This is a genomic window from Streptomyces sp. NPDC096310 (genome assembly GCF_044763125.1).
In the GTDB taxonomy this organism is placed as follows: Bacteria; Actinomycetota; Actinomycetes; order Streptomycetales; family Streptomycetaceae; genus Streptomyces.
Genome location: NZ_JBIWFO010000010.1, coordinates 1 through 56,464, shown reverse-complemented (window position 1 = coordinate 56,464; position 56,464 = coordinate 1). Strand labels below are relative to the sequence as shown.

Annotated in this window: 49 protein-coding genes and 2 pseudogenes (1 of these 51 cut by a window edge); 31 read left to right on the top strand and 20 right to left on the bottom strand. The window is 72.5% G+C overall.

Going from position 1 to position 56,464, the window contains the following annotated elements:
- Together ACIQ7D_RS20320 and ACIQ7D_RS20315 are read left to right on the top strand one after the other, a co-directional pair.
- On the top strand, positions 1-1,297 hold the 3' portion of the coding sequence (locus ACIQ7D_RS20320; RefSeq protein ID WP_403939394.1) for an ABC transporter permease/substrate binding protein. Its footprint begins 1,340 nt before the window's first position; the window shows 1,297 of its 2,637 coding nt (coding positions 1,341-2,637); the start codon falls outside the window, past its left edge; its stop codon occupies positions 1,295-1,297.
- A 165-nt stretch (positions 1,298-1,462) separates the two neighbouring features.
- Positions 1,463-2,008, top strand: coding sequence for a helix-turn-helix domain-containing protein (locus ACIQ7D_RS20315; RefSeq protein WP_403939392.1), 546 nt, complete (start codon positions 1,463-1,465; stop codon positions 2,006-2,008).
- A 10-nt stretch (positions 2,009-2,018) separates the two neighbouring features.
- Here the strand turns inward: ACIQ7D_RS20315 and ACIQ7D_RS20310 are convergent, their stop codons facing one another.
- Entirely contained in the window at positions 2,019-3,170 is a 1,152-nt protein-coding gene (locus ACIQ7D_RS20310; RefSeq protein ID WP_403939390.1) for a TDT family transporter, read from the bottom strand.
- Positions 3,171-3,240: 70 nt separating this feature from the next.
- Between ACIQ7D_RS20310 and ACIQ7D_RS20305 the strand changes: the two genes are divergently transcribed.
- Positions 3,241-4,188, top strand: coding sequence for a LysR family transcriptional regulator (locus ACIQ7D_RS20305; protein WP_403939388.1), 948 nt, complete (start codon positions 3,241-3,243; stop codon positions 4,186-4,188).
- Here ACIQ7D_RS20305 and ACIQ7D_RS20300 read toward each other — a convergent pair.
- The 3 genes from ACIQ7D_RS20300 to ACIQ7D_RS20290 form a co-directional block, all read right to left on the bottom strand.
- Entirely contained in the window at positions 4,144-4,938 is a 795-nt protein-coding gene (locus tag ACIQ7D_RS20300; RefSeq protein WP_403939386.1) for a gamma-glutamyl-gamma-aminobutyrate hydrolase family protein, read from the bottom strand. The genes ACIQ7D_RS20305 and ACIQ7D_RS20300 overlap by 45 nt on opposite strands.
- A gap of 85 nt (positions 4,939-5,023) precedes the next feature.
- A complete protein-coding gene (gene eat, locus ACIQ7D_RS20295) occupies positions 5,024-6,493 on the bottom strand; it encodes an ethanolamine permease (protein ID WP_403939384.1) in 1,470 nt (489 codons plus the stop codon).
- 265 nt (positions 6,494-6,758) lie between these two features.
- Positions 6,759-7,535 (bottom strand): FadR/GntR family transcriptional regulator, encoded by a 777-nt coding sequence (locus tag ACIQ7D_RS20290; RefSeq protein ID WP_403939687.1) that lies wholly within the window; start codon positions 7,533-7,535, stop codon positions 6,759-6,761.
- A gap of 99 nt (positions 7,536-7,634) precedes the next feature.
- On the opposite strand from ACIQ7D_RS20290, the gene ACIQ7D_RS20285 reads away from it, so the two are divergent.
- Genes ACIQ7D_RS20285 through ACIQ7D_RS20275 form a run of 3 tightly spaced genes read left to right on the top strand, consistent with a single transcriptional unit; the run spans position 7,635 to position 11,216 of the window.
- On the top strand, positions 7,635-8,999 hold the full coding sequence (locus ACIQ7D_RS20285) for a glutamine synthetase family protein (protein ID WP_403939382.1): 1,365 nt from the start codon (positions 7,635-7,637) through the stop codon (positions 8,997-8,999).
- A gap of 13 nt (positions 9,000-9,012) precedes the next feature.
- Positions 9,013-10,401, top strand: coding sequence for an aldehyde dehydrogenase family protein (locus ACIQ7D_RS20280; RefSeq protein ID WP_403939381.1), 1,389 nt, complete (start codon positions 9,013-9,015; stop codon positions 10,399-10,401).
- Between the two features lie 5 nt (positions 10,402-10,406).
- The gene (locus tag ACIQ7D_RS20275; protein ID WP_403939379.1) at positions 10,407-11,216 is read left to right on the top strand and encodes a 3-oxoacyl-ACP reductase; all 810 of its coding nucleotides are present in this window, start codon (positions 10,407-10,409) and stop codon (positions 11,214-11,216) included.
- 82 nt (positions 11,217-11,298) lie between these two features.
- Here ACIQ7D_RS20275 and ACIQ7D_RS20270 read toward each other — a convergent pair whose 3' ends face one another.
- Positions 11,299-12,513 (bottom strand): amino acid deaminase/aldolase, encoded by a 1,215-nt coding sequence (locus ACIQ7D_RS20270; protein WP_403939378.1) that lies wholly within the window; start codon positions 12,511-12,513, stop codon positions 11,299-11,301.
- A 196-nt stretch (positions 12,514-12,709) separates the two neighbouring features.
- Between ACIQ7D_RS20270 and ACIQ7D_RS20265 the strand changes: the two genes are divergently transcribed.
- Together ACIQ7D_RS20265 and mycP are read left to right on the top strand one after the other, a co-directional pair.
- A complete protein-coding gene (locus ACIQ7D_RS20265) occupies positions 12,710-14,608 on the top strand; it encodes a hypothetical protein (protein ID WP_403939376.1) in 1,899 nt (632 codons plus the stop codon).
- A gap of 55 nt (positions 14,609-14,663) precedes the next feature.
- Entirely contained in the window at positions 14,664-15,872 is a 1,209-nt protein-coding gene (gene mycP, locus ACIQ7D_RS20260) for a type VII secretion-associated serine protease mycosin (RefSeq protein ID WP_403939374.1), read from the top strand.
- Positions 15,873-15,919: 47 nt separating this feature from the next.
- On the opposite strand, the gene ACIQ7D_RS20255 is transcribed toward mycP, so the two are convergent.
- Positions 15,920-16,648, bottom strand: coding sequence for a serine hydrolase (locus ACIQ7D_RS20255; RefSeq protein ID WP_403939372.1), 729 nt, complete (start codon positions 16,646-16,648; stop codon positions 15,920-15,922).
- A 41-nt stretch (positions 16,649-16,689) separates the two neighbouring features.
- Between ACIQ7D_RS20255 and ACIQ7D_RS20250 the strand changes: the two genes are divergently transcribed.
- Positions 16,690-17,469: an SseB family protein gene (locus tag ACIQ7D_RS20250; protein ID WP_403939371.1), complete on the top strand. Its 780-nt coding sequence runs from the start codon at positions 16,690-16,692 to the stop codon at positions 17,467-17,469.
- Between the two features lie 21 nt (positions 17,470-17,490).
- Here ACIQ7D_RS20250 and ACIQ7D_RS20245 read toward each other — a convergent pair whose 3' ends face one another.
- Complete coding sequence (locus ACIQ7D_RS20245) at positions 17,491-17,871, bottom strand: DUF1844 domain-containing protein (protein ID WP_403939369.1); 381 nt, start codon at positions 17,869-17,871, stop codon at positions 17,491-17,493.
- A 365-nt stretch (positions 17,872-18,236) separates the two neighbouring features.
- Here ACIQ7D_RS20245 and infC point away from each other — a divergent pair, with 365 nt between their 5' ends.
- From infC to ACIQ7D_RS20195, 10 genes and pseudogenes are all read left to right on the top strand, one after another.
- Entirely contained in the window at positions 18,237-18,911 is a 675-nt protein-coding gene (infC, locus tag ACIQ7D_RS20240; RefSeq protein WP_403939367.1) for a translation initiation factor IF-3, read from the top strand.
- A 129-nt stretch (positions 18,912-19,040) separates the two neighbouring features.
- Positions 19,041-19,235: a 50S ribosomal protein L35 gene (gene rpmI / locus ACIQ7D_RS20235; protein ID WP_003947156.1), complete on the top strand. Its 195-nt coding sequence runs from the start codon at positions 19,041-19,043 to the stop codon at positions 19,233-19,235.
- Positions 19,236-19,337: 102 nt separating this feature from the next.
- Positions 19,338-19,724, top strand: a complete 387-nt coding sequence (rplT, locus tag ACIQ7D_RS20230; protein WP_114626556.1) for a 50S ribosomal protein L20 — start codon at positions 19,338-19,340, stop codon at positions 19,722-19,724.
- A 189-nt stretch (positions 19,725-19,913) separates the two neighbouring features.
- Positions 19,914-20,753 carry a TrmH family RNA methyltransferase gene (locus ACIQ7D_RS20225; protein WP_403939365.1) on the top strand — a complete coding sequence of 280 codons (840 nt, stop codon included), beginning with the start codon at positions 19,914-19,916 and terminating at the stop codon, positions 20,751-20,753.
- 83 nt (positions 20,754-20,836) lie between these two features.
- Entirely contained in the window at positions 20,837-22,090 is a 1,254-nt protein-coding gene (locus ACIQ7D_RS20220; RefSeq protein ID WP_403939363.1) for an ATP-binding protein, read from the top strand.
- 149 nt (positions 22,091-22,239) lie between these two features.
- A complete protein-coding gene (gene pheS, locus ACIQ7D_RS20215; RefSeq protein WP_403939361.1) occupies positions 22,240-23,367 on the top strand; it encodes a phenylalanine--tRNA ligase subunit alpha in 1,128 nt (375 codons plus the stop codon).
- Positions 23,367-25,895, top strand: coding sequence for a phenylalanine--tRNA ligase subunit beta (pheT, locus tag ACIQ7D_RS20210; protein WP_403939359.1), 2,529 nt, complete (start codon positions 23,367-23,369; stop codon positions 25,893-25,895). The genes pheS and pheT overlap by 1 nt, the downstream gene beginning before the upstream one ends.
- Before the next feature lie 402 nt (positions 25,896-26,297).
- Positions 26,298-27,227, top strand: a pseudogene (locus ACIQ7D_RS20205) (PP2C family protein-serine/threonine phosphatase); the annotation flags it as partial.
- Positions 27,228-28,088: 861 nt separating this feature from the next.
- Complete coding sequence (locus ACIQ7D_RS20200) at positions 28,089-29,429, top strand: transcriptional regulator (RefSeq protein ID WP_403939357.1); 1,341 nt, start codon at positions 28,089-28,091, stop codon at positions 29,427-29,429.
- 86 nt (positions 29,430-29,515) lie between these two features.
- Positions 29,516-30,049, top strand: a complete 534-nt coding sequence (locus ACIQ7D_RS20195) for an NUDIX hydrolase (protein WP_384990766.1) — start codon at positions 29,516-29,518, stop codon at positions 30,047-30,049.
- A 55-nt stretch (positions 30,050-30,104) separates the two neighbouring features.
- Here ACIQ7D_RS20195 and ACIQ7D_RS20190 read toward each other — a convergent pair whose 3' ends face one another.
- Both ACIQ7D_RS20190 and ACIQ7D_RS20185 read right to left on the bottom strand, forming a co-directional pair.
- Positions 30,105-30,362 carry a hypothetical protein gene (locus ACIQ7D_RS20190; protein ID WP_329824435.1) on the bottom strand — a complete coding sequence of 86 codons (258 nt, stop codon included), beginning with the start codon at positions 30,360-30,362 and terminating at the stop codon, positions 30,105-30,107.
- 154 nt (positions 30,363-30,516) lie between these two features.
- Entirely contained in the window at positions 30,517-31,377 is an 861-nt protein-coding gene (locus tag ACIQ7D_RS20185) for a 3-hydroxybutyryl-CoA dehydrogenase (RefSeq protein WP_403939685.1), read from the bottom strand.
- Between the two features lie 466 nt (positions 31,378-31,843).
- Here ACIQ7D_RS20185 and ACIQ7D_RS20180 point away from each other — a divergent pair, with 466 nt between their 5' ends.
- Both ACIQ7D_RS20180 and ACIQ7D_RS20175 read left to right on the top strand, forming a co-directional pair.
- Complete coding sequence (locus ACIQ7D_RS20180) at positions 31,844-32,953, top strand: glycoside hydrolase family 10 protein (protein WP_403939683.1); 1,110 nt, start codon at positions 31,844-31,846, stop codon at positions 32,951-32,953.
- Positions 32,954-33,036: 83 nt separating this feature from the next.
- Positions 33,037-33,351, top strand: a pseudogene (locus ACIQ7D_RS20175) (hypothetical protein); the annotation flags it as partial.
- On the opposite strand, the gene ACIQ7D_RS20170 reads toward ACIQ7D_RS20175, so the two are convergent.
- Entirely contained in the window at positions 33,334-34,305 is a 972-nt protein-coding gene (locus ACIQ7D_RS20170) for a DMT family transporter (protein WP_403939355.1), read from the bottom strand. The pseudogene ACIQ7D_RS20175 and the gene ACIQ7D_RS20170 sit on opposite strands and share 18 nt — an antisense overlap.
- Here ACIQ7D_RS20170 and ACIQ7D_RS20165 point away from each other — a divergent pair.
- Positions 34,304-35,746: a PLP-dependent aminotransferase family protein gene (locus ACIQ7D_RS20165; RefSeq protein ID WP_403939353.1), complete on the top strand. Its 1,443-nt coding sequence runs from the start codon at positions 34,304-34,306 to the stop codon at positions 35,744-35,746. The two genes, ACIQ7D_RS20170 and ACIQ7D_RS20165, sit on opposite strands and share 2 nt — an antisense overlap.
- 138 nt (positions 35,747-35,884) lie before the next feature.
- Positions 35,885-36,460, top strand: coding sequence for a histidine phosphatase family protein (locus ACIQ7D_RS20160; RefSeq protein WP_403939351.1), 576 nt, complete (start codon positions 35,885-35,887; stop codon positions 36,458-36,460).
- 82 nt (positions 36,461-36,542) lie between these two features.
- On the opposite strand, the gene recQ is transcribed toward ACIQ7D_RS20160, so the two are convergent.
- Entirely contained in the window at positions 36,543-38,465 is a 1,923-nt protein-coding gene (gene recQ, locus ACIQ7D_RS20155; RefSeq protein ID WP_403939349.1) for a DNA helicase RecQ, read from the bottom strand.
- 166 nt (positions 38,466-38,631) lie between these two features.
- Between recQ and ACIQ7D_RS20150 the strand changes: the two genes are divergently transcribed.
- Positions 38,632-39,408 carry a VOC family protein gene (locus ACIQ7D_RS20150; RefSeq protein ID WP_403939347.1) on the top strand — a complete coding sequence of 259 codons (777 nt, stop codon included), beginning with the start codon at positions 38,632-38,634 and terminating at the stop codon, positions 39,406-39,408.
- A 52-nt stretch (positions 39,409-39,460) separates the two neighbouring features.
- Here the strand turns inward: ACIQ7D_RS20150 and ACIQ7D_RS20145 are convergent, their stop codons facing one another.
- Positions 39,461-39,652, bottom strand: a complete 192-nt coding sequence (locus ACIQ7D_RS20145; RefSeq protein WP_403939345.1) for a DUF1059 domain-containing protein — start codon at positions 39,650-39,652, stop codon at positions 39,461-39,463.
- Between the two features lie 254 nt (positions 39,653-39,906).
- Here ACIQ7D_RS20145 and ACIQ7D_RS20140 point away from each other — a divergent pair, with 254 nt between their 5' ends.
- Both ACIQ7D_RS20140 and ACIQ7D_RS20135 read left to right on the top strand, forming a co-directional pair.
- Positions 39,907-41,172, top strand: a complete 1,266-nt coding sequence (locus ACIQ7D_RS20140; RefSeq protein ID WP_403939343.1) for a glycosyltransferase family 4 protein — start codon at positions 39,907-39,909, stop codon at positions 41,170-41,172.
- Complete coding sequence (locus tag ACIQ7D_RS20135; RefSeq protein WP_403939341.1) at positions 41,169-42,044, top strand: transferase; 876 nt, start codon at positions 41,169-41,171, stop codon at positions 42,042-42,044. The genes ACIQ7D_RS20140 and ACIQ7D_RS20135 overlap by 4 nt, the downstream gene beginning before the upstream one ends.
- A gap of 114 nt (positions 42,045-42,158) precedes the next feature.
- On the opposite strand, the gene ACIQ7D_RS20130 is transcribed toward ACIQ7D_RS20135, so the two are convergent.
- The 3 genes from ACIQ7D_RS20130 to ACIQ7D_RS20120 form a co-directional block, all read right to left on the bottom strand.
- A complete protein-coding gene (locus tag ACIQ7D_RS20130; RefSeq protein WP_403939339.1) occupies positions 42,159-44,378 on the bottom strand; it encodes an NADP-dependent isocitrate dehydrogenase in 2,220 nt (739 codons plus the stop codon).
- A gap of 144 nt (positions 44,379-44,522) precedes the next feature.
- Positions 44,523-46,145 carry a VWA domain-containing protein gene (locus tag ACIQ7D_RS20125; RefSeq protein WP_403939337.1) on the bottom strand — a complete coding sequence of 541 codons (1,623 nt, stop codon included), beginning with the start codon at positions 46,143-46,145 and terminating at the stop codon, positions 44,523-44,525.
- Between the two features lie 19 nt (positions 46,146-46,164).
- On the bottom strand, positions 46,165-47,382 hold the full coding sequence (locus ACIQ7D_RS20120; protein ID WP_403939335.1) for an AAA family ATPase: 1,218 nt from the start codon (positions 47,380-47,382) through the stop codon (positions 46,165-46,167).
- A 140-nt stretch (positions 47,383-47,522) separates the two neighbouring features.
- Between ACIQ7D_RS20120 and ACIQ7D_RS20115 the strand changes: the two genes are divergently transcribed.
- Entirely contained in the window at positions 47,523-48,326 is an 804-nt protein-coding gene (locus ACIQ7D_RS20115; RefSeq protein WP_403939333.1) for a class I SAM-dependent methyltransferase, read from the top strand.
- 372 nt (positions 48,327-48,698) lie between these two features.
- Positions 48,699-49,901: an IS256 family transposase gene (locus tag ACIQ7D_RS20110; RefSeq protein ID WP_403939681.1), complete on the top strand. Its 1,203-nt coding sequence runs from the start codon at positions 48,699-48,701 to the stop codon at positions 49,899-49,901.
- Between the two features lie 50 nt (positions 49,902-49,951).
- Here ACIQ7D_RS20110 and ACIQ7D_RS20105 read toward each other — a convergent pair whose 3' ends face one another.
- The 5 genes from ACIQ7D_RS20105 to ACIQ7D_RS20085 are packed head-to-tail and all read right to left on the bottom strand — an operon-like array spanning position 49,952 to position 52,970.
- Positions 49,952-50,494 (bottom strand): NUDIX hydrolase, encoded by a 543-nt coding sequence (locus ACIQ7D_RS20105; protein WP_403939331.1) that lies wholly within the window; start codon positions 50,492-50,494, stop codon positions 49,952-49,954.
- Between the two features lie 5 nt (positions 50,495-50,499).
- Entirely contained in the window at positions 50,500-51,621 is a 1,122-nt protein-coding gene (locus ACIQ7D_RS20100; RefSeq protein ID WP_403939330.1) for an adenosylhomocysteinase, read from the bottom strand.
- Between the two features lie 52 nt (positions 51,622-51,673).
- Entirely contained in the window at positions 51,674-52,135 is a 462-nt protein-coding gene (locus ACIQ7D_RS20095; RefSeq protein ID WP_403939328.1) for a hypothetical protein, read from the bottom strand.
- Positions 52,132-52,533 (bottom strand): ATP-binding protein, encoded by a 402-nt coding sequence (locus ACIQ7D_RS20090; RefSeq protein ID WP_403939326.1) that lies wholly within the window; start codon positions 52,531-52,533, stop codon positions 52,132-52,134. The genes ACIQ7D_RS20095 and ACIQ7D_RS20090 overlap by 4 nt, the downstream gene beginning before the upstream one ends.
- 8 nt (positions 52,534-52,541) lie before the next feature.
- Complete coding sequence (locus ACIQ7D_RS20085) at positions 52,542-52,970, bottom strand: hypothetical protein (protein ID WP_403939324.1); 429 nt, start codon at positions 52,968-52,970, stop codon at positions 52,542-52,544.
- 155 nt (positions 52,971-53,125) lie between these two features.
- On the opposite strand from ACIQ7D_RS20085, the gene ACIQ7D_RS20080 reads away from it, so the two are divergent.
- The 3 genes from ACIQ7D_RS20080 to ACIQ7D_RS20070 are packed head-to-tail and all read left to right on the top strand — an operon-like array spanning position 53,126 to position 55,646.
- On the top strand, positions 53,126-54,226 hold the full coding sequence (locus ACIQ7D_RS20080) for a hypothetical protein (RefSeq protein ID WP_364807325.1): 1,101 nt from the start codon (positions 53,126-53,128) through the stop codon (positions 54,224-54,226).
- 15 nt (positions 54,227-54,241) lie between these two features.
- Positions 54,242-54,910: a YdcF family protein gene (locus ACIQ7D_RS20075; RefSeq protein ID WP_403939322.1), complete on the top strand. Its 669-nt coding sequence runs from the start codon at positions 54,242-54,244 to the stop codon at positions 54,908-54,910.
- Between the two features lie 43 nt (positions 54,911-54,953).
- Positions 54,954-55,646, top strand: coding sequence for a WbqC family protein (locus tag ACIQ7D_RS20070; protein WP_403939320.1), 693 nt, complete (start codon positions 54,954-54,956; stop codon positions 55,644-55,646).
- The last annotated feature ends 818 nt before the right edge of the window (positions 55,647-56,464 follow it).

The following is a 56,464-nucleotide window of genomic DNA, read 5'->3' as shown; positions in this document are numbered from 1 at the left end:
GGGCCGCATCATCGGCATCGAGCCCAGCGCGGGCGAGATGGGCCTCCTGAAGGACAAGGTCCTCAAGGCGTACGGGCTCGACAAGGAGTACAAGCTGGTCGACGGCTCCACCTCGGGCATGCTCGCGGAGCTGAAGCGCGCGTACGCCAAGAAGGAGCCCGTCGTCGTGGTGCTCTGGTCGCCGCACTGGGCGTACGACACGTACGACCTCACCAAGCTGGCCGACCCGAAGAAGGCGTTCGGCGCGGAGAGCGACGGCGTCCACACCCTGGCGCGCAAGGGCTTCTCCGAGGACAACCCGCAGGTGGGCTCCTGGCTGAAGAACTTCAAGATGGACGAGAAGCAGCTCACCAGCCTGGAGGCCGAGATCCAGAAGGCCGGCCAGGGCAAGGAGCAGGAAGCCGTACGAACCTGGCTCAAGGCCAACCCGGGCCTCGCCGAGAAGTGGACCCCGGTCGAGAAGGCGGGCGGCTCCGGCACGGCGGCCAAGGTGACTTCGGGCGAGACCGAGCGTCCTGTGAACGTCGCGTGGTTCCCGTGGGAGGAGTCCATCGCCTCCACCTACCTGTGGAAGACCGTCCTGGAGGAGCGCGGCTACACGGTCAACCTGAAGCAGTTCGAACTCGGTCCGATGTACGAGGCGATGTCCCGCGGCCAGATCGACGTCCAGTTCGACGGCTGGCTGCCCAACGCGCAGAAACGCTACTGGGACAAGTACCAGAACGACCTCACCCAGCTCGGCTCCTGGTACGGCCCCACCAGCCGTGAGATCGCCGTCCCCTCGTACGTCAAGGACGTCAAGTCGCTGGACGATCTGAAGGGGCGCGGTGACGAGTTCAAGGGCCGGATCGTCGGGATCGAGCCCGGTGCCGAGATGATGAACGCCCTCAAGGACGATGTCCTGCCGGGGTACGGTCTCAAGGGCGAGTACCAGGTCGTCGACAGCTCCACGCCCAGCATGCTCTCCGAGCTGAAGCGGGCGTACGCCAAGAAGGAGCCCATCGCGGTCACGCTGTGGAGCCCTCACTGGTCCTACAGCGAGTACGAGCTGACCAAGCTCAAGGACCCGAAGAAGGCGTTCGGTGACGGCGACCGGCTCACCACCGTCGCGCACAAGAGCTTCACCGGGAACTATCCGCAGCTCACGAAGTGGTTCAAGAACTTCAAGCTGAGCGAGGAGCAGCTCTCCGGCCTGGAGAACGAGATCCAGAAGGCCGGTACGGGCCACGAGGAGGAAGCCGTCAAGGCCTGGATGGGTGACAATCCGGGTATCGCGGACAAGATGGCCCCGGTGTAGCCGGAAGGCATCACGGAGGTTGACCCGGAAGGGTGGGTGTCGCAGCGTGCGGCACCCACCCTTCCGGCGTTTCCGTTCCGTCTCTGCCGCGCGCATCATGGAGGACAGCTCTTGTAGGGCCGTCAACTCTGAGAGGATGACGATCCGGTCGGGAGGGAGCCAGTCATGGACGACAAGGAAGCGCTCAGGGTGGGCGCCGCCGTCCGCAGGCGGCGCAGGTCCCTCGGCCTGACCCTGGCGGCGGTGGCGGCCCGCAGCGGGCTGTCCGTGCCCTTCCTCAGCCAGATCGAGAACGAACGGGCCAGGCCGAGCACCCGCTCACTCGACCGGGTCGCCGAGGCCCTGGAGACCACGCCCGCGCAGCTCCACGCCGCCGCCGACTCCGCCCGTACGGTCGATGTCGTCCGGGCCGCGGAGCCGGGACCCGGCGTACGGCGCGTGGTGCGCGGCGGGCACCAGCTCAACGCCAAGGAGTTCACCGGCGAGCAGGACACCGGCCGGGAGTACATGCACCGTAACGACGAGGTCATGTACATCGCCGACGGCGCCGCCGAGGTGGAGGCGGAGGGCCGCGCCTACCGGCTGGAACGCGGCGACACGCTGTATCTCTCCGGTGGCGTACGGCACCGGTGGCGCGCCACAGAACCAGGCACCCGGATCCTGGTCGTCGCCGTCGCCGAGGACGTCGACGCCACCTTCGACCGGCGCTGACGCCGCGGCGTCACACGGCATGCGCCGGCTCCGGCGCGGGCGTCCGGGGCGCACCCGGCAGGGCGCCGCCGAGCAGCCCGCGCACCGTGCACCAGGCGGCGACCGCCCACGCCGTCACCAGCAGCGCGAAGAGCGCCACGGCCAGCCAGGAGAACGCCGAGAGACCGGTGTGCCGCGCCAGCCCCGCCGCGCCCGTCACGCACGTACCGACCGGGAAGGTGAAGGCCCACCACGTCATCGTGAACCGCATCCCGCGCCGGACGGCCCGCACCACCAGCGCTGCCGCCAGTGCCAGCCACAGCAGCGCGAACCCCGTCACCGGCACCCCGTACACCACGGCGAACGCGGACAGGGCGCCCGCGTACGGGGCGCCCACCGCCGAGGGCGCCACATCCGCGAGCCGGCCCACGGCCGTGGTCGACTGGCCCAGCGGCCCCAGCACCAGGAACAGCGCCGGGGTCAGCGCGAGCGGCAGTGGGCCGTACGTCACCAGCCGGGCGAGGACCAGCGGCAGCATCGCCAGTGTGGCCAGCAGACTCAGCCCGAACAGCGCGTAGCAGCCGTACAGCAGCGCCGCACGCCCCTGGCCCGCCGGGAGGTACGGCACCAGCGAGGGGCCCACCGCCGCCGAGACCATCGGGGCGACCAGCGGCAGCAGCCACACCGGCGAGGCGTCCGAGGGCGCGGGGCGGTGCCGTACGACCATCAGGTACGGGATCCCCACCGCGACCACCAGACCGAGCAGCGTCCCCGCGCCGAACAGCACCGCGGCCACGGCGAGCGCCGCCCCCTCGCCCAGCACGTCGCGGCCCACCGCGAGCGTCGCGGCGCCGACGGCCAGCAGCGCCATCGGGGGACAGCCGTGGAACGGCGCCACGGCCGGGTCGAGGAGATGGGCGCGCGCCTGGTCACGGTGGTGCAGCCAGTGCCCGGCACGGACGCTCAGGACGGCGGCGAGCGCCACCGCCGACAGCGCCCACACCGCCACCCACAGCGGCCGCAGCCCTGGCGGGGCTGGAGGGAGGGCGGCACCCGCGGTCGCGACGATCGCGGTGCCCATCACCGTCGCGTACCAGTTCGGCCCGATATGGCGCAGCGCGGGGCGCCGGGCGCCGGGCGGGACGACGGGGGCGGGGCGGACGGGGTGTGTGAGGACGGCCATGCGCCCAGCGTTCCGCCCGGCCACGGCCCCCACCAGCCCCGCTCCCCCTATGAGGCCATAAGCTGGACTTATGTCCGCAGAGCCGCTCGCCGCCCCGCTCTCGCACCGGGTGCCCGACCTCGGCGCGCTGGAGCTGCTGCTCGCCGTCGCCCGGCTGGGCAGCCTCGGCCGGGCCGCCCGGGAGACCGGGATCAGCCAGCCCGCCGCGAGCAGCCGGATCCGGGCGATGGAGCGGCAGCTCGGGGTGGCGCTGGTGGACCGCTCGCCGCGCGGCTCCCGGCTGACCGACGCGGGCACCCTGGTCACCGACTGGGCGCGGCGGGTCGTGGAGGCCGCCGAGGCGTTCGACGCGGGAGCGCAGGCGCTGCGCGGCCGCCGGGACTCCCGGCTGCGCGTCGCCGCCAGCATGACGATCGCCGAGTATCTGCTGCCGCGCTGGCTGATCGCGCTGCGCCGGGCGCGCCCCGACACCGCCGTCTCGCTGCACGCGGGCAACTCCGTCGCCGTCGCCGAGCGGCTGCTGAGCCATGAGGCGGACCTCGGATTCGTGGAGGGGCTGGCCACACCCGAGGGGCTGGACTCCGCGGTCATCGGCCATGACCGGCTGCTGGTGGTCACGGCGCCCGGCCATCCGTGGGCCCGCCGCCGCGCCCCGCTCGACCCGGCCGAGCTGGCCGGGACGCCGCTGATCCTGCGGGAGCCGGGCTCCGGCACCCGCCAGGTGCTGGACGCCGGGCTGAGCGCGTACGGCGGCCCGGCCAGACCCCTGCTCGAACTGGCCTCCACCACCGCGCTGAAGGCCGCCGCCGTCAGCGGGGAGGGCCCCTGTGTGCTGAGTGAGCTTGCGGTCGGCGAGGAGCTGGCCGCGCGCCGGCTGGTCCGGGTGCCGGTGGCGGGCGTACGGCTCCGCCGCGACCTGCGGGCGGTCTGGCCGGCCGGGGCCCGCCCGGCCGGCCCGGCGCGCGACCTGCTGTCACTGACGCGCGGCGCCGCCCCGGACCCGTCCGGCGGGCTCTGAGGCGGCGCGTCCCGAGGCGGCCTCGTCAGAGGAGGCCCGTTCCGAGGCGGCGTGTCCTGAAGCGGCGTGGACCGAGGCGGCCCGGACCAGCCAGGACATCACGCGGGTGTCCTCGCCCATCTCGGGGTGCCACTGAACGCCCAGCACCGGCCGCGGATCCGGCAGTTCGACCGCCTCGACCGTGCCGTCGGCGGCGAACGCCGAGACGGTCAGCCCCGCGCCGAGCCGGTCCACCGTCTGGTGGTGGTGCGTCGGTACGGCGAACTCCTCCGGCACCAGCGCGCCGTAGCGGGTGCGCGGAACGGGCTTCACCGGATGGCTGGCGAAGGAGCCGGCGACCGGGGAGCTGTGCCCGTCCACGTGCTGGACGAGGGTTCCGCCCAGCGACACGTTGAGGAGTTGCATGCCCCGGCAGATCCCCAGCAGCGGGGTGCCTGAGGCGAGCGCAGCCTCGATCAGGGCCAGCTCCCACACGTCCCGCTCCCGGGCGGGCGGCCCGGTGCGGGGATCGGCCGCGGCCCCGTACCGTACGGGCTCCACATCGGGGCCGCCCGCGATCACCACCCCGTCGAGCCGGGCCACCACCGACGCCGCCGCGTCCGGGTCGTCCGGCGGGAGCATCACCGCCGTACCGCCGGAACGCTGGACGAGCCGCGGGTATCCGGCGGGCAGCAGCGCCGCGGGCAGCTCCCAGACGCCCCACGCGGTGGACTCCTCCAGATAGGTGCTGATACCGATGAGCGGCTTCACGGTGCCTCCACGCGGGTGGTCGTGTGCGAGTGGTACGGGTACGGGGGCCGTCGGTACGGGCGGTTCGGGCGCGGGCCGGGTGTCGTCAGTCGCGTTCGAGTTCGGCCTCGGCGGCGGCGAGCGCCGCGAACTCCTCCTCGGGGGCCGCCGCGACCAGCCGGTGCCGACTGTAGAAGGTGAAGTAGGCGAGTGCGACGGCATAGACGCCCAGTGCGATGAACGCGGCGTCCTTGTCGACCAGGAAGGTCGCCATCAGCGCGGACAGCGCGAGCACGAAGGCGACTCCCGAGGTCAGCATCCCGCCGGGGGTCCGGTAAGGGCGCGGCAGACCGGGCTCCCGGCGGCGCAGCACGAGGTGGGAGAGGGCCATCAGCGCGTACGAGATGGTGGCGCCGAACACCGCCACGTTGAGCATCCGCCCACCGTCGCCGGTGCCCGCCGCGAGCGCGAAGCCGATCGCGCCGGGGATGACGAGACCCGTATAGGGGGCTTTGCGGCCGCTGGTGAGGGAGAGGAATCGCGGCAGGTACCCGGCGCGGGAGAGGGCGAAGAGCTGCCGGGACCCGGCGTAGATCAGTGAGAAGAAGGAGGCGACGAGACCGGCGAGTCCCGCGTAGTTCACGAACCGGCTGAGGGGGGTCGGGTCGCCGTCCCCCTGGAGCGCGACCACCAGTGGGTTGCCCGCCTCCTGGATGGCCGCCGAGCCCCGGGCGCCCGTCGCGGCGAAGAAGGTCAGCAGGGCGAGGAGCACCAGCACACCCATGGAGATCGACAGCGCCTTGGGCATCGAACGCACCGGATCCTTGGCCTCCTCGGCGGCCAGCGGCACCCCCTCGACGCCCAGGAAGAACCACATGCCGAACGGGAAGGCCGCCCAGATTCCCAGCACGCCGTACGGCAGCCAGGAGGTGGAGCCGAACGCGTCCGGATCGGCGGGGATGTCGTTGAGGCCACCGGCGTCGAACTCGGTGAAGGCGCCGACCGCGAAGATCAGCAGCGCCGCCACGGCGACGGCGGTCACGACCAGGCTGAAGCGCAGCGCCTCACCGACGCCCCAGAGATGGATCCCGATGAAGATCACGAAGCAGGCCAGATAGACCGGCCAGCCGGCCGTCAGACCGAAGAGATGGAGGGACTCGACATACTCACCGATGAAGATCGAGATCGCGGCCGGCGCCAGGATGTACTCGATGAGGATGGCCGTGCCGGTGAGAAAGCCGCCCCAGGTGCCCAGCGCGCGCCGCGCGAAGCCGTAACCGCCGCCCGCCGTGGGCAGGATGGCGGAGAGTTCGGCGAGCGAGAAGACCAGACAGGCGTACATCACCCCCATGAGGAGAGTGGCGATGGCCAGACCGCCGAAGCCGCCCTCGGAGAGGCCGATGTTCCAGCCCGAGAAGTCCCCGGAGACGACATAGGCGACGCCCAGACCGGTGAGCAGCAGCCAGCCCGCGCTGCCGCGGCGCAGGGCGCGCCGCTGGAGATAGTCGGCCGCCGGGGGAGCGGCGCCGTCCGCCACGGCGGCTGGTGGGGTGCGCGAGTCCGTGCCTTCGGACATGATCCGCTCCTGCCTCGGGGTAATGGTGTGGGGCCATACCATTGCTGGCGCGAGGACCGCGCGCAAGACCCGTGCGTTAAACGGCTGTTACGGATCGGCGTCACGGCGGACCGGTGCCGGGGCGGGCCGGTGTCAGGGCGGGCCGCGCCGTCCGGGCCGATCGGGTCGACCGGGCCGTCCTGGCCGTCCGGGGCGCCGTCCGGGCCGTCCAGGGGGCGCGGCGTTCGGCGGGCGCCCCGGACGCCCCCGATCGGCCCCCGGGCCCTCAGGCCAGAAAGCCGCGCAGCAGCGCCGCCGTGCCGCCGCAGTGCTCACGCGCGATCTCGCGCGCCCTGTCCGCGTCGCCGTCCAGCACCGCCCCGACCAGCGCCGTGTGCTGCCGCTGCGAGTGCTCCAGATTCCGTACCAGCAGCGGGATGCAGTCCAGCAGATCGTTCACCCCCGCCCGTACGGCCGCGTACTGCGCGGTCAGCGTCGCGGACCCGGACAGCTCGGCGAGCGTGAGGTGCAGCAGCGTGTCCAGCCTGCGGTACTCGGCGAGCGGCGCCTCGTGCGTCGCCGCCAGCGCCGCACGCAGCCGCTCCGCCTGCTCGCCGGTCAGCCCGTGCGCCGCGCACAGTTCCGCCGCGCCGGCCTCCAGCACCTCGCGGAAGCGCAGTACGTCCTCGATGTCCACCCCCGCCACCCGCCGCCGCAGCTCCTCCTCGGCGCCCCGCGCGGGCGCGTCGGGACGGGGCCGTACGAACGTACCGCCGTACCGCCCGCGCCGGCTCTCCAGCAGCCCCTGGTCCTGGAGGACCTTGAGCACCTCGCGCAGCGTCACCCGGCTGATCCCCAGCCGGCCCGCCAGCTCACGCTCGGCGGGCAGCCGCTCCCCGGCCGCCACCAGCCCCAGCCTGACGACCTGGAGGATCTGCTCCAGCGCCTCCTCGAAGCCGTTCCCGGCCCGCACGGGCCGCAGGACCGGAGCGAGCGGGTCCGCGTCGGACGTCCCCGCGTCGGACGTCCCCGAGTCGGACGGGTTCGCGTCGGACGGGTCCATCGGCTCGTTCATCCTCGCCACGTCGCCGTTACCCCTTCCCAACCAAAGGTCGTCAGGCATACCTTATGCCTTCCGGCTGACCGAAGGAGGAGTAATCCCGTGGCAGACCGCACACCCCCGCTCTCCGTCGAGGAACTGCGCGTCCTCGTCGAGACCGGTGAGATCGACACCGTCGTCCTGGCCTTCCCCGACATGCAGGGCCGGCTCCAGGGCAAGCGGTTCGCCGCGCCCTTCTTCCTCGACGACGTCCTGGAACACGGCACGGAGGGCTGCAACTACCTCCTCGCCGTCGACACCGACATGAACACCGTCGACGGATACGCGATGTCCTCCTGGGAGCGCGGCTACGGCGACTTCGCCATGCGCCCCGACCTCTCCACCCTGCGCCGCGTCCCCTGGAACGAGGGCACGGCGCTGCTCGTCGCCGACCTCGCCTGGCACGACGGCTCACCCGTCGTCGCCGCGCCCCGCCAGATCCTCCGCCGCCAACTGGAACGCCTGGCCGGCCACGGCTACACGGCGCACGTCGGCACGGAGCTGGAATTCATCGTCTTCAAGGACACCTTCGAAGAGGCCTGGGACCGCGGCTACCGCGACCTGACCCCCGCCAACCAGTACAACGTCGACTACTCCGTCCTCGGCACCGGTCGCGTCGAACCCCTGCTGCGCCGGATCCGCAACGAGATGGCCGCCGCCGGGCTCACCGTCGAATCGGCCAAGGGCGAGTGCAACCCCGGCCAGCACGAGATCGCCTTCAAGTACGACGAAGCCCTCGTCACCTGCGACCAGCACGCCATCTACAAGACCGGCGCCAAGGAGATCGCCTCCCAGGAGGGCGTCTCGCTCACCTTCATGGCCAAGTTCAACGAGCGCGAGGGCAACTCCTGCCACATCCACCTCTCGCTCCAGGACGAGCACGGCGCGGGCGCCATGGCCGGGGACGGACCCGGCGGGATGTCCCCCGTGATGCGCCACTTCCTGGCCGGACAGCTCGCCGCGCTGCGTGACTTCTCCCTCCTGTACGCGCCCACCGTCAACGCGTACAAACGCTTCCAGCCCGGCTCCTTCGCCCCCACCGCCGTCGCCTGGGGTTACGACAACCGCACCTGCTCCCTGCGGGTGGTCGGCCACGGCCGGTCCCTGCGCTTCGAGAACCGGCTGCCCGGCGGGGACGTCAACCCGCACCTCGCCGTCGCCGGACTCGTCGCGGCGGGGATCCACGGCATCGAGAACGAACTGGAACTCCCCGAGCCCTGCGCCGGCAACGCCTACGCGGCCGCGTACCCCCACGTCCCCACCACCCTCGCCGAAGCCGCCACGCTCTGGGAGAACAGCCCCATCGCCCGCGCCGCCTTCGGCGAGGAGGTGGTGGCGCACTACAGCAACATGGCGCGCGTCGAAGTGGACGCCTTCAACGCCGCGGTGACCGACTGGGAGCTTCGCCGCTCCTTCGAACGTCTGTGAGGAACGACCACCCGTGAGGAACGACGTGCAGGACCACCACGCCGCCGTACACCAGATCCTCAACCCCGCCACCGGGGAGACCATCGCGGCGATCGCCGCGACCACCGTCGAGCAGGTCGACACGGCGGTACGGTGCGCCGCCGCCGCCCAGCGCGGATGGGCCGCCGCCGCCCCGGCGGACCGGGCCCGGCTGCTGCGCCGCTTCGCGACCGTCGTCGACGCCCACACCGAGGAACTGGCCCGGCTGGAGGTCCGCGAGGCGGGCCACACCATCGGCAACGCCCGCTGGGAGGCGGGCAACGTCCGCGATCTCCTCGACTACAGCGCCGGGGGAGTGGAGCGGCTGACCGGCCGGCAGATCCCCGTCGCGGGCGGCCTGGACATCACCCTGCTGGAACCTCTCGGGGTGATCGGCGTGATCGCCCCCTGGAACTTCCCCATGCCGATCGCCGCCTGGGGCACGGCCCCCGCGCTCGCCGCCGGCAACGCCGTCCTCCTCAAACCCGCCGAGACCACCCCGCTCACCGCCCTGCGGCTGGCCGAACTCGCCCTGGAGGCCGGGCTTCCCGAGCATCTTTTCCAGGTCCTGCCCGGCGCGGGCGCCGTCGCGGGCGACGCGCTGGTCGAACATCCCGGCGTCGCCAAGATCGTCTTCACCGGCTCCTCCCGGGTCGGCCGGCAGATCATGGCGAAGAGCGGCGCCCTGATGAAGCGCGTCACCCTCGAACTCGGCGGCAAGAGCCCCAACATCGTCTTCGCCGACTCCGACCTCGAACAGGCCGCGGCCACCGCCCCGATGGCCTTCCTCGACAACGCGGGCCAGGACTGCTGCGCCCGCACCCGCATCCTCGTCCAGCGCGACGTCCACGAGCGGTTCCTCGAACTCCTCGCCTCCGCCGTCGCCTCCGTCGTCGTCGGTGACCCCGCCGACGAGAAGACCCAGATGGGCCCGCTGATCTCGGAGCCGCAGCGGGAGCGCGTCGGGGCGTACGTCCCCGAGAGCGCGCGGGCCATCCGGGGCACCGCACCCGACGGCCCCGGCTTCTGGTTCGCGCCGACCGTCCTCACCGACGCGGCCCCGGACTCCGAGGTCGCCACCGAGGAGGTCTTCGGACCCGTCGCCGTCGTCCTGCCCTTCGAGGACGAGGCCGACGCCGTCCGGCTGGCCAACGCCACCGACTACGGACTCGCCGGATCGATCTGGACCCGGGACGTCGGCCGCGCCCTGCGTGTCTCGCGCGCCGTCGCCGCGGGCAATCTCTCCGTCAACTCCCACAGCGCCGTCCGCTACGGCACCCCCTTCGGCGGCTACAAACAGTCCGGACTCGGCCGGGAGCTGGGCCCCGACGCTCTCGCCGCCTTCACCGAAACCAAGAACGTCTTCCTCAGCACGGAGGTCTGAGCGCCATGACCACTCCCGCGACCGACCCGACCGACCCGACCGGCATCGTCTGCCGCCGCCTGGTCGGCCGTACCGCCGTCATCACCGGAGCCGCCAGCGGCATCGGGCTCGCCACCGCGCGCCGCCTCGCCTCCGAGGGGGCGCGCATCGTCTGCGGCGACATCGACGAGACCGCGGGCAAGGCCGCCGCCGAGGCGGTCGGCGGCACCTTCGTACGCGTCGACGTCACCGACGCCGAGGAGGTCGAGGCACTGTTCCAGGCCGCCTACGACACCTACGGCAGCGTCGACATCGCCTTCAACAACGCGGGCATCTCGCCGCCCGACGACGACTCGATCCTCACCACGGGACTGGACGCCTGGAAGCGGGTCCAGGAGGTCAACCTCACCTCGGTCTACCTCTGCTGCAAGGCAGCGCTCCCCTACATGCGCCGCCAGGGCCGCGGCTCCATCATCAACACCGCCTCCTTCGTGGCCCGCATGGGGGCGGCGACCTCGCAGATCTCGTACACCGCCTCCAAGGGCGGCGTACTCGCCATGTCCCGCGAACTGGGCGTGCAGTTCGCCCGCGAGGGGATCCGGGTGAACGCGCTCTGCCCGGGGCCGGTCAACACCCCGCTGCTCCAAGAGCTGTTCGCGAAGGACCCGGAGCGGGCCGCGCGCCGGCTCGTGCACATCCCGCTGGGCCGGTTCGCCGAGGCGGAGGAGATCGCGGCGGCCGTCGCCTTCCTCGCCAGCGACGACTCGTCCTTCGTCAACGCCACCGACTTCCTGGTCGACGGCGGCATCTCGGGCGCCTACGTCACCCCCCTGTAGACAGGACGGCCGACCCGTCCCGCCGGACCGGTGGGACGGGATCGCCCGCCGCTCAAGGACGCCCCGCGGGCGCGGCCGGAGATCAGAGGAAGGTACGGCCTTCGCCCCGGTACGTGGGCACGGACGCCACCACGCGGTCGCCCTCGACCAGCCGGAGCGTGTCGAACCGCTCGCACAACTCCCCGGCCTTGGCGTGCCGGAACCACACCTTGTCGCCGATCAGCAGATCGTCGGCCGCCGCCCCCAGCAGCGGGGTCTGCACCTCGCCCGGCCCCTCCTGCGGGTCGTACCGCAGCCCCTCCGGGAGATACGGCACCGGCAGCCGGTCGGCGCCCGCCGGGCCCGACGCCGGATAGCCGCCGCCCAGCACCGTCACCACCCCGACGCCCGGCCGGCGCACCACGGGCTGGGCGAACAGCGCCGCAGGACGGCCCGTGAACGAGGTGTAGTTGTCGAAGAGCCGCGGTACGTAGAGGCCCGAGCCCGCGGCGATCTCCGTCACCGCGTCCTCGGCGGCCGTGTGCTGGACGCTGCCGGTGCCTCCGCCGTTGACGAACTCCAGGCCGGGCGCGACCGCCCGCACCGCGCGCACCACCGCGGCGCGCCGCTCGGCCAGCTCCCTCCGGGCGACGGACTGCATCAGCCGGACGGCGCGCGAGCGCACCGGCCGTCCCGGCAGGGAGTCCCCGACCCCGGCCACATGTCCCTCGTACGCCATGAGCCCGACCAGCCGGAATCCGGGGCGCCTGGCCACCGACCTGGCCAGCTCGGCCAGATGGGCCGGCTCGCTCAACGGGGAGCGCAGGGCGCCGATCCTGACCCGGCCGCCGAACAGCCGCAAGGCCGTGTCCAGTTCCAGACAGACCCTCACCTCTTCCCGGCCGCCCGCACGCGCGGCGTCGATCAGATCGAGCTGGGCCGGGTCGTCCACCATCACCGTGACGGCGGCGGCGAGCTTGGGGTCCGCGGCGAGCTCCGCGTAGGCGGCGCGGTCGGCCGACGGATAGGCGAGGAGTACGTCGTCGAAGCCCGCCCCGGCCAGCCACAGCGACTCCGCCAGCGTGAACGACATGATCCCCGCGAAGCCCTCCCTGGCCAGCACCCGCTCCAGCAGCGCACGGCAGCGCACCGACTTGCTCGCCACCCGGAGCGGCTTGCCGCCGGCCCGCCGGACGAGGTCGTCGGCGTTGGCGTCGAAGGCGTCGAGATCGACCATCGCCAGCGGCGCGTCGAGATGGGCGGTCGCCCGGTCGTACCGGGCGCGGTCGGTGGCGCGCGGGGGCGGGGACGGAGTCATGGACCGAGCTTGCCAGACCTGATTACCGCGCGGTAGGGGGATGATCTGGGCAGATCACCCCGGGGCTTCCCGGACGTTCCCGCGGGGTGCTCTCCAGCCCGTAGAGTGACGCACACACCGCGTCGAACGGGCCTGCGCCGTACGGCCGGTAGCGGTGTGGGGCGGGTCAGGTCCGCATGGTTTCACAGGGGGTCGGATGAGCACGGAGGCACCACGGGCTCCCATCCCTCCCCGCCCCACGGCGCCCCCGCGCGTACCCGCCCAGTCGGCCGGCCAGGGCCAGGACGCCCCGGAGGCCGCACCGCGGCCGTCCGGGGAGGGCGCCGCCGCTCAGTCGCCCGCCCAGGCTCCCGCCACGGGTGGGGTACCTACCGGCGCACCGTCCCCGGTCCTGCCGTACGGCGACGTACGGTTCACCGCAGGCGGCGGGCTCGTGCCGTACGGCCCCCGGCCGTCGGGCGGCGGGTACTTCAGCCGCGACCGAGGCTCCGCCACCGCCCCGCCCCGGCCCCGTCCCGAGCCCTCGGCACCCGCTCAGCCGCTCCCTCCGGCCGCGGCACCGGCCCCCGCCCCGAAACCCGCGCCGGACCCGGTGGCCGAGCCCGCCGCCCCGGCCGCGCGCACGGACGCCGACGCGGACCCGGGCAGGGGTACGGGTACGGGGCCGGACGCGGGTACGGGGCCGGACGCGGGTACGGGCGACCGGCCCCGTACGGACGAGAGCTCCCCGGCCACAGTGGCGAGCCCCGGGCCCGCTGTGCCCCGCCAGGACGGGAGCGCCCCGGCCGCCGCACCGCGTCCCGCAGCGCCGCGCCCCGCGCCGGACGTCCCCGCCGCAGCGCGTCCCGCCGCGCCCGCCCCCGTAACCGTGCCGCGCTCCGTGCCGGACGTCCCCGCCGGGCCCCCGTCGGCCGCGGCACCGCGTCCCGCAGCGCCGGTGCAGGCACCCCCGCCGCCCTCCGTGCCGCCCGTCACCGCGACGCCCTTCCCGGCGCCTCCCACCACGCCCCCGCCCACCACCAACGACCCGACGGCGAGCGGCACCCCGCCCCGGACCACCCCGCCCAGGACCACCCCGGTCCCGCCGGCCGGCCTCCCGCGCCCCGCTGCCTCGAACAGCCCGTTCCCCACCCCGTTCCTCATCGCCGGCTCGCGCGCCTCCTACGCGCCGCCCCGCTCCGCGCCCCCCGTCCCGGCCGCGCCCCCCTCCGTACCGCCGCTGCCCGCGCGCCCCCCGGCGATGCCCTCCGCCCCGGCCACGCCGACCGCGTTCCCGTGGGACGCGGGACCCGCCCGGACGCCCTCGGAGAGCACCGCGCGGCTGCGCCCCGTGCCCGTACGGCGCCCGGCCAGGGCGGCCGCCGCCGTGGCCTGTGTGGTCCTCGGGGTCGGCCTCATCGGCGGCGCCGTCACCGGGAGCTGGCTGACCGGGGACTCGGCCGCCGAACCGGCCGCCCGGGACGACTTCACCGTCGCACGCGGCCTCTGGCACAGCACCCCCGTGGACACGCTCTTCCCCCGCACCCTCAAGGGCGACGGCGCCGGACCCGGCGGCTCCGACCGGCGCTGGACCCGGATCGGCGTCGCGCCCGACAGCAACTGCGCCGCCGCGCTCGACCCCCTGCTGGAACGGGTGGTGCGCCCCCTGGGCTGCTCCCGGGTCGTACGCGCCACGTACGCCGACGCGACCTCCAGCAGCGTCACCACCGTCGGGCTGGTCTTCACCCAGGGCGACGCGACCGCGATGGCCGCCCTGCGCACCCGCTTCCGGGTGGACGACCTCACCGAACGCACCGACCTGATGCCCCGTACGTTCCCCGTCGAGGGCACCGTCGCCGCGACGTTCGGCGACGCGCAGCGCGCGAGCTGGACCGTGAACGTCCTCACCGAGGTGCCCGTCGTCGTGTACGCCGTCTCCGGCTTCGCCGACGGCCGCCCGGTCGCCTCCCCCCAGCCCGCCGACCACGCCGTGGCCGGCGGCGCCACCACCCCCGCCGCACAGGCCGGTCTCGGACATGAGGCGAAAGGCGTCGCGGACCGTATAGAAAGCGGGCTGCGCAAGGCAGTCAGCGCCGGCACGGCGGCCCCCCGTTGACCCCCAGGGGATGCGGACCGCCGGTGCCCACGAGAACGCGGAGGACCCGCAACCCATGACGCCGAAGACCGCAGCGACGAGGCGGGGCCGCCACCACCGGATCGCCGCCGTCCTCACCGCCGCGTCCGTCCTGCTGTTCCCCGCGACCCCGGCGCACGCCGACGCGATCCGGGCCCAGCAGTGGGCGCTCGACGCGATGCACACCGAACAGGCGTGGCGCCACTCGCAGGGCACCGGCGTCACCGTCGCGGTGCTGGACACCGGCGTGGACGACACACACCCGGACCTTGCCGGGCAGGTGCTGCCCGGCAAGGACCTGATCGGCTTCGGCGCGCGCAGCGGCGACCGCTCCTGGGCCCGGCACGGCACGGCCATGGCCGGCATCATCGCGGGACACGGCCACGGCACCGGCCGCACGGACGGCGTGCTCGGCATCGCGCCCGAGTCGAAGATCCTGCCCGTCCGGGTCATCCTCGAAGGCAGCGACCCGGCCCGCGCGAAGGCACGCGCCTCCAAGGGCGGCGCCCTCGCCGAGGGCATCCGCTGGGCCGCCGACCAGGGCGCCGACGTCATCAACCTCTCCCTCGGCGACGACAGCGAGTCCGCCCACCCCGAACCGGCCGAGGACGCGGCCGTCCAGTACGCCCTGTCCCGGGGCGCGGTCGTCGTCGCGTCGGCGGGCAACGGCGGCGAGAAGGGCGACCACATCTCGTACCCCGCCGCCTACCCCGGGGTGATCGCCGTGGCCGCCGTGGACGAGTACGGCACGCACGCGGCCTTCTCCACCCGGCGCTGGTACGCCACCGTCAGCGCCCCCGGCGTCGATGTCGTCATCGCCGACCCCGACCGGCGCTACTACGAGGGCTGGGGCACCAGCGCCGCCGCCGCGTTCGTCTCCGGCGCCGTCGCCCTCATCCGCTCCGCCTACCCCGACCTCACCCCGGCCCAGATCAAGAAACTGGTCGCCGACACCGCGCGCGACGCCCCGGAGAACGGGCGCGACGACGCCCGGGGGTACGGCTTCATCGACCCGGCCGCCGCGATCGAGGCGGGCGGGAAGCTGGCCCGTACGGATCTCCAGAGCCAGTCCGCGGGGTTCGGCAAGCACTACTTCGGCGACGGCCCCGACGTCGTCCGCGAGAACGCGGACCCGGCCGTCTGGCTGGCCCCGGCCGCCGGTGCCACCGGCGCCGTACTGCTGGCGGGCGCCGTGCTGCTCTGGCGGGGCTCGGGCCGGCGCCTCGGCATCGGACGCTGGCGCTGAGACCCGCGCGGAGCCCGGCCCCGCCGCCGCGAGGACCGGACCCCGTATCAGCCGTGCCGGAGCCCCGCGATCCGGCGCACCGCGCCGACGGCGGCCTCCTCGACCCGGGCGATGCCCTCCTCCTTCGAGGCATGGCCGTCGGACAGGACCACCACCAGGCAGTCGTCCACCCGCCCGACGGAGTGGACGACCCACAGGCCGCTCTCCGTTCTGGGCAGCCAACCGTTCTTCAGAGCGACGCCGTCACCACAGCGGCCAGAACCGTCCCGGTCAGCCGTATCCACCGGGACTCCGGTGCCGGCGCCGGTGCCGCGCGACGCCGACACGCCCCAGTCCTGTCCGGGCACCACCCGTCCCATCAGTCCCGCCAGATAGCGGCGCGACCGTACGTCCAGCGGCGCGTCCGGCCGGGCGTCCGCGTCGAAGACCGCCTTCAGCAGGGTGAGCTGGTCGCCCGCGGTGGTCCGCGTCAGCCCCCACGCCCGGGCCGCCACCGTCCGGGTCAGACCGAGCCGCGCATGCGCCGCGTCCAGCCCCGGCACGCCCCCGGCCGCCGCCCGCAGCGCCGTCGCCGCCTCGTTGTCGCTCCGTCGGATCATGGCCTCCGCGAGGCGTTCCTCACCCGGCTCCAGCCACCGGCCGACGTCGCGCGCCCGCAGCAACAGTGCGGCCAGCACCGCGACCTTCACCACGCTCGCGGTCACATACGTCCGGTCCGCGCCGTATTCGGCCTTGTGCCCGCCCGCCCTGTCGTACACCGCGACCGAAAGATCCACCCGAGGACCCTAAGCCCACGCACAGGCCCTAGGCTCGTCCCGTGGCGCTCAAGAACATCCCGGACCCCGGTTTCTCCGACGACGACGGCACCGCCGATCCCGCGCTGACGGCGGCCCTCGCCGCCTGGGCCGAGGACCGCGCGGCCCACGGCCCCGTGCTGGCGGCGCTGCGGACCTCGCGGCTGCTGGTGCCCGTGGTGGCCGTCCTGGGCGAGGCCGAGGAGGTCGGCGAGGGGGACCGTGCGGCGTCGGACACCGGTGGTGGTGGGCGGCGGACGGTCGGGCTGCGCCGCGAGAAGACCAGCGACATGGCCGTGCCGACCCTCCAGGCCGGTGACCGGCGTGCCCTGCCCGCCTTCACCTCCGTCGAGGCGCTGGCGCGCTGGGACCCCGGGGCCAGGCCCGTCGCCGTACCGCTGCACCAGGCGCTCCAGGCCGCCGCGCACGAGCGGGCCGACACGGTCGTGCTCGATCTCGCGGGCCCCGTCCCGTACGAGATCACCGGGCCCGCCCTGCTGGCCCTCGCCGAGGGCCGGACGGGGACCGGTCCGCTCGACGACCCCGCCGTGACCGCGGCGGTACGGGCCGCCGTGGCCGCGGAGCCGGCGGTGGTGCGGGCCTATCTCGGCCCCGGCAGCGCGGACGGCACGCTCGCCCTCCTGCTGGACCCGGCCGTACCCCCCGCCGAGGCGGCCCGCAGGGTCGCGCGGGCCCTCGCGGACGACGACGTACTGAGGGCCCGCCTGGTGCGCGGACTCGACCTGGCGGTGCTGCCGGCCGAGGCCACCCCACCGGGCGAGCCCCTGTACGTACGCGCCTAGAGGCGGTCGGCCTGGAGGTGGTCAGCCGTAGACCGGGCCCGTGTACTTCTCGCCCGGGCCCTGGCCCGGCTCGTCCGGTACGACCGACGCCTCGCGGAAGGCGAGTTGGAGCGACTTCAGGCCGTCGCGCAGCGGCGCCGCGTGGAACGAGCTGATCTCCGTCGTGCTCGCGTCCATCAGTCCGGCCAGCGCGTGGACCAGCTTGCGGGCCTCGTCCAGGTCCTTGTGCGCGTCGCCCTCCTCGGTCAGACCGAGCTTCACGGCCGCCGCGCTCATCAGGTTCACCGCGACCGTGACGATCACCTCGACGGCGGGGACTTCCGCGATGTCGCGGGCCATGGCGTCGTAGCCGGGTGATTCCGGGGCCGCCGGGGTGGACTGGGGGGAGGTCGCGTCGCTCATGTCCCACACGATAGGCCCCCGTCGGGGCTGCGCCGTATGCAGGAGCGGGGGAGACACATGGTTAGCGTCCGTGCGGGCTTGATGCTAACCTTGTGTAACGACCGGCCGGACACGTGTGTGACCGGCCCACAAGTGGAGGCTCCGATCTCCCACCTGGCTGCCCCTCGGGGGCGGCGGGTCACCGGTCAGGTGGTGCCCATCGTTCCGTACGGACGATGGAACCGCCCGATGCGCCCCGTGGTACGTACGCGGCGGTGCTCCGGTATTCGAGGAGCTCCTGCCTGTGTGCCGTCCGGGGCATTTTTGCTGTGCCGCCGCGGTTGGTCTGAAACAACAGACGTTACGCGGCTGTCTGCCAGACAGTCGTGTGGTGCTACCGAGGAGGATCCATCAGCGCCGAGCCCCGCATCAACGACCGGATTCGCGTTCCCGAAGTGCGACTTGTCGGTCCCAGCGGCGAGCAGGTGGGCATTGTCCCGCTCGCCAAGGCCCTGGAGCTCGCACAGGAGTACGACCTGGACCTGGTCGAGGTCGCGGCGAACGCCCGTCCGCCCGTGTGCAAGCTCATGGACTACGGGAAGTTCAAGTACGAGTCGGCCATGAAGGCCCGTGAGGCGCGCAAGAACCAGGCGCACACGGTCATCAAGGAGATGAAGCTCCGGCCGAAGATCGACCCGCACGACTATGACACCAAGAAGGGTCACGTCGTCCGGTTCCTCAAGCAGGGTGACAAGGTCAAGATCACGATCATGTTCCGTGGTCGTGAGCAGTCCCGCCCGGAACTGGGCTTCCGACTGCTCCAGCGCCTGGCGTCCGACGTCGAGGAGCTCGGCTTCATCGAGTCGAACCCGAAGCAGGACGGCCGGAACATGATCATGGTTCTTGGTCCGCACAAGAAGAAGACCGAGGCCATGGCCGAGGCCCGTGAGGCGCAGGCGGCCCGCAAGGCGGAGCGCCAGGGCCACACGCCCGAGGAGTCGGCCGGCGAGAACGTCGAGGCTCCGGCCGAGACCCCCGTCGAGGCATCTTCCGACGTGTGATCCGTGGGGGCGCCACCCAGGCGGCCCCCGGCTCCGCTCGGAACCACACACCAGAGATCTGACGCTCCCGCGCGCCGGTCGAGAAACCGGACCGGCTGGGAGCGCCACTGACGAGGAGAGAACGGCGTCATGCCGAAGAACAAGTCGCACAGCGGTGCCAGCAAGCGCTTCAAGATCACCGGCTCCGGCAAGGTGCTGCGCGAGCGGGCCGGCAAGCGCCACCTGCTTGAGCACAAGTCGTCACGGCTGACGCGTCGGCTGACCGGCAACGCCGAGATGGCCCCGGGCGACGCCAAGAAGATCAAGAAGCTTCTCGGCAAGTGATGCCGGCGCCCCCGGTGACCGGGGGCGCGGCAACAGGACCGGGACCCATTCGTTCTCGGGCCGTGTGAGTCCAACCACGGCCCCGCTACAAGGAGTCAACACGTGGCACGCGTCAAGCGGGCAGTCAACGCCCACAAGAAGCGCCGGGCAATCCTCGAAGCGGCCAGCGGTTACCGCGGCCAGCGTTCGCGCCTGTACCGGAAGGCGAAGGAGCAGGTCACCCACTCCCTCGTCTACAACTACAACGACCGCAAGAAGCGCAAGGGCGACTTCCGTCAGCTCTGGATCCAGCGGATCAACGCCGCTGCCCGAGCCAACGGCATCACCTACAACCGCTTCATCCAGGGTCTGAAGGCCGCCAACGTCGAGGTGGACCGCAAGATCCTCGCCGAGCTGGCCGTCAACGACGCCAACGCGTTCGCCGCGCTCGTCGAGGTCGCCCAGAAGGCGCTCCCCAGCGACGTCAACGCCCCGAAGGCCGCGGCCTAAGAAGCCGACGGGCTTCCACCGAGCCCGTGCTCTTCCCGCCGGACCCGCAGGCACACCGCCTGCGGGTCCCGCGCGTTCCCGGGCCCTTCCCGCGCCGGACCGCCGGCCGTCGGACGGGACCCGCCCGTACCCGCCAGACGCTGAACCCGCAGACGCCGTACCCGCCAGACGAGAAGCGAGCCGCCGCCCATGGGCACCCCCGAGCTGATCTCCCCGCGTTCCCCCCGTGTCACGGCCGCGCGCAGGCTCGCCAAGCGCGCCTTCCGGGGCAAGGAGCGCCGGTTCATCGCCGAGGGGCCGCAGGCCGTGCGCGAGGCGGTGGCCCACCGCGGGGCCGGCGGGGAGCCCACGCTGGTCGAACTGTTCACCACCGCCGAGGCCGCCGAGCGGTACGCCGACATCGTGGACGAGGCCCGCGCCACCGGCGCCCGCGTGCACTTCGCCCCCGACACCGTCCTCGCCGAGGTCTCCCAGACCGTGACCCCGCAGGGGCTGGTGGGCGTCTGCCGCTTCCTGGACACACCGTTCGAGGACATCCTCGCGGCGGGCCCCCGGCTCGTCGCCGTCCTCGCCCATGTCCGGGACCCCGGCAACGCCGGTACGGTGCTGCGCTGCGCCGACGCAGCGGGGGCCGACGCCGTCGTCCTCACCGACGCCTCCGTCGACCTCTACAACCCCAAGTCCGTCCGCGCGTCGGCCGGCTCGCTCTTCCATCTGCCGGTCGCCGTCGGCGTTCCCGTGGAGCGGGCGGTACACGGCCTCCAGGGCGCCGGGGTGCGCATCCTGGCCGCCGACGGCGCGGGCGAGGACGACCTCGACGACGAGCTGGACGCGGGCACCATGGCCGGGCCCACCGCCTGGGTCTTCGGCAACGAGGCGTGGGGCCTGCCGGCCGGGACCCGGGCGCTCGCGGACGCCGTGGTGCGGGTGCCGATCCATGGAAAGGCCGAGAGCTTGAACCTGGCGACCGCCGCTGCCGTATGTCTCTATGCCTCAGCGCGTGCCCAGCGCGTCCGCGGTATGCGCTGAGGGGGTCCGCCCGGTCACGGTCAGCTAGTAGTGTTGCGTGCTCGGGGACCCTCTGAGCTACCCGGAAGAGGTGGGGTGCGGGGATGACCGTCGGGGCGAGCCGACCCGCAGGGGTCCAGGGAGCCTTACCGGCCGCGTTCGACGCCGCTGCCGGGGAGCCGGGCGGCGTGCCCACGACAGGCCCTGAGGATCCGGGCGGGAGCCGCGCCGACAGCGAGCCCGGGGAGGCCCGCGCCGGCAGCGGGCCGGGCGGGACCCGCGCCGATGTCCCGGCCGGAGCGGGGCTGGACCCCGACGACCTCCCCGACGGGCTGATCGTCGCCGACGAGACCGGCCGCGTCGTCTGCTTCAACGCCGCCGCCGCGCGGATCACCGCCGTCGACCGCTCCGCCGCCCTCGGCCGCCCCGTCGACCGGGCGCTGCCGCTGGAGGACCTCAAGGGCCGCCGCTGGTGGGCGCTGACCGACCCGTACGGCGGTCTCGCCACCCGGACGGGGCAGCCGGAGCGCAACCTGCTGCTGCCCGGCGGCCGGGAGGTCCTGGTCTCCGCCCGCTACGTCCGCGCGTACCCCACCGGACCCGTCCGCAAGCTGGTGATCTGCGTCCGGGGCACGGAGGCCCGGCGCCGTACCGAGCTGAGCCATGCCGAGCTGATCGCCACCGTCGCCCACGAGCTGCGCTCGCCGCTGACCTCCGTCAAGGGGTTCACGGCCACCCTGCTCGCCAAGTGGGAGCGGTTCACCGACGACCAGAAACGGCTGATGCTGGAGACCGTCGACGCCGACGCGAACCGGGTCACCCGGCTGATCGCCGAACTGCTCGACATCTCCCGGATCGACTCGGGCCGCCTGGAGGTGCGGCGCCAGCCCGTCGACATCGGCGCGGCCGTCGGCCGGCACGTACAGTCGCACACCGCCTCCGGACAGTCGCCAGACCGCTTTCTCGTACGGATAGAGCAGCCGCTGCCCGATCTGTGGGCGGATCCCGACAAGATCGACCAGGTACTCGGCAACCTGCTGGAAAACGCGGTGCGCCACGGAGAGGGAACCGTCACCATCGAGGTGGCGCCCGCGCGGATCGAACACGCGGCGGAGAGCGAGAAGGGAACGGCCGTCACCGTGTGCGACGAAGGACCCGGCATCCCCGAGGAGTCGATGCAGCGCGTCTTCACCCGCTTCTGGCGGGGCAGCAAACGCGGCGGAACGGGGCTGGGCCTCTACATCGTCAAGGGCATCGTCGAGGCGCACGGCGGCACGATCACCGTCGGCCGCGGCCCCGGCGGCGGCGCGCAGTTCCGATTTATCCTGCCCGTCGGCGCTCCGGCCTACCTCTCCTGACGGTCTCCCGACCGCACCAGGGACCCCGGCCGGGCCGCCCGCGGGCCAATCCACCTTCGTACGACCCTTTAGACTCGGCTTTTGGCACCTTCACGCCCTCAGCGACGAGCAGGGTCGTTTCGCCAAGCCAATCGGAAGTACGGGAAGAGATGTCCGCACCCAACAAGTCGTACGACCCGGTCGAGGTCGAGGCACTGAAACCGGAGCAGATCGAGCGGATCCGGGACGAGGCGCTCGCCGCCTTCGCCGCCGCCGGTGACCTCGACGCGCTCGCCCACGCGAAGACCGCGCACACCGGGTCCACCTCGCCGCTCTCCCTCGCCAACCGGGAGATCGGCGCGCTGCCCCCGCAGGCCAAGGCCGAGGCGGGCAAGCGCGTGGGCCAGGCCCGCGCCGCCGTCGGCCGGGCCCTCGCCGCCCGGCAGACCGAGCTGGAGGCCGAGCGCGACGCCCGGGTGCTGGTCGAGGAGGCGGTGGACGTCACACTGCCGTACGACCGCACCCCGGCCGGCGCCCGCCACCCGCTCACCACCTTCATGGAGCGGGTCGCCGACGTCTTCGTGGCCATGGGGTACGAGGTCGCCGAGGGCCCCGAGGCCGAGGCCGAGTGGTTCAACTTCGACGCCCTCAACTTCGTGCCGGACCACCCGGCGCGCCAGATGCAGGACACCTTCTTCGTGCGGGGGCCCGAAGGCACCACGGGCGACGAGTCCGGTGTGGTGCTCCGTACGCACACCTCGCCGGTCCAGGCCCGCGCCCTGATCGACCGCGAGCCGCCCGTGTACATCGTCTGCCCCGGGCGGGTCTACCGCACCGACGAGCTGGACGCCACACACACCCCGGTCTTCCACCAGATCGAGCTGCTCGCCGTCGACGAGGGCCTGACCATGGCCGACCTCAAGGGCACCCTGGACCACATGGTGCGGGCGCTCTTCGGCCCGGACATGAAGACCCGGCTCCGCCCGAACTTCTTCCCGTTCACCGAGCCGTCCGCCGAGATGGACATGGTCTGCTACGTCTGCCGCGGCGCCTCCGTCGGCAACCCCGACCGCCCCTGCCGCACCTGCGGCAGCGAGGGCTGGATCGAGCTGGGCGGCTGCGGCATGGTCAACCCCAAGGTGCTCACCGCCTGCGGCGTCGACCCCAAGAAGTACAGCGGATTCGCCTTCGGGTTCGGCATCGAACGGATGCTGATGTTCCGCCACAACGTCGAAGACATGCGAGACATGGTCGAGGGTGACGTCCGGTTCACCCGGCCGTTCGGGATGGAGATCTGATGCGCGTCCCGCTTTCCTGGCTGCGGGAGTACGTCGACCTGCCGGCGACGGAGACCGGCCGTGACGTCCAGGCCGAGCTTGTCTCCGCCGGACTTGAGGTCGAGACCGTCGAGCAGCTCGGCGCCGGCCTCAAGGGCCCCCTCGTCGTCGGCAAGGTCCTCACCATCGAGGAGCTGGAGGGCTTCAAGAAGCCCATCCGTTTCTGCACCGTCGACGTCGGCACCGCCAACGGCACCGGCGAACCGCAGGAGATCGTCTGCGGCGCCCGTAACTTCGCCGTCGGCGACAAGGTCGTCGTGGTCCTGCCCGGCGCCGTCCTCCCGGGCGACTTCGCGATCGCCGCGCGCAAGACGTACGGCAGGACCTCGCACGGCATGATCTGCTCCGGCGACGAGCTGGGCATGGGCGATGACGGCTCCGGCGGCATCATCGTGCTGCCGCCCGAGTACGAGCCGGGCACCGACGCCATCGCGCTCCTGGAGCTGGTGGACGAGGTCCTGGACATCGCGGTCACCCCCGACCGCGGCTACTGCCTCTCGCTGCGCGGCGTCGCCCGCGAGACCGCCATCGCGTACGGCCTGCCGCTGCGCGACCCGGCGCTGCTCGACGTCCCCGCGCCGAACGCCTACGGCCACCCCGTGAAGATCGCCGACCCGATGGGCTGCGACCGCTTCACCGCGCGCACCGTCACCGGCCTCGACCCCGAGGCCCGGTCGCCGATCTGGCTGACCCGCCGCCTCCAGAAGGCCGGGATGCGGCCGATCTCGCTCGCGGTCGACATCACCAACTACGTGATGCTGGAGCTGGGCCAGCCGCTGCACGCGTACGACAGGACCCGGCTCGAAGGGCCGATCGGCGTCCGCCGCGCCGAGGCCGGCGAGAAGATCACCACGCTCGACGGCGTCCAGCGCGTCCTGGACGCCCAGGACCTGGTCATCACGGACGACCGCGGACCGATCGGCCTCGCGGGTGTCATGGGCGGCGCCCACACCGAGATCGCCGATGTCGTCACCGACGCCGAGACCGGCGCCGTGCACGGCACCACCGAGGTCGTCATCGAGGCCGCGCACTTCGACGCGATCACCATCGCCCGTACCGCGCGCCGCCACAAGCTGCCCTCCGAGGCGTCCAAGCGTTTCGAGCGCGGCGTCGACCCGGGGGCCACCGCCGCCGCGGCGCAGCGCACCGTCGACCTGCTGGTGCTTCTCGCGGGCGGCTCCGCCGAGGCCGGGGTCACCGAGGTCGTCGCACCCTCCGCGCCGCACACCATCACCATGCCCGCCGACCACCCCGACCGCGTCGCGGGCGTCGGCTACGGCCGGGAGACCGTCGTACGACGTCTCCAGCAGGTCGGCTGCGACGTGTACGGGCAGGACGAGCTCATCGTCACCGTGCCGTCCTGGCGCCCCGACCTCGGCGAGCCCAACGACCTCGCCGAGGAGGTCATCCGCCTGGAGGGGTACGAGAACCTGCCCTCCACGCTGCCGACCCCGCCGTCCGGCCGCGGGCTCACCGAACGACAGCGGCTGCACCGCCGCGTCGGCCGCGCCCTGGCGGGTGCCGGCTACGTCGAGGCGCTGAACTACCCGTTCACCGGCACGGCGGTCCTCGACGCGTTCGGCCTCCCGGCCGACGACGACCGGCGCCGTACGGTCGCCCTCGTCAACCCGCTCTCCGACGAGGAACCCGCGCTGCGCACCACGCTGCTGCCCGGACTCCTCACCGCGCTGCGCCGCAACGACGGCCGGGGCTCGCACGACCTCGCGCTCTTCGAGACCGGGCTGGTCTTCCTGCCGACCGGCGAGGAGACCGTACCGGTCCGGCTGCCCGTCGACCGGCGGCCCACCGACGAGGAGATCGCCTCCCTCGACGCCGCGCTGCCGCGCCAGCCGCGCCGCGCCGCCGTCGTCCTGTCCGGCGCGCGCGAGCAGGCCGGCTGGTGGGGCAAGGGCACCCCGGCGAGCTGGGCGGACGCCGTCGAGGCGGCCCGTACCGTCGCCCGGGAGGCCGGCGTCGAGCTGTCCGTACGGGCCGACCGCCACGAGCCGTGGCACCCCGGCCGCTGCGCCGCGCTCCTGGCGACCGTGGACGGCGCCCAGACGGTCGTCGGGCACGCGGGGGAGCTGCACCCGCGCGTCGTCAAGGCGCTCGGACTGCCCGAGCGCACCAGCGCCATGGAGATCGAGCTGGACCTGCTGGAGCGCGCCGGCACCGGCGCGCTCCAGGCGCCGCGCATCTCCACCTACCCGGTGGCGACCCAGGACGTGGCGCTGGTCGTCGCGGCCGATGTGCCGGCCGGTGACGTGGAGCGCGCCCTGCACGAGGGCGCGGGCGAACTCCTGGAGTCGCTGCGCCTGTTCGACGTGTTCTCCGGCGAGCAGGTCGGCGCGGGGAACAAGTCCCTCGCGTACGCCCTGCGCTTCCGCGCCACCGACCGCACGCTGACGGTCGAGGAGGCCACGGCGGCCCGTGACGCGGCCGTCGCGCTCGCCGCGGAGCGGACCGGGGCGGTGCTGCGGGGAGCGTAGTAACTCCCTGTCGCGAGGGGTCTTCCGGCTTTTCGTTCGACAGACAGGTGGAGCCCTGAGGGGCGTGTCCGGGGCTCCGGACGCGCCCCTCACTCATTCGAGTGAGAACCCTCGGCGGGTCGCGCCATCGGCGGCCAGTGATCGACAGAATCGATCCGGCCGCGACGGTCGACGTACGCCCAACGGCTGAGTGGCCGGACGGCCGAGGGGGGCCGACGTATGAATCGGACCAGTGCAGAAGAGCAGGCAACCGAGGAGGAGACAGCCTCCTGGGGTTTCGTGGAGTGCGCGATCCCCGGCGGTCTGCTCGCGCTGGTGATCACCTGGGAGCTGACACGCCCGCCCTCGGAGCGCGACACGCTCCTGCCGCGCATCGTGACGTGTGTGGCCTTCGTCCTGGTGATGGCCTATCTCGTCATGCGGGTACGGCGCCGTATGGCGCGCGAACTGCTCCAGGTACGCGCGGTGGCGCGCGCCGCGCAGGAGGTGCTGCTGCGCCCGCTGCCGTCCCGGCTCGACGGACTGGCGCTCCACGCCCGCCAGCTCTCCGCCTCGCGCGGCGCCGACGTGGGAGGCGATCTGTACGAGGTGATGGCGACCACCCACGGGGTGCGCGTGGTCATCGGTGACGTACGCGGCCACGGGCTGCCCGCCATCGGGGCGGTGGCCGCCGTCCTCGGCAGCTTCCGCGAGGCCGCCCACGACGAGCACGGGCTCGACGGGGTCCTGCGCAGACTCGACCGGGCACACCAGCGACATCTGAGGGAACTGGCGCGGCGGGAGCCGGACTGCGAGGCGGCGCTCCGGGTGGCGCTGCTCGCCGAAGCGGCCGCCTCCACGAAGGACGCGAGCGCGAGCGCGGCCGAGGTCGCCGAGGCATGCCGGGCCGCCCAGCGGATGGCGGAGGCGGACGCGGCCGACGCCGCGGAGGAGTTCGTCACCGTCCTGCTGCTGGAGATCGGCCCGGACGCGGAGATCCGCGCCCTCAACTGCGGTCATCCCTGGCCCTACCGGCTCGGGACCGGGGCGGAACCGCTCGCCTGCGGGGAGCCGCTACCGCCGCTGGGCGCCGTACCACTGCCGGCGGAACTCACCCCGTACCGGTGCGGACGGCTGCTGCCGGGCGAGGCGCTCTTCCTGCACACCGACGGCGCGGAGGACGCGCGGGACGCGCAGGGACGCTTCTTCGGCCTCAAGGAGGCGTTGGTGGAGGCGGCTTCGGTCATCGCGCTGTCGCCCGCGGCGGTGGTACGGCAGGTGCACACGGCGCTGCTGCGGCACACCGGCGGGCGGATCACCGACGACATGGCGCTGCTGGTGCTGCGCAACGACCGGGTGGACGGCGCCCCGTGCGCGGCGGCCGGACGGCGGTCGGGGCCGGCGGGCCGCTCCGGCGCGGCCAGAACCGACGCCGACCGGCCCGGCGGGGACCCGCCCGGCACGGACCCGCCCGGCACCGGCCCATCCGGCGCCGACCCGCCCGGCATCGAACGGTCCGGTACCGACCGGCCCGGCACGGACCCGCCCGGCACGGACCCGCCCGGCGCCGACCGGGCCGGTCAGGGCGGAAGCGTCGCCGACGGGCCGCGCGCGCCGGACGACCCCCTCGCCGCCACCACCCCGGACCGCCTCCCCGGGCCGGACGTCTCGCCGCCGCAGGAGCCGCCACCGGTCAACGGCCAGGCGCCGCCGGGCTTTCGTGCCGTACTGGAGGAGCGCACACGGGTGCCGACGCAGCCCGGTGACCCGGCCCTGCGCCGTACCCGTCCGGCTCCTTCCCGTCCCTAGACGTCGCTGTCGTCCGTGACCGGACTCGTCTCCCACCCAGGATCACCACGCCCGCGGTCCCAGCGGGACCGTCCGCGCGGTGGCCGTGCCGTCCGTCCCGCCGTGGAGTGTCGGGCAGGTCGGCGGGACGGACGACACGGTTGCGGGCCGCCGCACTTGACGAGGGGGAGCCGGCGACCCGGCCGCCTCCTTGATGAGGACACCCAGTCAACCGGCCCCGCCCGCCCGGCGGCAGAGCGCACACGGCGCCGATCCGGGCACTCCGTTCACACCCCGTGCGTTTCCCGTTCCGGCCCCGACGAGCACACCCGAAGCAGTGTCACCGCCGGCCTCTCGGGGCCTTCCGCAGGCGGGAGTTCGGATTTATTCGTCTACGCTGGAACGGCCGAGTCTCCGGAGGGGCACATGCAGCCCAACACTCTGCTCGATTCCCTGCTCGACGAGGCGGGCATCTCCCATGCCGGCCTCGCCGCCCGCGTCAACCAGGCGGGCCGTACCAGGGGCCTCGCGCTGCGGTACGAACACACCGCGGTGTCCCGCTGGCTGAAGGGCCAGCGTCCCCGTGGCCAGGTGCCCGACCTGATCTGCGCGGTGCTCAGCGACCGGCTGCGCAGATCGCTCACCCTGGACGACATCGGGTTCGGGGTGGCGGGGGAGTCGCCCGTACCGCACACGACCCCGCTCTCCGGCTTCGTGGAGCGCGCCGCGGCCCTGTGGCGCAGCGACGAGCAGCAGCGGCCGCACATAGTGGGCGCCCCCGCCGTCACCGGTACGCCCGCCGTGATGCCCGTCTGGGAGTGGGAGAACCCGCCGGAGGACTCCGACGTCTCGCGTGCCGGCCGTACGAAGGTCGGCCCCACCGACATCAAGCTGCTGAGATCGGCCCGTGCGCACTACGAGTTGATGTACCGCCGGGCGGGCGGCGTAGCCACCCGGGCCAGGATCGTCCGCTTCCTCAACGCCGAGACCGCGCCGCTGCTGCGCGGCGGGTACAGCGACGCGCTGGGGCGCCAGCTCCACCGCGCCACCGGCGGCCTGGTCGCCGTGGCGGGCATCTGCGCGTACGACTCGGACGCCCACGGTCTGGCGCAGCGCTACTTCCACCAGGCGCTGCGGCTGGCCAAGGCCAGCGGCGACCGGGGGCTCGGCGCGTACGTGATCGCGCTTCTCGTCAACCAGTCGCTGTTCATGGGCGAGCACCGCCAGGCCGTGGCCTTCGCGGAGGCGGCGCTGCGGACCGCGGGGCGCCAGATCACCCCCGCGCTCGCCGCCGATCTCTACGCGATGCAGGCCAAGTCGTACGCGCATCTCGGCGACGCGGGTGCGGCGCTCGGCTGTATCCGGCGGGCCGAGTCCGAGGCGGAGCGTATCCGTCCGGGGCATGAACCGGACGAGACGGGCTACGTCCAGCCGGGCCTGGTCAACGTACAGGTGGCGGAGGCACTCCTCAGCCTCGGGGAGCTGGCCGCCGCGCGGGTGCACGCGACGGCGGCCGTGGACACCCCGGCGCACGACCGCGGCCGGGTCCACCGGCTCGCGATGCTCAGCCATATCGAACTGCGGCAGGGCGAGGCCGACCGGGCCGCCAGAACAGCGGCGGAGATGGCGGAGCGGGCCAGGGGGATGGAATCCCAGCGGCTGCGCGACCGTCTGCGCCAGGTGCGGGAACAGCTCGTGGCCAGCGGCTCTTCCGAGGCCGAGGACACCGCGGAACTGATCGCCGGGGCGCTGCGCGTTCCTCTGTGAGCCCCCGTGTGAGCCCCCCGTGCTTTCCTCGGGCCGGGCGTCGCTGCTGCGATATTGCCATCAACTTGTCGGAAGGTGGCAGAAACGTGCAGTGGACGAAGCTAAATGAGCAGACCGTGTACGAGAATCGCTGGTTCAGCGTCAATCTCGCCGACGTCAAACTCCCCGACGGCCGGCATCTGGACCACTTCCTCATCCGGCTCCGCCCGGTCGCCGTGGCGACCGTGGTCAACTCCGCCAACGAGGTGCTGATGCTCTGGCGGCACCGCTTCATCACCGACAGCTGGGGCTGGGAGCTGGCGGCCGGGGTCGTCGAGGACGGCGAGGACATCGAGACCGCCGCGGCGCGGGAGATGGAGGAGGAGACCGGCTGGCGACCGGGACCCCTCAGGCATCTCCTCACCGTCGAGCCGTCCAACGGGCTCAGCGACGCGCGGCACCACATGTACTGGGCGGAGGACGCGACGTACATCGGTCATCCGGAGGACGACTTCGAGTCCTCGCGCCGGGAGTGGGTGCCGCTCAAGCTGGTGCCGGACATGATCGCCCGGGGCGAGATCCCGGCCGCCAACATGACGGCCGGGCTGCTGATGCTCCACCACTTGAGGCTGGGCCAGTGAGGCCCGGTCCGGTCACGCCCGGTCCGGCCACGCCCGGTCCGGTCAGGGCCCGGGGCTAACGGCCCAGGGTCTGCCAGACCGCCACCGCGAGCGCTCCGAGTGAGCAGAGCGCCGCCACGGCGGGCAGCGGCCACCTGGAGTGTTCCAGTGCGGCCACACGCGCGGCCAGATCGGCCACATCCTTGTCGGTCTGGTCGTTGCGGTGGGCCAGTAGCGCCATCCTGCCCTCGGTCCTGGCAAGGCCGACGTCGAGGCTGCGACGTAACTCCGCGCGCTCCTGGCCGACCACGGAATGGTCAGATTCGGTGGTCACGATTTCCGCTCCTGTTCGGGGAGAGTGGGTCCACGGTCCGGTTGCCCAGCCACGGCGGTTCCGGCTAAGCGGAATCGAGTCAACTCCCCCTGGGCGGTGGGCATCAGGGTGTACGGGAGTCATATGCGCGCACCCTTCGCACACTCCGTGTGAATCAGGTGTACGAGTAGAAGCCCGCACCCGTCTTGCGGCCCAGACGCCCCGCGTCCACCATCCGCTGGAGCAGCGGGGACGCCGCGTACAGCGGCTCCTTGTACTCGGCGTACATCGAGTCCGCGACCGAGGCGACGGTGTCCAGTCCGATCAGGTCGGTGAGCTTGAGCGGGCCCATCGGATGGGCACACCCCATCTCCATCCCGTTGTCGATGTCCTCGCGGCTCGCGATGCCCGACTCGAACATCCGGATCGCGGCGAGCAGATACGGGATGAGCAGCGCGTTCACAACGAAGCCCGAGCGGTCCTGCGCGCGGATCGCGTGCTTGCCGAGGACGCCCCGGACGACGGTCTCGGCGCGCCGGATCGTCTCCTCGGAGGTGGTCAGCGCGGGGATCAGCTCGACGAGCTGCTGCACGGGGGCCGGATTGAAGAAGTGGATTCCGATCACCTGATCAGGGCGCGAGGTCGCGACGGCCAGCTTGACCAGCGGGATGGAGGAGGTGTTGGAGGCCAGGATCGCGTCGGGACGCGTCACCACCTGGTCGAGTACCTGGAAGATCTCCGTCTTGACCTGCTCGTTCTCCACGACGGCCTCGATGACGAGATCGCGGTCGGCGAACTCCCCGAGATCCGTGGTGAAACTCAGCCTGCCGAGCGCCGCGTCGCGCTCCGCCTCGGTGATCTTGCCGCGCTCGGCGGCTTTCGCCAGCGAGTTCTGCAGCCGGGTCCGGCCGATCTCCAGCGCCTCGCCGGTGGTCTCGGCGACGGTGACCTCCAGGCCGCTGCGTGCGGCGACCTCGGCGATGCCTGCGCCCATCTGGCCGCAGCCCACCACTCCGACGCGGGCGATATCGGTCAGGGTGTCGGTCACATCGTGCCTTTCTCCGGTCCGTGTCAGTGCAGGTCCCCCGTATGATTCCGGCGCCTGCCCCAGGGACAGGACGTTACTCCGACGGCGGATGCGCCGGACGGCCCGGGGCGGGCATGCTCGGACGGGTGACCGGACCGCTCCGCTCCGCGGTGGTGCGGTCCACGGCCGGGACGACGGACGACAGGGCGAGGGACGGCGCATGGGGTACGACGAGCTGGGACACGGCACGGCAGCACGGGACGGCGCGACAGGGCACGGTGGGACAGGGCACGGCGCGACGCACGGCGGCGCGGCGGGAGACGACGGGGCGCCCCTCGGGCGGCGCGGATTCGTGGCTGCCGCGGCCGGGCTGGCGGCCACTCTGCTGACCGCGGGGGACACCGCCCTCGCCACCGGGACCGTACCGGGACAGGGAGCCGCCGGGTATCGCGCCACGGGCCCGGCGCTGCGCGGCATGTGGCTCGCGACCGTCGCCAACCGTGACTGGCCCTCGAAGCCCGGCCTCTCCGCCGACCGCCAGCGCGCCGAACTGATCCAGCACCTCGACACGGCGGTGGCCCGCAAGCTCAACGCCGTCGTCCTCCAGGTCCGGCCCACGGCCGACGCGCTGTGGCCCTCGCCGTACGAGCCCTGGTCGCAGTATCTGACCGGCACACAGGGCAAGGACCCCGGCTGGGACCCGCTGGGCACGGCGGTACGGGAGGCCCACGCGCGCGGCCTCGAACTGCACGCCTGGTTCAACCCGTACCGCGTCGCCAACCACACCGACCCCACCCGGCTGAGCGCGGACCACCCGGCCCGGGTCCATCCCGGCTGGGTCCTGCCGTACGGCGGGAAGCTGTACTACAACCCGGGCCTGCCCGAGGTACGGAAGTTCGTCCAGGACGCCATGCTGGACGCCGTCGAGCGGTACGACATCGACGCCGTCCACTGGGACGACTACTTCTACCCGTACCCGGTCGCCGGACAGGTCTTCGAGGACGACGCGGCGTACCGGCGGTACGGGGCGGACTTCCCGGACAAGGCGGCCTGGCGCCGGGACAACACCGACCGGCTGGTGCGCGAGACGGCCGAGCGGATCAGGAAGACCAAGAAGAACGTCCGCTTCGGGATCAGCCCCTTCGGGGTCTGGCGCAACGCCGCCACCGACCCCCTCGGCTCCGACTCCCGGGCGGGCGTGCAGACGTACGACGATCTGCACGCCGACACCCGCGGCTGGGTCCGCAAGGGCTGGATCGACTACATCGTCCCGCAGGTGTATTGGTTGGCGCAACCCCTTGACCAGCAGGTTCCTGCGAACTATGCCGTCCTGGTGCCCTGGTGGGCGGATGTCGTGCGGGGCACAGGGGTTGATCTGTACATCGGTGAAGCGCTCTACAAGGTTGGTGCGGCGGGGCAGCCGGAGCAGTGGTTCGACCCCGCCGAGCTGTCCCGCCATCTGGATCTGTGCGCCGGACATCAGGAGGTTCGGGGGAACATCTTCTTCTCTGCGAAAGAAGTTGGCCAAGACCCGCTGGGCGCGGTGAGCAAGCTCGTCAGGGACCACTACGAGGGTTCGCGGTGAGCCGCGGAGGGGCAGGCCTCGTGAAAACCCTGTCGTTGTGGATACGGAATGTGCAGTTCTGCGTTGGATGCAGATGCTCCTGCCCGCAGCTCTACTGGAACATCGGCTACGCCGCCGCCGGCTACGCGAAGCTGGTGCGCTGGTGGGACGCGACCGTCCGGGGCACACGCGTCGACCTCTGCATCGGGGAGGCCCTGTACAAGGCGGGCGACCCGGCCCAGCCCGCCGCCTGGCAGGACCCCGCGGAGCTGTCCCGCCATCTCACCCTGGCGAAGGACTTCGCGGGGGTACGGGGCCACTGCTACTTCTCCGCCAAGGAGGTCGGCGCCGACCCCATCGGGGCGATGACCCGGGTGGTGACGGACCACTACGGCAAGCGGTCAGCGCTCGGGAAGTGAGGCCGTGACGCGGTCCACCGGCGGCCGGGCGGAGCGCTGCGTCACCGCGATGCAGACCAGCACCGCCACGGCAGCCACCGGCGCCGCCGGGGTGAGGTGTTCACCAAGCAGCAGCACCGACCAGACCAGGGTCAGCACCGGCTGCGCGAGCTGGAGCTGACTGGCCCGCGCGATCCCGATCGCCGCCATGCCCCGGTACCAGACGTACATTCCGAGGAAGGTGGAGACCAGCGCCACCCAGACCACGCCGGTCACCCCGTGCGCCGTCAGCCGCACCGGCTCGAAGGAGAGCGCCACCGCGCCGCCCGCCAGCGCGAGCGGCAGCGCGCCCATCAGCGCCCAGCCGATCACCTGCCAGCCCGGCATCTCCCGGGCCAGCCTGCCGCCCTCCGTGTAGCCCGCCGCGCACACCAGCAGTGCGCCGAAGAGATACAGATCGCCCGTGGAGAGCGCGCCACCGCTCTGCTGGACGGTGAAGGCGATCACCACGGCCGCCCCGGCGACCGCCGCCGCCCAGAACGTACGGGAGGGCCGGCTGCCGCTGCGGACCACCGAGAAGGCGGCCGTGGTGAGTGGCAGCAGCCCGACCACCACGGCCGCGTGCGAGGTGGTGGAGGTCTCCAGCGCGAGCGTCGTGAGCAGCGGGAACCCCGCCACGACCCCGAGCGCGACCACCACGAGCCCGCCCCGGTGCCTGCGCTCGGGGAGCGGGACACGCAGCGCCAGCAGACAGCCGCCCGCGAGAAGCGCGGCGAGCACGCTGCGGACGGCGACCAAAGACCAGGGGCCGAAGCTCTCCAGGCCCCACACGGTGGACGGGAAGGTGAGGGAGAAGGCCACGACGCCCAGCGCGGCGAGCAGGGTGCCCCGCTCGGTGCGCGGGCCGGGACGCGGCACGGAGCCGTTGGTGACCGCTATCGCGGTCTCGCCGGTAGCGCTATTCTGTGCTCTCATGCAAGAGCGTAACAGTGCGAGCGAACTGGCACATTCTCTGCGGCGAGAGCTGAAGCACTACTCTCCCGGTGGAAAGCTGCCATCGAGCAGAGAGCTGATCGAGCGTTACCGGGTCTCGCCCGTGACCGTCTCCCGCGCACTCGCCCGGCTCACCGCCGAGGGCCTGGTCGTCACCCGCCCCGGCGCCGGAGCCTTCCGCGCCGCCGCATGCCCCGCCCCGCCCAGGACCGGCGACACCTCCTGGCAGGAGGTCACCCTCAGCGCGGACACCGCGGCCGACGGCGTGCCGCGCGCCGTCGACGCCTCGGGCGTCCTCGTCACCCTCGCCGCACCGCCGCCCGGTGTCATCGAGCTGACCGGCGGCTATCTGCATCCCACGCTCCAGCCCGAGGCCGCGCTCGCCGCCGCACTCGCCCGCGCCGGCCGCCGCCCCGGCGTCTGGGGCCGGCCGCCCGTCGACGGACTGCCCGAGCTGCGCGAATGGTTCGCCCGGGCCATCGCCCCGACCAGCGGCGCCGCGGAGATCCTGGTCACGGCGGGCGGCCAGAGCGCGCTCACCACCGCGCTGCGCGCGCTCGCCCCGCCCGGCGCCCCGGTCCTCGTGGAGTCGCCCACCTACCCCGGAATGCTGGCGATCGCGCGCGCCGCCGGGCTGCGCCCCGTCCCCGTACCCGTCGATCCGGACGGGGTACGGCCCGAACTGCTCGCCGCCGCGTTCCGGGCCAGCGGCGCCAAGGTCTTCGTCTGCCAGCCGCTCTTCCAGAACCCGACCGGCGCCGTGCTCGCGCCGGAGCGCAGAGTCGAGGTGCTGCGGATCGCCCGGGAGGCCGGGGCCTTCGTGATCGAGGACGACTTCGCGCGCCGTATGGCACACGCGGACGCGGGCCCGCTGCCCCCGCCGCTCGCCGCCGACGACCCCGACGGCGTCGTCGTCCATGTCTGCTCGCTCACCAAGGTGACCTCCCCGAGCCTGCGCGTCGGCGCCCTCGCCGCCCGGGGGCCCGTCCTGGAACGGCTGCGCGCCATCCATGTCGTGGACACCTTCTTCGTACCGCGTCCGCTCCAGGAAGCCACCCTGGAACTGGTGGGCTCCGCCGCCTGGCCCCGTCTGCTCCGCACTGTGGCCACCGAGCTGAAGACCCGCAGGGACACCCTGACCGCCGCGCTCCGCACCGGCCTGCCCGGACCGGTCCTGACGCACATCCCGGCGGGCGGCTACCACCTCTGGCTCCGCCTGCCGGACGGTACCGACGAGGCCGCCGTCGCCGCCGCGGCCCTGCGCGCCGGTGTCGCGGTCGCGCCCGGCCGCCCGTACTTCGGCGCCGAACCGCCCGCCCCGCACCTGCGGCTGAGCTTCGCGGCGCCGGCCGGCGCCGCCGAGATCACCGAGGGGGTACGCCGGCTCCGTACGGCCTGCGACGAAACGCTCGGCCGCGGCTGACCCCACCGGGGGCGCGCGAGCCCGTGGACGACCGGCGCGTGACCGGCGTGTGACCGGGCGGGAACGGGGGAGCGCCCGCGCGCTTTCCGGGGCGGAGACCCCTTGACCGGTACCGCTTTCCGCTCCACGATCACGGCCATGAGTGTTCGGGTCACCTTGGTCGCCGCCGCGCGCAGCACGGACCTGTACGACGAGCGCTTCGAGGACGACCGCCCCCTCGACCGGACCGGCCGGCACGAGATGCAGCGCGTCGCCCACACCCTCATCCCGCTCGCCGCCGCCGACCTCCGCTACTGCTCGCCCACCCCGCGCAGCCGCGCCACCGGCGACGCCCTCGGTTTCGCGCCGCTCGCCCAGCCGGCCCTGCGCGACTGCGACATGGGGCGCTGGCGCGGCTACACCCTCTCCGAGGTGATGGCCCGCGAACCGGCCGGTGTCGACGCCTGGCTCGCGGACCCGCGCGGCGCCCCGCACGGCGGCGAGCCGCTGCTCACCTTCATCTCCCGGATAGGCGGCTGGCTGGACACCCGCCCGGCCGAGGACGTCGCGGCGATCGTCGCGGTCGCCGAACCGGCCGTCGTCCGGGCGGCGCTGGTCTACGCGCTGAAGGCGCCGCCCCGTACGTACTGGTACGTGGACGTACGCCCTCTCGCCACGGTCACCCTGACCGGCACGCCGGGCCGCTGGAACCTGCGGCTCGACACCGGCGCCTGAACCGCCCGCCGGGACACGGCCCGGCGAGCCGCCCGCCGGGACACGGCCCGGCGAGCCACCCGCCGGGACACGGCCGGGCCGCTCACGCCGTCCCCAGCGTCTCCAGGATCTGCTCCCCGTACTTCGCCAGCTTGTTCTCGCCGACCCCGGTCACCGTCCCCAGCTCCGCCAGCGTCGACGGTGCCAGGACCGCGATCTCGCGCAGCGTCGCGTCGTGGAAGATGACATACGCGGGCACGCCCTGCTCCTTCGCCGAGGCGGCCCGCCAGGCGCGCAGCGACTCGAAGACCGGCACCGCCTCCTCCGGCAGGTCCACCGGCGCCGAACGCTGCTTGGACGCCTTCTCCGCGCGCGCGGGCCGCGCCGCCTTCTCGGGCTCGCGCCGCAGCATGACCGGCCGCCGGCCGCCCAGCACCTCGCCGCTCTCCTCCGTCAGCACCAGGGTCCCGTAGTCGCCCTCCACGGCGATCAGCCCCTGCGCCAGCAACTGCCGTGCCACCCCGCGCCATTCGGCCTCGCGCAGCTCCGCACCGATACCGAAGACGCTCAGCGCGTCATGGTCGAACTGGATGACCTTGGCGGTCTTCTTCCCCAGCAGGATGTCGGTGATCTGCCCGGCGCCGAACTTCTGGTTGCGCTCGCGCTTCAGCCGGACGACCGTCGAGAGCAGCTTCTGCGCGGGGACCGTGCCGTCCCAGGACTCCGCGGGCGTCAGACACGTGTCGCAGTTGCCGCACGCGGTGCTCTTCTGCCCGAAGTACGCGAGCAGCCGCACCCGGCGGCACTCGACCGTCTCGCACAGCGCCAGCATCGCGTCCACATGCGCGCCGAGGCGGCGCCGGTGCGCCTCGTCGCCCTCCGAGGTGTCGATCATCTTCCGCTGCTGGACCACGTCCTGGAGTCCGTACGCGAGCCACGCCGTGGACGGCAGCCCGTCCCGCCCGGCGCGCCCGGTCTCCTGGTAGTACCCCTCCACGGACTTCGGCAGGTCGAGATGGGCGACGAAGCGCACGTCCGGCTTGTCGATGCCCATGCCGAAGGCGATCGTGGCGACCATCACCAGCCCCTCCTCCCGCAGGAAGCGCGACTGGTTCTCCGCCCGCGTCCGGGTGTCGAGCCCCGCGTGGTAGGGCAGGGCCGCGATCCCGTTCTTCACCAGGAACTCGGCGGTCTTCTCCACCGACGCCCGCGAGAGGCAGTAGACGATCCCCGCGTCCCCCTCGTGCTCGGCGCGCAGAAGCTGGAGGAGCTGGCGCTTGGGGTCGTTCTTCGGCGCGATGCGGTACTGGATGTTGGGCCGGTCGAAGCTCGCGACGAAGTGCTGGGCGTCCTGGAGCTTCAGCCGGGAGGCGATCTCCGTGTGCGTGGCCTCCGTCGCGGTCGCGGTCAGCGCGATCCGGGGCACATCGGGCCAGCGCTCGTGGAGGGAGGAGAGGGCGAGGTAGTCGGGGCGGAAGTCGTGGCCCCACTGGGCGACGCAGTGCGCCTCGTCGATGGCGAAGAGGGAGATCGTGCCGCGCTCCAGCAGCCGTACGGTCGCCTCGACCCGCAGCCGCTCCGGCGCGAGATAGAGCAGATCCAGCTCACCGGCGAGGAACTCGGCCTCCACGAGGCGCCGTTCCTCGAAGTCCTGCGTGGAGTTGAGGAACCCGGCCCGCACACCGAGCGCCCGCAACGCGTCGACCTGGTCCTGCATGAGCGCGATCAGCGGCGACACGACGACCCCGACGCCCTTCCGGACGAGGGCCGGGATCTGATAGCAGAGCGACTTGCCGCCGCCGGTCGGCATGAGGACCAGCGCGTCGCCGCCGGACACCACATGCTCGATGATCTCCTGCTGGCTGCCGCGGAACGAGTCGTAACCGAAGACGCGGCGCAGCACCTCCAGCGCCTCACCCGCCTGCGGGCCGGCGCCCGGGCCGGGCCCCGGATCCGTCGCGGGGTCCGCCCCCGCGGGGGTCTCGGTGCCTGTCTCGGGAACGGTGGCGGAATCGGGAGCGCTCATCCGCCGATTCTACGAGCCCCCGCCGACAGCGGTCGGCCGGAACCGGTGGATCCACCCGATCCGGGCGGCTCGGCAGGACCGGGCCCCGGGATGTAGGACACGTTCTGTCCTGTACGCGATCTAGCGTCGAACACGCAGGCAGACAGGACGGCAGAAGGAGCCCATGATGAGCCAGCTCACGACCAACCAGCCGCTCGGCACCCCGACATGGATCGACCTGGACGTCCCGGACATCGAGGCGGCCCAGGAGTTCTACGGGGCCGTGTTCGGCTGGGAGTTCAGCGCGCCGGGCCCCGGCGGATACGTCCTCGCCCTGCTGCGCGGCCACCATGTCGCGGGGCTGCGCCCGGTCCCCGCACCGGCCTCGCCGGATTCGGCCCACTGGCGCGTCCACCTCGCCACCGACGACTGCGATGCCACCGCGCGGCGGGTCACGGAGGCGGGCGGCACGATCACCGAGGGGCCGCTGGACAAGGGGGAGCAGGGCAGGTCGGCCTTCGGGGTCGACCCGGGCGGCGCCGCGTTCGGCCTCTGGCAGGGCGGCACGCTGCTCGGCTGCGAGCTGGTCAACGAGCCGGGGAGCCTGCTCCGTAACGACTTGACGACACCGGACCCCGCGCCCGTACGGGAGTTCTACCCGAAGGTCTTCGACTTCACCCTGGACGGCAACGAGGACATGGCCGACGCGGACTTCACCTTCCTGCGCCGCCCCGACGGCCACGAGATCGGCGGCATCCTGGGCGTTCCCGGCGCCCCTGCCGCCGTCTGGGGAACCCTCTTCGAGGTGGCGGACGCGGACGCCGCGGCCGAGCGCGCGCGGGCGGCGGGCGGCGCCGTCAAGGATCCCGAGGACATCCTGTACGGCCGGATCGCGGAGATCACCGACCCGTTCGGGGCCATGTTCGTGGTAGGGGCGAGGCCCTCGGACGCTCCTGCGAGCTGACCGCGGGCCCCGGATCGGGGATGTGCTGCGGACGGGGGACGGCCGGTCCTGGTCAGGCGTGCTGGGGGATCTCGTCCTTCAGCGCCGTCCGGATCTGCTGCCGCAGCTCGGGGCTGTCCTCGTGGCCGTGCACGGAGACGGCGTGCTCGCTGGCGGCGCGGACCACCTCGTCCTCCTCGCCGGTGATGGCGAGCGAGCACTGCGTCTCGCTCGGGAAATCCCGGCAGTCGGCTACCTTGCGCATGGTGCACCTCCTCCCCTCCAGTATCCGCCCGGTCCCGGGGACGGCGCTTCCCGGCGGCCGGGCGCACCGGACCGACCGACCGGGCCCGGCGAACGTGCCGGACCGGGCGGTCGCGCGCGGCGAAGGTGCGGGACCGGGCGGGCCGATCGCAGCCCGGGTACGCGGGTGTCCGGACGCGTCACGGGAAGCGAACGGACGGCAAACGAAGCGGCAACGCGCACAACCGATACCCCGCGAAACCAGTCTTCACGCGTATGAAGATCTCTTTCCTCATCCACAACGCCTACGGGATCGGAGGGACCATCACGACCACCTACAACCTGGCCCGTTCGCTCGCCGACCGGCACGAGGTGGAGATCATCTCCGTGTTCCGGCACCGTGAGGACCCGAACCTCACACCGGACCCGCGGGTCACCCTGCGCCCCCTCGTCGACCTCCGCACCGAGCGGGAGGACCCCGCTTACGCGCGCCCCGCGCGGACCTACCCGTCCTCCGAGTACCGCTACGGGCAGTACAGCGAGCTGACCGACGAGCGAATAGGCGCCTGCCTGGCGGAGCTGGACTCCGACGCCGTGATCGGCACCCGCCCCGGGCTCAATGTCCACATCGCGCTCCAGGCCCCCGAACGCACCCTGCGGATCGGGCAGGAACACCTGACGCTGGACAACCATTCGCCCCGGCTGCGGAACGTCCTGCGCCGCGCCTACCCCCGGCTCGACGCGCTGACCACCGTCACCGAGGCCGACGCCGACGCCTACCGGCGCAAGATGCGGCTGCCGGGGGTCCGGGTGGAGGCGCTGCCCAACAGCGTCCCCGACCCGGCCCTGCCACCGGCCGACGGCGACGCACGCGTCGTGGTCGCCGCGGGCCGGCTCGTCCCGGTCAAGCGGTACGACCTGATCATCGAGGCCTTCGCCCAGGTGGCGGCCCGCCACCCCGACTGGCGGCTGCGCGTCTACGGCGGCGGCGAGGAACAGGCCCGGCTGCGCGCGCTCATCGACGGCCTCGCCCTGCACGACAACGTTTTCCTGATGGGCTCGGCCACCCCCATGGAGGCCGAGTGGGTCAAGGGTTCCATCGGCGTGATGGCCTCCAACTTCGAACCGTTCGGCATGACCATCGTCGAGGCGATGCGCTGCGGCCTGCCCGTCGTCGCCACCGACTGCCCCTACGGCCCCGCCGAGATCATCCGGGACGGCGTCGACGGGACGCTGGTGCCGGTCGGCGACCGGGACGCCCTGGCCGCCGCGCTCCTCGCGCTCGTCGGCGACGACGAACGGCGCCGCCGGATGGGCCGCGCGGCGCTGGAGAACTCCCGCCGCTACGCCCCCGGCCCCGTCGTGGCGCGGGCCGAGCGGCTCCTCGACGACCTCGCCGCCGCGCGCCGCGGCGAGGAACCGGCCGACCGGTCCGCAGGCGGCCCGGTCCGCGCGCTGATCAGCGGCGGTTACGCGGCCAAGGACAGCGCCCGCGTCCTGGCCGGCGCCGCCCTCAGGACCGTACGGAAGGCAGGCCGATGAGCACGACGGAACACGCCCCGCCCGCCGGGCCCCGGCCCGCCCCGCCCGTCGAGCGGCCCCGCGCCGACTGCACCGTGGACGCCTCGGGCCGGATCACCTGGAACGTCCATCTGACGGTGCCCGACGGCGCGCACCCCCGGCTGCTGCTGCGGCTGCGCCCGAAGAAGGGGCAGCCCGAGACCGTACGGCACCTCCTCGACCTGGAACCGGCGGGCCCCGACCGGCTGCGCGCCGTCCTGGACCCGGAGCCGGTGCTCGCCGAGGGCCGCTGGGACACCTATGTCGTCCCCGACTCCGGCGACCACCAGGAGGCGCGGCAGCGGCTCCTCCCCGGGCTGCGGGACCTGCGCGCGCTGGTGGCCGGGCGCCCCGCCGGACCGGCCGCCGTACCGCTGGCCGTCCGTATCCCGTACGCCACGGCGGACCGCTATCTCGCCGTACGGACCTGGCTGCGGCCCGGCCACGCCGAGGCGGGCGAGGTCCATGTCGCGGGCCACACCCTGACCGTACGGGCGCGGCTCCACGGCGCCGGTCCCGCCGCCGGGGCGACGGTCCTGCTGCGCCGCCGGGGCGGGGACGGCGCGGCCCTGCGGATCGGGCCCCGCGCGGAGGGCGGCCGGGACGGCGGGGACTTCTCCTTCGCCGTCGACTACCGGGAGCTGCTGAACGCGGGCGGATCGGGTCAGGAGGTGTGGGACCTCTACGTGGAGCGGGCCGGGGGCGGTCCACCGATACGGATGGGCCGGCTGCTGGACGATGTCGCGGACCGTAAGAAGATCTTCGTCTACACGGCCGCCACGCTCGGCGGCGCGACCGTACGGCCGTACTACACGCTCGACAACGACCTCTCCGTGGAGGTGACGGGCGGCTGACCCGGCCGTTCGGAGAGGGCGCTGTCCGGCCGTCTCCCGCCACCGGGGGCAACGCGACCGCCCCGGCCGGGCGCGAAGCCGGGCCGGGGCGGTGCCGTACGCGAGGGGAAGGCGTCAGCCGAGCGTGGCGATCGCCTGGTTGAAGGTCTTCGACGGGCGCATGACCGCCGTGGCCTTCTCCGCGTCGGGCCGGTAGTACCCGCCGATCTCGGCGGCCGAGCCCTGGACCGCGATCAGCTCGTCGACGATCGTGCCCTCCTGCTCGGTCAGCGTCTTGGCGAGCGCGCCGAACGCCTCGGCGAGCTGCGCGTCCTCCGTCTGCTTCGCCAGCTCCTGGGCCCAGTACAGCGCCAGGTAGAAGTGGCTGCCGCGGTTGTCGATGCCGCCGACCTTGCGGCTGGGCGACTTGTCCTCGTTGAGGAAGGAGCCGGTCGCACGGTCGAGGGTGTCGGCGAGGATCTGGGCGCGCGGGTTGTCCGTCGTCTGCGCCAGGTGCTCGAAGCTGACCGCGAGCGCCAGGAACTCGCCGAGGCTGTCCCAGCGCAGGTAGTTCTCCCTGACGAGCTGCTGCACATGCTTGGGCGCGGAGCCGCCGGCGCCGGTCTCGAAGAGCCCGCCGCCGTTCATCAGCGGGACGACCGAGAGCATCTTGGCGCTGGTGCCCAGCTCCAGGATCGGGAACAGGTCGGTCAGGTAGTCGCGCAGCACGTTGCCGGTGACGGAGATGGTGTCCTCGCCGCGCCGGATGCGCTCCAGCGAGAACGCGATCGCCTCGACCGGCGCCATGATCTCGATGTCGAGCCCGTCGGTGTCGTGCTGCGGGAGGTACGCCTTGACCTTCTCGATCAGGTTCGCGTCGTGCGCGCGCCCCTCGTCCAGCCAGAACACGGCCGGGTCACCGGTCGCGCGGGCGCGGGTGACGGCGAGCTTGACCCAGTCCTGGATCGGCAGGTCCTTGGTCTGGCACATGCGGAAGATGTCACCGGCGTTCACCGGCTGCTCCAGCACGGCCTCGCCGGCCTCGTTCACGACACGGACGGTGCCTGCGGCGGCGATCTCGAAGGTCTTGTCGTGGCTGCCGTACTCCTCGGCCTTCTGCGCCATCAGACCGACGTTGGGCACCGAGCCCATCGTCGACGGGTCGAAGGCGCCGTTGGCGCGGCAGTCGTCGATGACGACCTGGTAGATCCCGGCGTAGCTGCTGTCCGGGAGGACGGCGATCGTGTCGGCCTCGGCGCCGTCCGGGCCCCACATGTGGCCGGAGGTACGGATCATGGCCGGCATGGAGGCGTCGACGATGACATCGCTCGGCACGTGCAGGTTGGTGATGCCGCGGTCGGAGTCGACCATCGCGAGGGCGGGGCCCTCGGCCAGTTCGGCGGTGAAGGACGCCGCGATCTCCTCGCCCCCGGGCAGCGACTCCAGGCCCTTGAGGATGCCGCCGAGACCGTCGTTCGGGGTCAGGCCCGCCGCGGCGAGCGTGGCGCCGTGCGCGGCGAACGTCTTCGGGAAGAAGGCCCGTACGACATGGCCGAAGATGATCGGGTCCGAGACCTTCATCATCGTGGCCTTCAGGTGTACGGAGAAGAGCACGCCCTCGGCCTTGGCGCGGGCGATCTGCGCCGCGACGAACTCGCGCAGCGCCGCGACGCGCAGCACCGACGCGTCCACGACCTCACCGGCGAGGACCGGCACCGAGTCGCGCAGCACGGTGGTGGAGCCGTCCTCGCCCGCCAGCTCGATACGGAGCGAACCGGCCTCGGCGACGACCGCGGACTTCTCCGTGGAACGGAAGTCGTCGGCGCCCATGGTCGCCACGTTCGTCTTCGAGTCGGCCGTCCAGGCGCCCATGCGGTGCGGGTGCGCCTTGGCGTAGTTCTTGACGGAGGCGGGGGCGCGGCGGTCGGAGTTGCCCTCGCGCAGCACCGGGTTGACGGCGCTGCCCTTCACCTTGTCGTACCGCGCGCGGACGTCCTTCTCCTGGTCGGACTTGGGGTCGTCCGGGTAGTCCGGCAGCGCGTAGCCCTGCCCCTGAAGCTCCGCGACCGCGGCCTTGAGCTGCGGGATCGACGCCGAGATGTTCGGCAGCTTGATGATGTTGGCCTCAGGAGTCCTGGCCAGCTCGCCCAGCTCGGCGAGCGCGTCATCGACCCGCTGGCCGTCCTGGAGCCACTCGGGGAAGCCCGCGATGATCCGTCCGGCCAGCGAGATGTCGCGGGTTTCCACCGAGACCCCGGCCGTCGAGGCGTACGCCTCGACCACGGGCAGGAACGAATACGTCGCCAGGGCCGGGGCCTCGTCGGTGTGCGTATAGATGATGGTCGAGTCAGTCACCGGTGCTCCGCTCCACGTCTGCAACATACGTCTGCAACATTGCTCGACATCAAGATATCTCCTGACCCCCCTCCGGAGCACAGGGCCCCGGCTTCCGCGTTCCACAGCCCCGGTGTGCCCCTCGGATCACCCGGAATACGACCCTCAGATCACCCGGAAGAGGTCGGCCGCGGCGTGCACGTCGGTCAGGTCGTCGATCGAGCGGAGGTTGTCGCACAGGGCGTCCAGGACCGAGTCGGCCGCGGCGGCGCGCGGGGCGCCGATGGCCACGCCGAAGACCCGGAAGCCCAGCCGGTGCTTGGCCTCGTTCCAGCTCCGCATCCACTCCTCGGTGACCCCGCACTCGTCGTCGGTGATCATCACGATGTCGCCGCGCATCCGGGCGGCGTCGTCGAACTCCTCCGCCAGCAGCTCGCCGGCCGCCGTCAGAGGCGTCTGGTAGCTGGTGCCGCCGCCGAGGAAGGTCTCCGCGAAGTCGAGCACGTCGTGGATGGCGGCTTCCCGGCCGGCCGGGAAGCGGAAGACACGGATCTTGCCGGCGGCGGAGAACAGGATGCCGACGAAGTCGCGCCGGGCCTGGCGGGCCTGGTCCAGCAGCGCCAGGGCGCACGCCTTGGCCCACGCCTCCCGGGTGACCCCGCCGGGCCCCGACATGTACATGGAGTGCGAGGTGTCCACGCACGCGATGACGGCGCCCCGGCCGGTGGCCTGCTCGCCCTGGCTGTCGTAGAGCATCAGCTCCCCGGCGGCGTAGCGCGTGGCGAACACCGCCCGCAGCTCGGGCAGGCCGAGGTGGGCCAGCTCGGAGGGGATGACCCGGGAGAGGTCGTCGCCGAGCGTGACGCCGACCAGCTCCCCGGTGGCGTTCTCCACCTTGCGGGCCCGCTCGCCGCCCGCCATCTGCCGGAACCGGCCGATCAGCTCGGCCCACTCCGCGAGCCGGCCGGTGCGCAGCCGCTCGGCGAGCCGGGCGCGCCGGTCGAACGGCATCCGCTCCAGCTCGCCGGGGGCGACGCCCCACGCCCGCATCAGCGTGGCCTCCTGACGCACCGCGGCGGCTCCCCGCGCCGCCGCGCTCCCCGCGCCCGCCCGGATACCGGGGGACGCCGCCGCGAGGGCCCGCGCGGCATTCCCGGCGTCCTGGGCGGCCCGGCGTGCGGCGGCCTCGGCGGCCTCGACCGCTCGTTGTACGGCGTCGGCGGCCGGGGCCGGTACGGTGCCGTCCGCGGCGGCCGTCTCGGCGGCCCGGTCCAGCGCCTCGCCCACGGCGTCCGCCGCGTCCGCGGCGTCCTGCCGGGCCCTCCCCGCTTGCTCGGCCCGGTCCCGGGCGTCCTGGGAACCCGCCAGCAGCCGGCGCACCGCGGCGGCCTGGGCGAGCACCGCCATGGCGGCGGCGTACGGGTCGCCGGCCGTCTCCCGGCGCAGTTCGGCGTAGGCCCGCTCCCGCGTCAGAGCGGTGATGATCCCGTGGCAGACCAGCCGGGAGGGGTCCATCTCCGCGGCCTCGCGCAACCGCGGGGCCGTCTTGTACGCGGCCAGGAACACATCGGTCAGGAGGTCGGCGGCGGCGCCGCCGTGGTGCCCGGTCAGCTCCTCGGCCAGTTCGCGCAGCCCGGCCGACTGCTCGTAGGTGTCGCGCCAGGCGATCCGGTCGAACCGGTCCGCGACCACGGCCGTGGTGTGGAGCCCGGGAGCGGCGGCGGACAGGCCCAGCCATCTCCCGGTCCGGCTCGCCAGCTCGTCGAGCGTGCGCGGTGTCCCGTCCATCGTTTCGGTCCCCCGGTCCTCAGAGCTGGGCCTGCACCATGCTCGCGTCCATGCCGAGCGCCTCGGTGAGCACACGGGCGCGGACGGCGCGCCGGCGGCCGATGGCCCGGTCGATGGCGGCGGTGGAGCGTCCGGCGCCCGCCGCCTCCTCACGGAGCTTCTCCAGCCGCTTCCCCGCCATGGCGAGCTTGTTGTGGGCCTGCTTGATGACCCACTCGCTCAGCGCCTCGCGGGACTGCCCGGCCATCGCGTCGAGCTGGGCCTCCAGCTCGTCGACGGTGTCGGCCAGGTCCAGCGCCTCCTTGGCGTCGGGGTTGACCAGGTGCAGCACCTCCCGCTCGACGGCCGGCCGCTGGGCGGGGGAGTCCCACAGCACATGGGTCAGCACCGACAGATCGGTCTCGGCGACCGCCGGGCGGCCGTCGAGGTACGCGGACGCCTGGAGCAGGCTCACCGCCTGCCGCCAGCGGCGGTCGGAGGCGACGAGTTCCTTGCGGCGCAGGGCGGCCCGCAGCGTGCACACCGCGTCCACGATCGTGTCGGGGACCTGCACGGCCGGCACGGCTTCGGTCACGGCGTGCCGCAGCGCGGCCAGTTCGACGGTGGTCCTGGCGGCTGCCGCCGGGCGGCCGGCGGCGGAGCGGACCAGCGCCGCGAAGTTCGAGGGGTCCGCCAGGTACCCGACCTCGATCCGCACCAGCAGCCGGTCGTAGATCGCCGCCGAGTCCTCCCCGCCGGGCAGTTCGTTGCTGGCCGTGATGGCCCCGATGAGGGGGCAGCGGATCGGGGCGCCGCCGTTCTCGGGGTGGTAGATCCGCTCGTTGAGGTAGCCCAGCGTCTCGTTGAGCGCCGCCGTGGAGCACTTGAAGATCTCGTCGATGAACGCGATGTGCGCGGTCGTGGCGCGGCCGTCGTAGACCTGGCGGTACTCGCCCCGGGCCAGCGCCGCGACATCGATGGGACCGAACATCCGCGTCGGCGCGGTGAACTTCGACAGCAGGATCTCCCAGTAGGCCGCCCCCTCGACCCGGCCCGTGATCTCCCGGGCCATCTCGGACTTGGCCGTCCCGGGCGGGCCCAGCACCAGCGAGTGCTGTCCGGCCAGCAGCGTCACCAGCAGCGTCCGCACCACGTCGGCCCGCTCGTAGAAACGGTCCGACACCTCGTCGCTGATCGCCCGCAGTCTCCCGGCCGTGTCCCGCGCGTCCGGTACCTCCGGCGCGTCCTGTGCGCCCATGCTCAACTCCTCGCCGGTGATGCCCTGTTGGGATGCCAGGATGGCCTTTCCTCCGAGCAAGATAACGCGGCGGCCGCGGGAACCCCCGGGGGCCTCGGCCGGTTCGCCCCGCTCGTCCGCCCCTCTGCCAGAATCGCCCTATGGCTGAACACGGCACGGATCACGGCTATCTGCTGGACAACCGCCAGTCGGAGGCGGGGATCCGGTTCGGCGCCCTGAGCGAGTTGTTCGACCCGGTGACGTTCCGGCATGTCGACCGGCTCGGGATCACGGTCGGCATGCGGTGCTGGGAGATCGGCGCCGGCGGCCCCCGCGTACCCCTCGGACTGGCCGAGCGCGTCGGCCCTGGCGGAACGGTGATCGCCACCGACCTCGACATCTCCTGGACCCGGGAGATCGCCGGCGGCGTGATCGAGGTGGTACGCCATGACGTGGCGGCCGAACCGCCGCCGCCCGGCGGCTTCGACCTCGTCCACGCCCGGCTGGTCCTCGTCCACGTCCCCGACCGCGCCGAGGCGCTGCGCCGGATGGTCCAGGCGCTGCGCCCGGGCGGCCTGCTGCTCCTGGAGGACGCCGACCCGGGGCTGCAGCCGCTGCTGTGCCCGGACGAGTCGGGCCCCGAACAGCGGCTCGCCAACCGGCTGCGATCCGGTTTCCGCACCCTGATGGCGGCACGCGGCGCGGACCTCGCGTACGGGCGGACCCTGCCCAGGCTGCTGCGGGAGGCCGGTCTGGACGACGTCGGGGCAGACGCGTACTTCCCGATCACGTCGCCGGCGTGTGCCGTCCTGGAGGCCGCGACCGTACGGCAGATCCGCGGCCGTCTGGTGGCGGAGGGGCTCGCCACCGACGAGGAGATCGACCGTCACCTCGCGAACGTCACGGCCGGACAGCTCGACCTGGCCACCGCCCCGATGATCTCCGCGTGGGGCCGCCGCCCGTAACCCTCTCCCGCCCCCGTCGCGGTGGACGATGAGGTGCGCCGGGCCGATGTGACCGAGAACTCTAGCCTCGCGCTTTCATGAAGCGTGCTGTCCGGCAGGCGGTCAGGGAAGCAGAAAGTGCCTCTGACCAGCAATGCCGGTGATTTAGGACGTTTCCGCAGGTGAGGGTGGGTGTCCTGGGTTCCGCGTGACTTTGAGTGAGTAGCTGACGCGGCTGGGCGGGCGGGGCTCGTCCCGGCGTTGGGTCTGTACGCTCACCGGTGTAATTGATGATCATGGAAGAGACATCAAGTGACTGACACCGTGACCGAGTTCGTGGCCGCCGCCGACCAGGCGGATCCGTCGCCGGAGGCTGCGACGGTCGAGCAGAAACTGATCGACCAGCTCGTCGAGCAGGCCCGCAGCAAGGGGCTGCAGCTGACCGGCGAGGGCGGGCTGCTGCAGCAGCTGACCAAGGCGGTTCTGGAGTCCGCCCTGGAGGGCGAGATCACCGACCATCTCGGCTATGACAAGCACGACCCGGCGGGCAAGGACGGCGGCAACTCCCGTAACGGCACCCGGTCCAAGACGGTGCTGACGGACATCGGGCCGGTCGAGATCGACGTGCCTCGCGACCGGGAGGGCTCCTTCGAGCCGGCCATCGTCAAGAAGCGGCAGCGCCGGCTGACCGGCGTGGACGAGATGGTGCTCTCGCTGTCCGCGAAGGGCCTCACGCACGGGGAGATCTCCGCGCACCTGGCCGAGGTCTACGGCGCGGACGTCTCCAAGACGACCATCAGCACGATCACCGACAAGGTGATGGATGGCATGGCGGAATGGCAGAACCGGCCGCTAGACCGCGTCTACCCGGTCGTCTTCATTGACGCTATCAACGTCAAGATTCGCGATGGCCAAGTAGCGAACAGGCCGATTTACGTGGCCCTGGCGGTCACCGCCGAGGGGCACCGCGACATCCTCGGCCTGTGGGCAGGCGATGGCGGCGAAGGCGCGAAACACTGGCTTCGAGTGCTCTCCGAGCTCAAGAACAGGGGCGTCGAAGACGTCCTCATGCTGGTCTGCGACGGGTTGAAGGGACTGCCCGACGCAGTCGGTGAGGTCTGGCCGCGAACCGTGGTGCAAACGTGTGTGGTTCACCTGCTGCGGGCGTCATTTCGATACGCGGCCCGACAGGACTGGGACAAGATCGCCAAGGCGCTCAAGCCCGTCTACACCGCGCCGACCGAGGACGCGGCCACGACGCGGTTCCTGGAATTCGCCGAGACCTGGGGCAAGAAGTACCCGGCGATCGTCCGTCTCTGGGAGTCCAGCTGGCCCGAGTTCACGCCTTTCCTTCAGTTTGATGCAGAAATACGCCGCATCGTGTGCACGACCAACAGCATTGAGAGCGTCAACGCCCGCATCCGCAAGGCCGTCCGCGCCCGCGGGCACTTCCCCACGGAGCAGGCCGCCCTCAAATGTGTCTACATGGCCGTCATGAGCCTCGACCCGACCGGCGCCGGCCGCAAACGCTGGACCATGCGCTGGAAGGGCGCCATGAACGCCTTCGACGGCCGCCTCACCGCAGGCCAACTCTAGCCACACCAAACCCAGTTACACCGCTCGCTTTACAGACCCGCCGGGGGGGTTCAGCGCAGGGCTGCGGTGATGCGGGATCGCAGTTGAGAGTCGGTGATCTCGTCGGCATTGCGCCAGGCGGCCTCGGAGACCTCTTCGGTCTGCAAGTCGCCGATGTCTGCGGTAGTGCGGAACAGGAACCGGAAGTCGAAGTGCTGGTGGGCGGGCTCGCCCTTGGCGGGGTTGGCGTCGATGGGGTGGACATCGACGTGCAGCGGGACTTCGCCGTGCGGGGTGACGACGTGGGGCGGGATGCCGGTCTCCTCGGCCAGTTCACGGCTGGCGGCCTGCAGGAGCGTGTTGTCCGAAGCCTCCAGATGGCCGCCAGGCAGCAGCCACTTCTGGGTCGTGTTATGAAGAATGTGCAGGATGCGGCCGTCGGGGCCGACGAGGATCGCCCCGGCGGTGACGTGCCCGGGCAGCGTGGTGCGGTGCGTGAGGTCGTGGCCATCGTCCAGGAAGCCGAGGACGACGCCGAGTTCGCGCTCATCGTCGGGGTGTTGGTCGAGGTAGGCGGCGATGGTGTTGCGGATGTGGTCGGCTGTGATGGTCATGGTGATCACCTGTTGAAGTAGGAGAGCCAGGTCGCTGCGATGGCTTCGCGGTCGGGTGCGGGGACCTCATGGATACCGGGGCCGAGGTCTTGGCGGGTGAGCATCCTGATCGCGGCGAGGATCTCGGCCTGGACCAGGAAGATGAATGGCCCAACGCTGGCGCCGTGGATGAAGTTGACGGCGTTGCCGCCGTTCGCCAGATAGAAGTAGTGGCCGGTGGTCCGGTAGCGGGTGACGTGCTCGCCGACGATGGTGCGGGTGTAGACGTCGGGGAGTCCGGCGAGGTCGAGTTCGTCCTCGCTGCTGGTGACGGTGGCAACGTAGGCGCCATTGCGGAGATGCCCGAAGTCCTCGCCGCGCAGGGAGATCGCGCCGGTTGCGCAGAGGACAAGGCCGGCACGGGTCAGGGCGGTCTCGCGGTCGCGGGCGACGGTGAAGCCCTGGGAGAGGGCCTGGGTGCGGCGGACGGGGTCGATATCGAAGACGGTGACCTGCACTCCCTTGGCCTGCAGAAGCCGGGCGATCGAACTGCCGAGCTTCCCGAAGCCGATCACCAGGGCGGGGCGGCCGTGGAGGATGTCGCCGCGTCCGCGCATGACGGCCTCAGTGGAGAAGACTACGGACTGTCCGACGAGGAAGTCCTCGGGGTCCTTCAAGGGAGAGCGGGCGACGGAGATGACGGGGCAGGGCAGCTTGTCGAGGTCCGTGTAGCGGCGGTGCCCGTTCTCGGTGTCCTCGATCACCCCGGCGATCCGTCCGGTGAACCGGCTGTGGACCTCGGCGAGGGTGGGGGCGAAGTAGCCACCGACGTCCAGCAGGCAGGCCGTCTCGCCTGCGGCCCGGGATTCGAGGTAGTCCAGGGCGTCATCGGGCTCGGTGAACATCTCGCGGGTGAGGATGTCGACGGGGACGGTCTGCTCGACCTCGCGCTTGGCGGCCGGGTGGATGGACTTCGGCTTGGGCAGCACCGCGGTGAGCCGGGTCATCGCGGCGACGGCCTGGACGAACGCGGGCCGCTCCGGCAGCAGGTGCGTGATCAGGAACGATGCGGTCTGCTCGTCCGGGGCGAACTGGGTGGCGATCCGGGCGAAGTAGGTGTCCAAGCGGGCGCGTTCGAAGGTTTCCATGGCAGTTCCCTCTCATCCGTTCCATCCGGGGGCCGTGCGGAAAGTCCGGGGTTCAGCGGGTGCGGGCGCGTCCGAACAGCAGCTGCTCGGCCGCGAGGGCGGTGTCCAGGTAGGCATCGAGCCGGGCGGCGTCGGCGGTCTGCGGCAGTGGGTCCAGCCCGAGCAGGAGGACGGCGTCACCGTTGTGGGCGACCAGTTCGGTCCAGGCCCGGCGGGTGAGCAGCCGCAGCCGGCGAGAGGCGCCGGGGATGTGCACCAGCACCTGGTCGCCGACGATCTGCAGGCACCGGTCGATCTCCGGAACGACCTCCCGGGGGCCGGCCAGAGAGCCGAGGCTGTCCGACAGCCGCCGCATCCGGGCCTCGACGGTGTCGGGGATGGCCAGGGCCGGGGTGTGGGTGATCAGGATGTGCGCGAAATCGTGGCCGTCCGGTCCGGTGCCCGGCCAGGTCCAGGACGCGAGGGAGACCAGCAGCCGAAGTTCCGGATCTGGCGGGGTGAGGATGACGGTCATGACGCCGCCCCTCCCGCAGACTTGAAGCAGGACCAGACGACCTTTCCGGACGGGGTGTGGTCCTGGACTCCCCAGCCGTCGGCGAGCACGCTCACCAGCGTCAGGCCGCGTCCGGAGGTGTCCGTGTCGGCGGCCTGGCGGGCCTTGGGGTGCTGGCGGCGGCTGTCGTGGACTTCCAGGCGTACGACTTCCTCGTCGGCATCGAGCTTGACCAGGAAGCCGTGGCCGTCGACGGCTGCGTGGACGAGGGCATTGGTGGCGAGCTCGGAGACACAGAGCCGGATGTCCTCGGCAAGGCCCTCAAGGCCCCACTCGGCCAGAGCGTCCGTCGTGAACTGCCGTGCCTGGCCGATCGATTCGGGTCGGGGCTCGAAGAACCGCTGGGTCGTTTCGGTCATCGTGGCCCTCACGACTCGGCGTCCAGGACGCGGGTGGATCCCGGACTGCGGCGACGGACCGGGCCGCCGCGGGAGACGGACGGGTGTGCGGGGCGGGGCCCGCGGACCAGCAGCAGCCGGGAGCCGGCCGCCTCGATCCGCCGGCCGCGTTCGGCAGCTATGGCCTTCGGCCCCAGGTGCGACATGGCCGGGGAGATCACTCCATAGACGTCCGGCAGGGCCAGCACGTCCAGCAGCCGGGCGAACGCCGCCGAGTCGGGTCCGGAACTCACGTCGCGGTCGGTGAACAGTCCGGACAGCTGCAGTTCGTGGTTGCGGCAGTACTCGGCAAGAGAGGCGGCCAGCGCCGCCTTCCGGGCGGCGGAGACCCGCACCAGTCGCAGAAAGCCGTAAACGACCGGGCCGTTGACCGGGCGATTCTCCGTGAGGGGTTCCATGCTGAAGACCGTCCAAAAGGCTCGACAAGGGGTGACGTCTTGAGTGTGGATGCTGACCAACTCCCGGCCAATCACCCCCTGTTCTACTTGCGTTCCACTTTCGTCCCGCCGACTGCACGCACCGTGCTTCGATGACTGGCGGAAGGGAGTGACGCGTGGCGACCGTGCATCACTGGACGGGCCTGGAGGCCAGGGCCCTGCGTCTCGCCCTGCGTCTGAGCGTGCGGGCCTTCGCCCAGCAGCTCGGCCTGGCGGTTGCGACCGTGTCCAAGTGGGAGTCCAAGCTCGCGGCCACCGAGCCCAGACCCGACACCCAGGCCATCCTCGACACCGCGCTCGGCCGTGCGGACGCCGCCGTTCACCTGCGCTTCGAGACACTCCTGTCCGAGACGTCCAACGCCGCGACCGCTGCCCGGCGCCGCGTCACCGCCTCCGGTCCCCGGGCCTGGGAGTACGAATCGTGGGCCGACGATCTGGACCGTGTCGTGGTCGCCCTGTCCCGGCAGAACTTCGCCTTCGCCGACAGCTTGCTCAGCCGGTGGCTCACCCGCTTCACGGCCCTTGAGCTCGACGACAAGGGCCTGTATCTCTTCGCCCGCTCGACGGCTTTGCTCGGCGACCTCAAGCGTGACCAGGGCGTCGTTCTCGGCCCGCTCTCCGCCCAGCACTCCTATGCCGGCGCCCGCTCCGTCTTCACCCAGCTCGACATTCCCCGCCGCGTCGCCCAGCTCGATCTGTCACTCGCGGTCGTGACCGAGATGTCCGGGAAGCTGGAGATCGCCGCCCGCAACTACGAGACCCTCGCCGTCGACGACCGGCTCTCCCGTCGCGACCGTGCCAGGGCCCGGCTGTGGGTGGGGACCGCGCTGAGCAAGGACGGCAACCACGACTATGCGACCCGCGTCATGCAGGCCGCGACCCGCGACTTCGAAGACCTCCAGGAACCCGACGACTGGTCGGTGGCCCATCAGAAACTCGCCCTCGCCCGCCGCGGCGCCGGCGACCTCACCCAGGCCCTGCACTTCATCGACATCGCCCGCAACAGCGGGACCACCGAATCACCGATGCAACGCGTGCGACTGGACACCGCTCATGGCCACATCCTGCTCTCCGACGCGGCGACCCGGGATGATGGACACCTCGTCCTCGACCAGGCCGCCAAGGTGGCCGCGCAGTACGGACTCGTGCACCAGCTGCGCAGTATCGAGGGCATCAAGGCCATGAGCGAGGGGCCGACCGGCCCCCGGCAACGGTGACCAGGGAGACAACGCGTGAGCGACAACCAGCAGGCCATCACCGAGGACCAGTGGCGCCAGGCCAAGCTGATCTGGGACTACCACCAGATGAACCACGAACTGCGGCCCGTCGACGTGGCGATCGGGCTGGGCAGCCACGACCTCGGCGTCGCCACCTACTCCGCCGAGCTGTATCAGGCCGGGCTCTTCAAGGCCCTGGTCTTCACCGGCGGCAACAGCCCCACCACCGCCAAGGTCTTCCCGCGCGGCGAGGCCGTCCACTTCCGCGAGCACGCCATCGACCTCGGCGTCCCCGCCGAGGCGATCGTGCTGGAGCCCAACGCCGGGAACACCGGGCAGAACATCACCCTCTCGCGTGAGGCCATCACCGACGCCGGAATCCACCCGACCACGGTGCTGCTGGTGTCCAAGCCCTATATGGAGAGGCGATCGTTCGCGACCGCCCGCAAGCTGTGGCCCGACGTCGAGATCCTGTGCGCGTCGGAGCCGCTGGAGTTCGACGACTACTTGAAGTCCATCGGCGACGAGAAGCTCGTCCTGGACATGCTCGTCGGTGATCTCCAGCGGGTGATCGAGTATCCGAAGCTCGGGTTCGCCACCGAGCAGGAGGTCCCGGAGGACGTGCATGCCGCGTACGAATCCCTCATCGCCGACGGCTTCACCAGCCGCCTCATCACCTCGTGACCTGCCCGCCCCGGGCGGGCTGTGCGCGATCCACCAGCCCAATGTGTTCCCGAGACTGACGACGCTGGCCAAGCTGTTCGCGGCGGACTACTGGATCGTCCTGGACGACGTGCAGTTCACCCGCCGCGACTACCAGCACCGAGCCCGCCTCGCCGACCTCGACGACCCGGCCCACCAGCAGTGGCTCACCATCCCGACCCACCTCCCCAATGGGCGGCCCACACTCATCCGGGACGCCCGGATCGACGACCCTGCCTTGGCCTGCCGCCGAACCGCCGGGACGCTGCGGCAGCACTACGGCTCCAGCCCCCACTGGCCCGCCCTCGCGAAGGCCCTGGGCCCGGTGCTGGACGCCTTCACCACCGGCCGGACCGCGACGGTCGCCGAGATCTCCACCCGCGTCCTGCTGGACCTGCTCGGCTGGAAGGGCCAGATCCTCACCAGCAGCCAACTCCCTTCCCGGCCGGGCCGATCCGTCCGGCTCGCGGACCTCTCCGCCGCGACCGGCGCCCGCGCGTATCTGTGCGGGACCGGCGGCATGACCTATCTCGACCCCGCACGCTTCGCTGCCCGGAACATCGCCGTGGCGCCGTTCCGGCCGCCGTTGATCAATATCTGCTCCTCCGGCAGCCAGCTCAGTGCCCTGTGGGCCCTTGCGGCTCTCGGCCCGGATGCCGTGGCCGACCGGCTCCAGGCCCTCGCCGCCGTCCACACCGTCCTACAGCCCGCCGCCTGACGCAGCCGTCCCCCTCCTCAAGGAGGGGGACGTACCACTGAACGTCCCCGGTCGCGTACGACTCCGTCCTGCACCATCGCGTACGGGATGCACCTAGGTCACATGCCTTCTTAGCTCCGGGCCGGGAGCCAAGGCAGGCCCGCACGCGGGTGCGGCGCCCAGGAGAACAGGCAGCCAGAGATTCCGCTTAGGGCCGTACGCGGAGTCGCAGAGCCGTGTCGGCCTCCCGCGTGGTGGCCGCCAGCCCGGTGGCTGACGCGACGACGCTCTCACCCATGTGACGAACGCCACATCACCTCCGGCGCGTCCGAAGCGGCTGCTGGGCGTGGTGCGGGGCGGCCCGATGTGGAACCGTGCACCCCTCCTCACCAGGGCTTCGGTTGCTTTGCCCCGTCCGTGACTGTGGCGGAGCCCTGCCGGAGTGCCCTCCGTTGGGCGACGAGCGGCTGGCACGAATCGCCAGGGAAGGCTCCTCCCGCACTGAGCTCCTGCCGGGTGGGCAGCCGACACCCCGGCGTCTGCTCACGGCCCCAGGCGCCAGGAGAGCACCAAGGAGAGTCCCTCCGAATGCCCGCGCCTCGGGGCCTTGGGGGCTGCACCTCGCCCAGTGGGACACTCCACCGCGGAACAGGCCAGCCGCACCTGGGATCAATCTCGTTGGGAATTCCGACGTCCAACTCTGCGCGTTCGTGTCTCGCCGTGCCGGCCCGCGCAACCGCGCATTCCTGTGTGGTGTTTCGAGGGCACGGCCATCGGCTTCGGGGGCGTCCCCGTTCGTTTCGGGAGCACGCCGCCGGGCTTCGAGGCCAGCCGGTCTC

What these genes read in the sequence shown, in the direction of transcription:
- ACIQ7D_RS20315 (WP_403939392.1), top strand. Translation starts at nt 1,463, where the DNA reads ATGGACGACAAGGAAGCGCTCAGGGTGGGCGCCGCCGTCCGCAGGCGG.
- ACIQ7D_RS20310 (WP_403939390.1), bottom strand. Translation starts at nt 3,170, where the DNA reads ATGGCCGTCCTCACACACCCCGTCCGCCCCGCCCCCGTCGTCCCGCCC.
- ACIQ7D_RS20305 (WP_403939388.1), top strand. Translation starts at nt 3,241, where the DNA reads ATGTCCGCAGAGCCGCTCGCCGCCCCGCTCTCGCACCGGGTGCCCGAC.
- eat (WP_403939384.1), bottom strand. Translation starts at nt 6,493, where the DNA reads ATGTCCGAAGGCACGGACTCGCGCACCCCACCAGCCGCCGTGGCGGAC.
- ACIQ7D_RS20290 (WP_403939687.1), bottom strand. Translation starts at nt 7,535, where the DNA reads ATGGACCCGTCCGACGCGAACCCGTCCGACTCGGGGACGTCCGACGCG.
- ACIQ7D_RS20275 (WP_403939379.1), top strand. Translation starts at nt 10,407, where the DNA reads ATGACCACTCCCGCGACCGACCCGACCGACCCGACCGGCATCGTCTGC.
- ACIQ7D_RS20270 (WP_403939378.1), bottom strand. Translation starts at nt 12,513, where the DNA reads ATGACTCCGTCCCCGCCCCCGCGCGCCACCGACCGCGCCCGGTACGAC.
- ACIQ7D_RS20265 (WP_403939376.1), top strand. Translation starts at nt 12,710, where the DNA reads ATGAGCACGGAGGCACCACGGGCTCCCATCCCTCCCCGCCCCACGGCG.
- mycP (WP_403939374.1), top strand. Translation starts at nt 14,664, where the DNA reads ATGACGCCGAAGACCGCAGCGACGAGGCGGGGCCGCCACCACCGGATC.
- ACIQ7D_RS20245 (WP_403939369.1), bottom strand. Translation starts at nt 17,871, where the DNA reads ATGAGCGACGCGACCTCCCCCCAGTCCACCCCGGCGGCCCCGGAATCA.
- rpmI (WP_003947156.1), top strand. Translation starts at nt 19,041, where the DNA reads ATGCCGAAGAACAAGTCGCACAGCGGTGCCAGCAAGCGCTTCAAGATC.
- ACIQ7D_RS20225 (WP_403939365.1), top strand. Translation starts at nt 19,914, where the DNA reads ATGGGCACCCCCGAGCTGATCTCCCCGCGTTCCCCCCGTGTCACGGCC.
- ACIQ7D_RS20220 (WP_403939363.1), top strand. Translation starts at nt 20,837, where the DNA reads ATGACCGTCGGGGCGAGCCGACCCGCAGGGGTCCAGGGAGCCTTACCG.
- pheS (WP_403939361.1), top strand. Translation starts at nt 22,240, where the DNA reads ATGTCCGCACCCAACAAGTCGTACGACCCGGTCGAGGTCGAGGCACTG.
- pheT (WP_403939359.1), top strand. Translation starts at nt 23,367, where the DNA reads ATGCGCGTCCCGCTTTCCTGGCTGCGGGAGTACGTCGACCTGCCGGCG.
- ACIQ7D_RS20200 (WP_403939357.1), top strand. Translation starts at nt 28,089, where the DNA reads ATGCAGCCCAACACTCTGCTCGATTCCCTGCTCGACGAGGCGGGCATC.
- ACIQ7D_RS20180 (WP_403939683.1), top strand. Translation starts at nt 31,844, where the DNA reads ATGTGGCTCGCGACCGTCGCCAACCGTGACTGGCCCTCGAAGCCCGGC.
- ACIQ7D_RS20165 (WP_403939353.1), top strand. Translation starts at nt 34,304, where the DNA reads ATGCAAGAGCGTAACAGTGCGAGCGAACTGGCACATTCTCTGCGGCGA.
- ACIQ7D_RS20170 (WP_403939355.1), bottom strand. Translation starts at nt 34,305, where the DNA reads ATGAGAGCACAGAATAGCGCTACCGGCGAGACCGCGATAGCGGTCACC.
- ACIQ7D_RS20160 (WP_403939351.1), top strand. Translation starts at nt 35,885, where the DNA reads ATGAGTGTTCGGGTCACCTTGGTCGCCGCCGCGCGCAGCACGGACCTG.
- recQ (WP_403939349.1), bottom strand. Translation starts at nt 38,465, where the DNA reads ATGAGCGCTCCCGATTCCGCCACCGTTCCCGAGACAGGCACCGAGACC.
- ACIQ7D_RS20150 (WP_403939347.1), top strand. Translation starts at nt 38,632, where the DNA reads ATGAGCCAGCTCACGACCAACCAGCCGCTCGGCACCCCGACATGGATC.
- ACIQ7D_RS20145 (WP_403939345.1), bottom strand. Translation starts at nt 39,652, where the DNA reads ATGCGCAAGGTAGCCGACTGCCGGGATTTCCCGAGCGAGACGCAGTGC.
- ACIQ7D_RS20140 (WP_403939343.1), top strand. Translation starts at nt 39,907, where the DNA reads ATGAAGATCTCTTTCCTCATCCACAACGCCTACGGGATCGGAGGGACC.
- ACIQ7D_RS20135 (WP_403939341.1), top strand. Translation starts at nt 41,169, where the DNA reads ATGAGCACGACGGAACACGCCCCGCCCGCCGGGCCCCGGCCCGCCCCG.
- ACIQ7D_RS20125 (WP_403939337.1), bottom strand. Translation starts at nt 46,145, where the DNA reads ATGGACGGGACACCGCGCACGCTCGACGAGCTGGCGAGCCGGACCGGG.
- ACIQ7D_RS20120 (WP_403939335.1), bottom strand. Translation starts at nt 47,382, where the DNA reads ATGGGCGCACAGGACGCGCCGGAGGTACCGGACGCGCGGGACACGGCC.
- ACIQ7D_RS20115 (WP_403939333.1), top strand. Translation starts at nt 47,523, where the DNA reads ATGGCTGAACACGGCACGGATCACGGCTATCTGCTGGACAACCGCCAG.
- ACIQ7D_RS20105 (WP_403939331.1), bottom strand. Translation starts at nt 50,494, where the DNA reads ATGACCATCACAGCCGACCACATCCGCAACACCATCGCCGCCTACCTC.
- ACIQ7D_RS20100 (WP_403939330.1), bottom strand. Translation starts at nt 51,621, where the DNA reads ATGGAAACCTTCGAACGCGCCCGCTTGGACACCTACTTCGCCCGGATC.
- ACIQ7D_RS20095 (WP_403939328.1), bottom strand. Translation starts at nt 52,135, where the DNA reads ATGACCGTCATCCTCACCCCGCCAGATCCGGAACTTCGGCTGCTGGTC.
- ACIQ7D_RS20090 (WP_403939326.1), bottom strand. Translation starts at nt 52,533, where the DNA reads ATGACCGAAACGACCCAGCGGTTCTTCGAGCCCCGACCCGAATCGATC.
- ACIQ7D_RS20085 (WP_403939324.1), bottom strand. Translation starts at nt 52,970, where the DNA reads ATGGAACCCCTCACGGAGAATCGCCCGGTCAACGGCCCGGTCGTTTAC.